49 protein-coding genes, 1 tRNA gene and 2 pseudogenes (2 of these 52 only partly in view) are annotated in these 57671 nt (G+C 40.6%); 25 read left to right on the top strand and 27 right to left on the bottom strand.

The features are described 5' to 3' along the window. Positions 1-209 carry the beginning of a WD40 repeat domain-containing protein gene (locus C7B70_RS00785; RefSeq protein WP_106367161.1) on the bottom strand. It extends 811 nt beyond the left edge of the window, so only the first 209 of its 1020 coding nucleotides appear in the window; it begins with the start codon at positions 207-209; its stop codon lies off the left edge, out of view. A 234-nt stretch (positions 210-443) separates the two neighbouring features. Here C7B70_RS00785 and C7B70_RS26240 point away from each other — a divergent pair, with 234 nt between their 5' ends. Next, on the top strand, positions 444-2525 hold the full coding sequence (locus C7B70_RS26240) for a serine/threonine-protein kinase (protein WP_106367160.1): 2082 nt from the start codon (positions 444-446) through the stop codon (positions 2523-2525). Here C7B70_RS26240 and C7B70_RS00775 read toward each other — a convergent pair. From C7B70_RS00775 to C7B70_RS26765, 4 genes are all read right to left on the bottom strand, one after another. Continuing rightward, positions 2522-3325, bottom strand: coding sequence for a type 1 glutamine amidotransferase (locus C7B70_RS00775; RefSeq protein ID WP_106367159.1), 804 nt, complete (start codon positions 3323-3325; stop codon positions 2522-2524). The genes C7B70_RS26240 and C7B70_RS00775 overlap by 4 nt on opposite strands. 116 nt (positions 3326-3441) lie before the next feature. Further along, positions 3442-3515: transfer RNA gene (locus tag C7B70_RS00770), tRNA-Val, on the bottom strand. Positions 3516-3594: 79 nt separating this feature from the next. Further along, a complete protein-coding gene (locus tag C7B70_RS00765; RefSeq protein WP_106367158.1) occupies positions 3595-4386 on the bottom strand; it encodes a ChaB family protein in 792 nt (263 codons plus the stop codon). 113 nt (positions 4387-4499) lie between these two features. After that, positions 4500-4673 carry a hypothetical protein gene (locus C7B70_RS26765; protein ID WP_199191979.1) on the bottom strand — a complete coding sequence of 58 codons (174 nt, stop codon included), beginning with the start codon at positions 4671-4673 and terminating at the stop codon, positions 4500-4502. A gap of 393 nt (positions 4674-5066) precedes the next feature. On the opposite strand from C7B70_RS26765, the gene miaB reads away from it, so the two are divergent. The 6 genes from miaB (at position 5067) to C7B70_RS00735 (ending at position 10921) form a co-directional block, all read left to right on the top strand. Beyond that, a complete protein-coding gene (gene miaB / locus C7B70_RS00760) occupies positions 5067-6437 on the top strand; it encodes a tRNA (N6-isopentenyl adenosine(37)-C2)-methylthiotransferase MiaB (protein WP_106367157.1) in 1371 nt (456 codons plus the stop codon). A 154-nt stretch (positions 6438-6591) separates the two neighbouring features. Continuing rightward, positions 6592-7386, top strand: coding sequence for an acyltransferase (locus tag C7B70_RS00755; protein ID WP_106367156.1), 795 nt, complete (start codon positions 6592-6594; stop codon positions 7384-7386). An 83-nt stretch (positions 7387-7469) separates the two neighbouring features. After that, positions 7470-8555, top strand: coding sequence for a D-alanine--D-alanine ligase family protein (locus C7B70_RS00750; RefSeq protein WP_106367155.1), 1086 nt, complete (start codon positions 7470-7472; stop codon positions 8553-8555). A 140-nt stretch (positions 8556-8695) separates the two neighbouring features. Continuing rightward, on the top strand, positions 8696-8953 hold the full coding sequence (locus C7B70_RS00745) for a hypothetical protein (protein WP_106367154.1): 258 nt from the start codon (positions 8696-8698) through the stop codon (positions 8951-8953). A gap of 129 nt (positions 8954-9082) precedes the next feature. Continuing rightward, the gene (locus tag C7B70_RS00740; RefSeq protein ID WP_106367153.1) at positions 9083-9898 is read left to right on the top strand and encodes an Rpn family recombination-promoting nuclease/putative transposase; all 816 of its coding nucleotides are present in this window, start codon (positions 9083-9085) and stop codon (positions 9896-9898) included. Between the two features lie 591 nt (positions 9899-10489). After that, complete coding sequence (locus C7B70_RS00735) at positions 10490-10921, top strand: nucleoside deaminase (RefSeq protein ID WP_106367152.1); 432 nt, start codon at positions 10490-10492, stop codon at positions 10919-10921. Positions 10922-10981: 60 nt separating this feature from the next. Here the strand turns inward: C7B70_RS00735 and C7B70_RS00730 are convergent, their stop codons facing one another. Both C7B70_RS00730 and rbsK read right to left on the bottom strand, forming a co-directional pair. Beyond that, a complete protein-coding gene (locus C7B70_RS00730; RefSeq protein WP_106367151.1) occupies positions 10982-12355 on the bottom strand; it encodes a cytochrome P450 in 1374 nt (457 codons plus the stop codon). A 262-nt stretch (positions 12356-12617) separates the two neighbouring features. After that, the gene (rbsK, locus tag C7B70_RS00725; RefSeq protein ID WP_106367150.1) at positions 12618-13568 is read right to left on the bottom strand and encodes a ribokinase; all 951 of its coding nucleotides are present in this window, start codon (positions 13566-13568) and stop codon (positions 12618-12620) included. Between the two features lie 58 nt (positions 13569-13626). Between rbsK and C7B70_RS00720 the strand changes: the two genes are divergently transcribed. After that, positions 13627-14607, top strand: coding sequence for a phosphotransferase (locus C7B70_RS00720; protein ID WP_106367149.1), 981 nt, complete (start codon positions 13627-13629; stop codon positions 14605-14607). A gap of 3 nt (positions 14608-14610) precedes the next feature. Here C7B70_RS00720 and C7B70_RS00715 read toward each other — a convergent pair whose 3' ends face one another. Both C7B70_RS00715 and C7B70_RS00710 read right to left on the bottom strand, forming a co-directional pair. Then, positions 14611-15156, bottom strand: a complete 546-nt coding sequence (locus C7B70_RS00715) for a Uma2 family endonuclease (protein WP_199191978.1) — start codon at positions 15154-15156, stop codon at positions 14611-14613. A 42-nt stretch (positions 15157-15198) separates the two neighbouring features. Continuing rightward, on the bottom strand, positions 15199-15762 hold the full coding sequence (locus tag C7B70_RS00710; RefSeq protein WP_233220771.1) for a sugar O-acetyltransferase: 564 nt from the start codon (positions 15760-15762) through the stop codon (positions 15199-15201). A gap of 273 nt (positions 15763-16035) precedes the next feature. On the opposite strand from C7B70_RS00710, the gene C7B70_RS00705 reads away from it, so the two are divergent. The 5 genes from C7B70_RS00705 to C7B70_RS00685 all read left to right on the top strand — a co-directional run bounded on the left by C7B70_RS00705 (position 16036) and on the right by C7B70_RS00685 (position 21143). Continuing rightward, a complete protein-coding gene (locus C7B70_RS00705) occupies positions 16036-17331 on the top strand; it encodes an ABC transporter substrate-binding protein (protein ID WP_106367146.1) in 1296 nt (431 codons plus the stop codon). Positions 17332-17399: 68 nt separating this feature from the next. Next, complete coding sequence (locus C7B70_RS00700) at positions 17400-18308, top strand: carbohydrate ABC transporter permease (RefSeq protein WP_106367145.1); 909 nt, start codon at positions 17400-17402, stop codon at positions 18306-18308. Between the two features lie 2 nt (positions 18309-18310). After that, positions 18311-19174, top strand: a complete 864-nt coding sequence (locus tag C7B70_RS00695; protein WP_106367144.1) for a carbohydrate ABC transporter permease — start codon at positions 18311-18313, stop codon at positions 19172-19174. A gap of 29 nt (positions 19175-19203) precedes the next feature. After that, entirely contained in the window at positions 19204-20298 is a 1095-nt protein-coding gene (locus C7B70_RS00690; protein ID WP_106367143.1) for an ABC transporter ATP-binding protein, read from the top strand. Positions 20299-20372: 74 nt separating this feature from the next. Continuing rightward, a complete protein-coding gene (locus tag C7B70_RS00685; RefSeq protein WP_199191977.1) occupies positions 20373-21143 on the top strand; it encodes a glutathione S-transferase family protein in 771 nt (256 codons plus the stop codon). Between the two features lie 232 nt (positions 21144-21375). Here C7B70_RS00685 and C7B70_RS00680 read toward each other — a convergent pair whose 3' ends face one another. Beyond that, entirely contained in the window at positions 21376-21795 is a 420-nt protein-coding gene (locus C7B70_RS00680; RefSeq protein WP_199191976.1) for a hypothetical protein, read from the bottom strand. 278 nt (positions 21796-22073) lie between these two features. Here C7B70_RS00680 and C7B70_RS00675 point away from each other — a divergent pair, with 278 nt between their 5' ends. Then, a complete protein-coding gene (locus C7B70_RS00675; protein WP_106367142.1) occupies positions 22074-23933 on the top strand; it encodes a hypothetical protein in 1860 nt (619 codons plus the stop codon). A 183-nt stretch (positions 23934-24116) separates the two neighbouring features. On the opposite strand, the gene C7B70_RS28655 is transcribed toward C7B70_RS00675, so the two are convergent. The 5 genes and pseudogenes from C7B70_RS28655 to hemC all read right to left on the bottom strand — a co-directional run bounded on the left by C7B70_RS28655 (position 24117) and on the right by hemC (position 27712). Beyond that, positions 24117-24338, bottom strand: coding sequence for a DUF2167 domain-containing protein (locus C7B70_RS28655; RefSeq protein WP_369831785.1), 222 nt, complete (start codon positions 24336-24338; stop codon positions 24117-24119). Then, a pseudogene (locus C7B70_RS28210) lies at positions 24328-24681 on the bottom strand (DUF2167 domain-containing protein). The gene C7B70_RS28655 and the pseudogene C7B70_RS28210 overlap by 11 nt, the downstream one beginning before the upstream one ends. After that, the gene (locus C7B70_RS25825; protein ID WP_146133998.1) at positions 24678-24827 is read right to left on the bottom strand and encodes a hypothetical protein; all 150 of its coding nucleotides are present in this window, start codon (positions 24825-24827) and stop codon (positions 24678-24680) included. Before C7B70_RS25825 ends, C7B70_RS28210 begins: the two are co-directional and overlap by 4 nt. 310 nt (positions 24828-25137) lie before the next feature. Beyond that, positions 25138-26553: a glycogen synthase GlgA gene (gene glgA, locus C7B70_RS00655; RefSeq protein WP_106367139.1), complete on the bottom strand. Its 1416-nt coding sequence runs from the start codon at positions 26551-26553 to the stop codon at positions 25138-25140. 193 nt (positions 26554-26746) lie between these two features. Next, positions 26747-27712: a hydroxymethylbilane synthase gene (gene hemC, locus C7B70_RS00650; RefSeq protein WP_106367138.1), complete on the bottom strand. Its 966-nt coding sequence runs from the start codon at positions 27710-27712 to the stop codon at positions 26747-26749. A 177-nt stretch (positions 27713-27889) separates the two neighbouring features. Between hemC and bchI the strand changes: the two genes are divergently transcribed. The 4 genes from bchI (at position 27890) to C7B70_RS00625 (ending at position 34380) form a co-directional block, all read left to right on the top strand. Further along, positions 27890-28996: a magnesium chelatase ATPase subunit I gene (bchI, locus tag C7B70_RS00645; RefSeq protein WP_106367137.1), complete on the top strand. Its 1107-nt coding sequence runs from the start codon at positions 27890-27892 to the stop codon at positions 28994-28996. A gap of 6 nt (positions 28997-29002) precedes the next feature. Then, the gene (locus C7B70_RS00640) at positions 29003-29284 is read left to right on the top strand and encodes a hypothetical protein (RefSeq protein ID WP_106367136.1); all 282 of its coding nucleotides are present in this window, start codon (positions 29003-29005) and stop codon (positions 29282-29284) included. 347 nt (positions 29285-29631) lie between these two features. After that, positions 29632-31179 (top strand): metallophosphoesterase, encoded by a 1548-nt coding sequence (locus C7B70_RS00630; RefSeq protein WP_106367134.1) that lies wholly within the window; start codon positions 29632-29634, stop codon positions 31177-31179. Positions 31180-31224: 45 nt separating this feature from the next. Next, positions 31225-34380 carry a tetratricopeptide repeat protein gene (locus C7B70_RS00625; RefSeq protein ID WP_106367279.1) on the top strand — a complete coding sequence of 1052 codons (3156 nt, stop codon included), beginning with the start codon at positions 31225-31227 and terminating at the stop codon, positions 34378-34380. Positions 34381-34507: 127 nt separating this feature from the next. Here C7B70_RS00625 and C7B70_RS00620 read toward each other — a convergent pair whose 3' ends face one another. Beyond that, entirely contained in the window at positions 34508-35281 is a 774-nt protein-coding gene (locus C7B70_RS00620) for a bifunctional 2-polyprenyl-6-hydroxyphenol methylase/3-demethylubiquinol 3-O-methyltransferase UbiG (protein ID WP_106367133.1), read from the bottom strand. Between the two features lie 304 nt (positions 35282-35585). Beyond that, positions 35586-36011 (bottom strand): hypothetical protein, encoded by a 426-nt coding sequence (locus tag C7B70_RS00615; protein WP_106367132.1) that lies wholly within the window; start codon positions 36009-36011, stop codon positions 35586-35588. Positions 36012-36217: 206 nt separating this feature from the next. Here C7B70_RS00615 and C7B70_RS26760 point away from each other — a divergent pair, with 206 nt between their 5' ends. The 3 genes and pseudogenes from C7B70_RS26760 (at position 36218) to C7B70_RS26750 (ending at position 37320) form a co-directional block, all read left to right on the top strand. Continuing rightward, positions 36218-36439, top strand: coding sequence for a hypothetical protein (locus tag C7B70_RS26760; protein ID WP_199191975.1), 222 nt, complete (start codon positions 36218-36220; stop codon positions 36437-36439). 15 nt (positions 36440-36454) lie between these two features. Continuing rightward, positions 36455-37093, top strand: a pseudogene (locus C7B70_RS26755) (CsgG/HfaB family protein); the annotation flags it as partial. 41 nt (positions 37094-37134) lie between these two features. Further along, positions 37135-37320, top strand: a complete 186-nt coding sequence (locus C7B70_RS26750; protein WP_199191974.1) for a hypothetical protein — start codon at positions 37135-37137, stop codon at positions 37318-37320. Between the two features lie 19 nt (positions 37321-37339). On the opposite strand, the gene C7B70_RS00605 is transcribed toward C7B70_RS26750, so the two are convergent. The 3 genes from C7B70_RS00605 to C7B70_RS00595 form a co-directional block, all read right to left on the bottom strand. Beyond that, positions 37340-37867, bottom strand: coding sequence for a GNAT family N-acetyltransferase (locus C7B70_RS00605; protein WP_106367131.1), 528 nt, complete (start codon positions 37865-37867; stop codon positions 37340-37342). Between the two features lie 308 nt (positions 37868-38175). Then, positions 38176-38523, bottom strand: coding sequence for a hypothetical protein (locus C7B70_RS00600; protein ID WP_106367130.1), 348 nt, complete (start codon positions 38521-38523; stop codon positions 38176-38178). A 117-nt stretch (positions 38524-38640) separates the two neighbouring features. Further along, entirely contained in the window at positions 38641-39243 is a 603-nt protein-coding gene (locus C7B70_RS00595; protein WP_158260464.1) for a PhnD/SsuA/transferrin family substrate-binding protein, read from the bottom strand. Positions 39244-39629: 386 nt separating this feature from the next. On the opposite strand from C7B70_RS00595, the gene C7B70_RS00590 reads away from it, so the two are divergent. Further along, positions 39630-40712 (top strand): fatty acid desaturase, encoded by a 1083-nt coding sequence (locus C7B70_RS00590; protein ID WP_106367128.1) that lies wholly within the window; start codon positions 39630-39632, stop codon positions 40710-40712. 137 nt (positions 40713-40849) lie between these two features. Here the strand turns inward: C7B70_RS00590 and C7B70_RS00585 are convergent, their stop codons facing one another. The 4 genes from C7B70_RS00585 to C7B70_RS00570 form a co-directional block, all read right to left on the bottom strand. Beyond that, positions 40850-41269 (bottom strand): DoxX family membrane protein, encoded by a 420-nt coding sequence (locus C7B70_RS00585; protein ID WP_106367127.1) that lies wholly within the window; start codon positions 41267-41269, stop codon positions 40850-40852. Positions 41270-41276: 7 nt separating this feature from the next. Then, positions 41277-42425, bottom strand: a complete 1149-nt coding sequence (locus C7B70_RS00580) for an AI-2E family transporter (RefSeq protein WP_106367126.1) — start codon at positions 42423-42425, stop codon at positions 41277-41279. A gap of 59 nt (positions 42426-42484) precedes the next feature. Then, positions 42485-44272 (bottom strand): aspartate--tRNA ligase, encoded by a 1788-nt coding sequence (gene aspS / locus C7B70_RS00575; protein WP_106367278.1) that lies wholly within the window; start codon positions 44270-44272, stop codon positions 42485-42487. Positions 44273-44427: 155 nt separating this feature from the next. Then, positions 44428-44838 (bottom strand): hypothetical protein, encoded by a 411-nt coding sequence (locus C7B70_RS00570; protein ID WP_106367125.1) that lies wholly within the window; start codon positions 44836-44838, stop codon positions 44428-44430. 317 nt (positions 44839-45155) lie between these two features. Here C7B70_RS00570 and crcB point away from each other — a divergent pair, with 317 nt between their 5' ends. Together crcB and mgtE are read left to right on the top strand one after the other, a co-directional pair. Continuing rightward, positions 45156-45557 (top strand): fluoride efflux transporter CrcB, encoded by a 402-nt coding sequence (gene crcB, locus C7B70_RS00565; RefSeq protein ID WP_199191973.1) that lies wholly within the window; start codon positions 45156-45158, stop codon positions 45555-45557. Positions 45558-45644: 87 nt separating this feature from the next. Beyond that, positions 45645-47048: a magnesium transporter gene (gene mgtE / locus C7B70_RS00560; RefSeq protein WP_106367124.1), complete on the top strand. Its 1404-nt coding sequence runs from the start codon at positions 45645-45647 to the stop codon at positions 47046-47048. 8 nt (positions 47049-47056) lie between these two features. Here the strand turns inward: mgtE and C7B70_RS00555 are convergent, their stop codons facing one another. Genes C7B70_RS00555 through C7B70_RS00545 form a run of 3 tightly spaced genes read right to left on the bottom strand, consistent with a single transcriptional unit; the run spans position 47057 to position 56443 of the window. Continuing rightward, positions 47057-47662, bottom strand: coding sequence for an exopolysaccharide biosynthesis protein (locus tag C7B70_RS00555; RefSeq protein ID WP_106367123.1), 606 nt, complete (start codon positions 47660-47662; stop codon positions 47057-47059). A gap of 57 nt (positions 47663-47719) precedes the next feature. Beyond that, positions 47720-48949: a glycosyltransferase gene (locus tag C7B70_RS00550; RefSeq protein WP_106367122.1), complete on the bottom strand. Its 1230-nt coding sequence runs from the start codon at positions 48947-48949 to the stop codon at positions 47720-47722. 15 nt (positions 48950-48964) lie between these two features. Beyond that, the gene (locus tag C7B70_RS00545; protein WP_106367121.1) at positions 48965-56443 is read right to left on the bottom strand and encodes a type I polyketide synthase; all 7479 of its coding nucleotides are present in this window, start codon (positions 56441-56443) and stop codon (positions 48965-48967) included. A gap of 171 nt (positions 56444-56614) precedes the next feature. Between C7B70_RS00545 and C7B70_RS00540 the strand changes: the two genes are divergently transcribed. Further along, positions 56615-57671, top strand: the 5' portion of a protein-coding gene (locus tag C7B70_RS00540; protein ID WP_106367120.1) for an FAD-dependent oxidoreductase. Its footprint extends 80 nt past the window's final position; the window shows 1057 of its 1137 coding nt (coding positions 1-1057); its start codon is at positions 56615-56617; its stop codon lies beyond the right edge, outside the window.

Below are 57671 nucleotides of genomic sequence, written 5' to 3'. Positions count from 1 at the left end.
CTATTGGGGCTAAAAGCCACAGTGTGTATTACTCTTGTATGACCGCCGCTAATAGTATCTACATTCAACTTGTTTTCTTGCCAAAACTCCGCCGCAAGTTTTACGGGGGGCTTAACAATTTGAACTATTACATCTTGTGGTACAGGACGCGGGATCGCAGAAAAGATTAGAACTTGTAGTAACGCGCCAAAGATCCCAATATATGCCATCGCTATTGTGAAGATAGTTTTACATTAGCTCGAAAAAGATTTGTTATGATGAGCTAGAAAGAAATTGTTCTTTTTTACCTAAAATCTGAGCCTTAAAGTAGCAAACTACTACCTTATCATTATAAATAAAGCTTAATTGAAACTTGACAAAAAATTTATTTTGTTAACAAGCTGGGAAAGAATTAGTTTTTAAAACCCATTTTTATACATCGGAAATGCTGGAGAATCAACGCAATGATTGACAAGTTGTTAGGCGGACGTTACCGAATCGTTGCAACTTTGGGAAGCGGTGGTTTTAGTCAAACCTACGTCGCTGAAGATACCCACCGACCAGGCAATCCCCAATGTGCAGTGAAACATCTCCAGCCTGCTAATAATAACCAAAGCTTTTTGGAAAGTGCGAGAAGATTATTCAAATCGGAAGCAGAAACTTTAGAAAAACTAGGACATCATGATCGCATTCCGCGATTGCTTGCTTACTTTGAAGAAAATCAAGAGTTTTACCTAGTTCAAGAATTTATACCAGGAGAATTATTAACAAACAAACTGCAACCAAGTCAGCGCTGGACAGAAAACCAGGTATGGGAATTTGTTAGCGAGATTTTAGAAATATTAGTATTTATCCACGCTCAAGGATTTATTCATCGGGATATTAAGCCGAGTAACATCATTCAACGCCAGCAAGACAACAAATTAGTATTAGTTGATTTTGGCGCAGTTAAGCAAAATTGGGCGCAATTACTTAGCCAGACATCTAATATAGAAATGCCTGCCACTGTAGGCATTGGTACGCCCGGTTATATGCCAATGGAACAAGCGCGAGGTAGACCCCGCCCTAATAGCGATATCTATGCCTTGGGAGCGATCGCCCTGCAAGCGCTAACAGGGTTGTATCCCATGCAATTAGCGGAAAACTTTGAGACGGGAGAGTTGCAGTGGCAGCAACAAGCGCAAATTAGCGATGCCTTAGCACTAATTATTACAAAAATGGTGCGCTACCACTTTAAAGACCGTTACGAAAGCGCCACCGAGGTTTTAGCAGAAATTAAGAAATTAGCGCCGCAATACCTGCCTACAAAGATAAGTGCAGACCCCGTATTTACCCAAAATACTAGCTCTACAGGAATTACTACCCCGACATTTCCTGTTAGTGTCAAACCAAGTTTTAATTCTCCCATCCTGGTAACTAACGACTTACCCAGTACAACAATTATTTCGCCTGCCAAGGGACGATTAGCGGCTACTAATCGTCGCCCGTACTACCTCACCCTTGGCGCGGCTATTGGCGCGGTTATTGTTGCTGTAGGCGCAGGCTACGCTACTTATTGGCAGCCGCGTTTACAGCTTGAGCAAACCTTAGAACAATTAGAAAATATTAAAGTTACAGGCAAATATTCAGAGTGTATTGTCCGCACTGGCACAATTACCCGTAATTCCAGCTTGTATACAGAGGCTCAAAATGTTCTGCATGAATGCAAGCTGATTGAGGCAAAAAGGTTAGCAGCAAAGGCTGATTTTAAAGGGGCGACTTCTTTAGTTAATTCTTTACCCTTAAACAGTCGTGCTTACGGGCAAGCAAAACCGCTAATGAATCAATGGTATGACAGCATACTGGCTCAAGCTACAGACAAATATCAAGCCGGAAAGCTCAACGAAGCGATTTCTCTTGCCCAATATATTCCCTCTACTAGCCTTGGGTATCAAAAAGCGCAAGCAACTATTAAACAGTGGCAAACACCAATTGCCAAAAATAGTTCTTACATGGCAGCTACAGTAAGCACTAAAAAGGTAATTAGGCTGCCTTCTACCACTACCAAAACTCAAACCTTGAGTTATTCGCTTACCGAAAAAATAGTTGGGCGATCGCCCAAGAGTACGGCAAGTAAGCCCAGTGTATACCCCAAACAAGCTACTGCTTCAACTAAACCCATAATCAAACCCAGACCAGTAGTTGCTAGTAATCGCCCAGCAACCCCAACTAAACCCATAATCAAACCCAGACGAGTAATTGCCAGCACTACTAGAAATCGCCTAGCGACCCCAACTAAACGAACAATTAAACCCAGGCGAATAATTGCTAGAACTACTAGAACTGGCCCTGCGACTCTAACTAAACGCATAATCAAACCTAGACGAGTAGTTGCTAAAACTCGCCCAGCGACCCGTTTTAGTAGCAGAAAATACGTACGAATTAGTAAAAAAGTAGCTACCAACTCCCAAGTCAAAGCGCGGACAAAAAAAGTTTTTCGGCGCGTTACTACTAGAGCAAAAAGCCGTCAGCAATCCTACCGATGGACAACTAAAACTGTACGTTAAGCTGTGACTGGGAGGTTTAAATGCAACTTTTTAAACATTGCTTCCCTGGCTTGAGTTGCTAAAGTATCATCCAAAGGTGCAATCCCAATATCTGCTTGGTACTTTAGTTTTAAGGCGGTTTGAATTAGCCAATCGGCAAGGGCTGGATTTTTTGGTAAAAGAGGCCCATGAGAATAAGTCGCGATCGCATTTTGATAAAACGCCCCCTCTGTTCCATCTTCGCCATTATTGCCTAATCCAGCTACTACGCGCCCCAAAGCTTCAACACTACCTAACTTTGTTCGTCCCCCATGATTTTCAAACCCAATCAAGTAAGGCGTACCGCTCATTGCTTTTAATTCTTGAGCTAAACGATTAGCTGTAACTTCTACAACTAAGTTACCAATACAACGGCGGGCATTTTCTCCCGGATGTACCGAAACAAAATCAAATAACCCTAGTCCCTGTATCCTTTTTCCTAACGCTGGCTCGTAGTAATGCCCTAATAATTGGGGTGCGCCGCAAGTAAAAACACCAGGAACGCCAGCATTAATTTTTACTTTAATTGCTTCGGCTTTACTGCCTTGCAAATCGCGCATGACAATCTCTTGTTGCCGATCTTGAGCGCCGCCACCAATAAGCAAATCTACTTTGTGAATATCTGCTGCGGTAGCATCGCGCTCCAGAGGTAATATATTTACATCGTATCCCCGCCACTGACAGCGCCTTTGAATACAGATAACATTACCGCGATCGCCGTAGGTACTCATCAGTGTTGGATAAAGCCAACCAATTGTTAATGCCAACTTATCTTGATTCATATCCGAGCATTTTACCTAGGAATATAAAATAGGTCTATCCCTACACTGTTTAAAAAATGCGAAGCCCGTAACCGGGCGCGCTTGCGCTATCGGTTAGCAGGTTACTATAATTAAAATGGACGTACCCCGACTCGAACGGGGGACCTCTACGATGTCAACGTAGCGCTCTAACCAACTGAGCTATACGTCCAAGAATCTCTAAACATAGCATATATTTGACAGAGTTTTTAAAAAGCCGCCAAAATAAAATATCGGCGACTTAAAGCTTTTTAGACGCTCATTGTAGACTTTGACCAAACACCATGCTCATCTTGAGCAAATTGTTCGCGTACTACATCCCAGGCGTGGTGTTCGGCTTTAGCTTCATCACTGGAGTTTGCAAGTTCGGCATTGTAATTAGCAACAAAGGCGCGTTGAGCATCTTCCGAAAGATGAGAGCGAACTTCTGGCGACAAATGGCTAGGATCTTCAATTTGACCAGAGCGTCCACGAGGTAAGGCTGTTTCGTTAGTATGGGTTTCTTCACCGCCAGCACTTTCTAAAAGTAGTTGAATTTCACCAGACTTATCCGCAGGGACTTCTACGGTTACTAAAAAATCCCCTGCCTCAATCCGAGTTTGGTAAATAGCGGCTTTTTCTTCAGGCATTCCTAAAGTTACTAAAGCAGATACTAATCCGGCTCCCGCACTTCCAGCAAATGCACCGCTAGCGGCTCCTAGTAAAGCGGCTCCTAAGGGGCCAGCAGCTACTAATGTACCTACAAAAGGCACAAACAACACGCCTACACCTGTTAGTAAGGCTAAAGCAGAACCAAATAAGGAACCGAAGATCGCACCTTGTTTTAGTCCGCCTAAAATTACATCTTTTTTGGTGAGAAAACCAGCAATTTTAGTTTCTGAATGAAAGTTTTTGCCGACTACAGAAATGTCATCACGGGAAATCCCTCGGTCTATTAGGCGACGAACTACACCGTCGATTTGAGCGTTGTCTTTAAATATTGCCGATACTGTACGTTCGGCTGTAGAGATATCAGATGGGGTGGTAGTGTCTGTAGCAGTCATTTAGTTCTCCTTGAATATTTACTTTGCTTGTTCTTACTTCTTGGAGAATATCAAGGCGCTAGTTACCCGCCTTCACCCATAGGGTTGATTAGTAAGTTTCAAAAGAGTTAGTTCTAAAGTCTCCGTAGCTTGTCTTGAACAATACCAAAAATTCCTGTGGAAGCCGCACTCAATAACAACAACCACAAAATTCCCCCAGGAATAAAGCTTAGTATGCCAAAGCCTCTTAATACCCAAATAACTAAGGTAACGCCGAGAATAATGCCGATTACCTGGATAATTTTCACTCTTTATCTACCTAACTGAAGATTAAAATATTTATTAAATAATGTAACAATTGAAGATGTAGCCCTACAAAAACTATTTTATTATGGATGACAAAAATTATTCTTGGAAAGGCAGCCCTAACGCTGGACTTGTATTAACAATTTTGGCATTACTTGGCGCGGTTGCAGTGTTTAGCGTTGGTTTTGCTGGATAAATAAAGGTTAAATATGGGGAGTTTTTCTCCCTCATAGCCAAATTTAGAGAAATAGGATTTTGCCAGAAAAATCTCATATTAGCGCCGACTGTAGTTGAACGAGGTAGTACCAGTAAGCCGTTAAAGTAGCTTGAAGAATTTAATCGTAGCAAAAACTATAATTGATAACACGGGATTCTTTAATATCATTGGTTCATAAATGGACACGACTACTGCAAAGCAACGCTACCATATCACTACTTTCGGCTGTCAAATGAATAAAGCCGACTCTGAGCGGATGGCTGGGATTATTGAAAATATGGGCTTTGAGTGGTCAGAAGACCCCAACAATGCAGACTTGATTATTTATAATACTTGTACTATCCGCGATAGTGCCGAACAAAAAGTTTACTCTTACTTAGGCAAACAAGCTAAGCGCAAGCATAGAGAACCTAATTTAACTTTAGTAATTGCCGGATGTCTTGCCCAGCAAGAAGGGGAAGCTTTACTAAGGCGAGTTCCCGAACTAGATTTAGTCATGGGCCCCCAACACGCCAATCGCCTTGAAGACTTGCTGCAAAGGGTATACAACGGCAATCAGGTAGTAGCTACCGAGTCAGTGCATATTATGGAAGATATCACGACACCGCGCCGCGATAGTAACGTTACAGCCTGGGTAAATGTCATTTATGGTTGCAATGAGCGTTGTACTTACTGCGTCGTCCCAAATGTACGCGGAATTGAGCAATCCCGCACTCCTGAAGCTATCCGCGCTGAGATCGAACAGTTGGCAAAGATGGGTTACAAGGAAATAACTTTACTCGGTCAAAACATTGATGCTTACGGTAGAGATTTGCCTGGAACAACCCCCGAAGGCAGGCATCAGCACACGTTAACGGATTTGCTATACTTCATCCATGACGTACCGGGAATTGAGCGCCTACGCTTTGCTACTAGCCACCCACGCTATTTTACGGAGCGTTTAATTAAAGCTTGCGCCGAATTACCGAAGGTGTGCGAACACTTCCATATTCCCTTTCAATCGGGGGATAACGAAATTCTTAAACAGATGTCGCGCGGCTATACCCACGAAAAGTATCGCCGGATAATTGATACTATTCGCCGTTATGTACCGGATGCAACAATTAGTGGGGATGCGATCGCCGCTTTTCCTGGAGAAACTGAGGCGCAGTTTAACAATACTCTCAAACTAATGACAGATATTGTCTTCGACCATACAAATACTGCAGCTTATTCCCCTCGTCCTGGCACTCCGGCGGCATTGTGGGATAATCAGTTAAGCGAAGAAGTAAAGCGCGATCGCTTGCAACAACTAAATCATTTGGTATCGGTACAAGCAGAGATGCGAAATCAGCGCTATCTCAATCGGGTTGAGGAGGTGTTAGTCGAAGACCAAAACCCCAAAACCCCAACTCAAGTAATGGGTAGGAATCGCGGTAATCGTTTAACCTTTTTTACAGGCGATATTAACGAGCTAAAAGGTCAACTTGTCCAAGTTAAAATTACTGAAGCCCGTGCTTTTAGTCTAACTGGTGAACCAGTTGAGGTCAAACAAGTTTTAGCAGTATAAACTAATATTGATTAGAGCCAAGAGCCGCTATAAAAGTTACTCTTTACTCTAATTAAATAGCCATAAATATGCAAGATTAATCGATAGAATTGTTATTTTTTATTTGAATTGATTGGTATACATTAAACGTATTTACTTTATAAATTAAATAATTATGACAGATTTTAGTATTACTTTGCCGCCTAGCTCAGTTATTGATAAGTTAGTTCAACGAGCTAAAGGCAAATCGGTATTTGACCTAATAGAGTTAGGTATTTGTAAATTAACTTTAATTCGCTATCGCCTGCAATACCCCCAGGTAAAATTTGGCAGAGGAGTCAAAATTAAAGGTGCATTCTCTATAGAAGGGGAAGGGAAAGTAGTAATAGGAGATTACTGCTCTTTTGTAGGTACTAAAAACTTACCAAATAAAATTATTGCTAAAGATTATTCGGGTTGTGTATCTATCGGTAACCATTGTACAATAGCTGGTTCAACCATAGTAGTAGAAGGAAAAGGAGCAATAAAAATCGGCAATGATTGCCATTTAGCTAACTATTACAACGTGCCAAATGACATTGTATCGCGGGGTAATTCTGGATTTATTACTATAGGCAATCAGTGCTATTTCAATGGCACAAATATGTTATCAGAAAGCTCCATAGAACTAGAAAAATTGTGTATGGTGAGCGATGCTGTAATTATGGATACTGACGCTCATAGTATAGAAATAGATCGTTGGGATCCCAAAGCAATAACAAAAACAAAATCAATTTATATTAGCGAAAATGCCTGGATTGGTAGTAAAAGCGCAGTTTTAAAAGGTGTAGTTATTGGTAAAAATTCTGTAGTTGGATTAGGTTCAATTGTTCGGCAGTCAGTGCCAGAAAATGTAGTAGTTATTGGCAACCCCCAACAAATTGTCAAGCATCTAGATCCTACGGTGTTACCTTACGAATTTCCTAAATAAGCAAAACATCATTGTCTTGGGTAGAAGTGCGACAAGTAGCTATGGTAGGCTATGCCCATCAATAAGCAAAAGGTGATGCGAGGATGACAAAATTAAGAGTAGGGTTGCTATTTGGTGGGCGTTCGGGAGAGCATGAAGTGTCGATTCGTTCCGCTCAGGCGATCGCCAAAGCTTTAAATTCCAACCAAAATACAGATAAATACGAGATTCTACCTTTTTACATTCAAAAAGATGGGAATTGGCTATCAGGACAAGTACCCCAAAATGTTCTCGAATCGGGCGTACCACTACTCCAAGCAGAAGTCACTACTACTGACCTAACTATCAAAGGGCAACTTAGCCCTTGGCAATCTCCTTCTCAAGTCGGAGATATAGATGTTTGGTTTCCCATTCTTCATGGGCCAAATGGTGAAGATGGGACAGTGCAAGGATTATTGACCTTAATGCAAACTCCCTTTGTTGGTTCGGGGGTCTTGGGTTCGGCGCTGGGAATGGATAAAATTGCGATGAAAATGGCTTTTGCTCAAGTAGGATTAGCGCAAGTAGAATACATGGCAATTAACCGTTCTCAAGTATGGTCAAATCCTTGTATATTTCCCAAATTGGGCGACGAAATCGAGCAAAAACTTGGCTATCCTTGCTTTGTGAAGCCAGCTAATTTAGGATCGTCTGTAGGCATTGCCAAAGTGCGATCGCGCAACGAACTAGAAAAAGCCCTAGATCATGCTGCTAGTTTAGACCGTAGGATTATTGTCGAAGCGGCAGTAGTGGGACGCGAAATAGAATGTGCTGTATTAGGCAACGATAATCCCCAAGCTTCAGTAGTGGGCGAAATTACTTACAACAGCGATTTTTACGACTACGACACAAAATACAGTCAAGGTAAAGCCGACTGGCTTATCCCCGCCAACATTCCCGATGAAATTGCCCAAAAAATTCAGCAAATGGCTTTGCAAGCTTTTATGGCAACTGATGCGGCGGGACTGGCGCGAGTAGACTTTTTCTATGTAGAAGTTACAGGAAACGTATTAATTAATGAAATCAATACCCTACCAGGATTTACAGCTACAAGTATGTATCCTCAACTCTGGGAAAAAAGCGGCGTTTCCTTTCCCGAATTAGTAGACAGGTTGATTCAACTGGCTTTAGAAAGAGTCCCCAGGAAATAACCTAGCTAGTTTGTCACTAAGAATAATTATGGTAGTGAAAAAAGTTTAAAGTTGCAGCCTTCTTCCACAAGAAGGATGCCTTTAGGGATGAGAGGTTGCTAAATTAGCAACTAATAATTAAGTAAAAATTGTCAGGGTTTATGGCATCATCTATACCATTGCAAGGCACGGAATTAGTTGATTGTGCTAGAGCTAATGCTCAACAGGGAATTAAAACAGCAGCGCTACAATGTGGCTATGGTGAAAACCTCAATACTTTTTCCGCCCAACTCAAGGCAGCTTGCGAACAAATGAATCTGCAAGTTAAAGAACTAAGCCAGCTTATTACCGACCAAGATAGGATTTTAGAAATTGGTACGGGAGAAGTCGTTGCACCAGATAGCGCTTCGGAACTTTAGATAATTAAGGTTCATCTAACAAGGTCAAAAATTGTAGGGATATATGTTATGTGTGATAGCGCAAGCGCGCCCGGTAACGGGCTTCGCATTTAGCCCTAAAATCAACTTTGGATTTGTGGGCGATTGATTGTGAAAACCGATGCTCTTTTCTACTATCTGTTTCAAGAATTTCCTAGCATATTTTTTGAATTAATTGGTCAATCAGCCTCTCTTGCTGATGATTATCAATTCACATCTATTGAACTAAAACAAGTCGCTTTCCGATTGGATGGACTATTTTTACCGCCACCAGACAAACCGAATTTGCCAATTTATTTTGTTGAAGTGCAGTTTCAATTAGACGAAACATTTTACTATCGTCTTTTCGCGGAAATCTTTTTGTATTTATATCAATACAAAGTAGTGAATAATTGGCAGGCAATTGTAGTTTATCCTCGGCGGAGTATTGAATCAGCGCAACCTGTACCTTATCAATTTCTTTTAAGTAGCGATCGCGTCCGCAGAGTATATTTAGAGGAACTAGGAGCAAATCAATCTCTTGGTGTAGGAATTGTCCAGTTAGTGGTAGAAAGCAACAAAAAAGCTCCAGCGAAAGCTGTAAACCTAATTTCGCAAGTAAGGCAACAAATAACAGATGAGCGACTTCAGCAGCAAACTTTAGAGTTTATAGAGACAATAGTAATATACAAGTTTCCTCATCTCAGCCGCCAGGAGGTAGAAGCAATGCTAGGGTTAGACCTGATAAAAAACACTAGAGTTTATCAAGAAGCACAAGAAGAAGGGAAGTTAGAAGGGAAGTTAGAAGGGAAGTTAGAAGGGAAGTTAGAAGGGAAGTTAGAAACAATACCCCGGCTGTTGAAAATGGGGTTAACTTTAAAGCAAGTAGCAGAAGCACTAGATTTAGATATTGAAGTTGTTAGACAAGCCGCACCAAAGCAACCTTAAGACAAAGCCATCGCTTTGTTGATGAAAATAGTAACCGATGGACTTGTTGCTGAACAGCTTTTTAATCTTCATAATTTTTTAAGTATATTTTCCGATGCTTATTAAGTTAGATACGAATTAGTTTGAGGGTGTAATCTAGAAGTTTAAATAAAAAGTGTGTCTAATAAATCGCTAAACTGGCTACTAGGAGAGAAACGTAAGTTTTTAATGGTTCTTTACACCTGTAGCACTTCTATTAATTGCGCTTACTACGTATATTAATAACTACAGTAATCAATCGCCAAGTTCTACTGAAATAAGAAACTATAACGCTCAGTTAGAGCAAAATAGACGAAGGAATGAGGATGACCAACTTAGAAGAGACGCAGTAGATGCTGAAATGAATCGTAGTTTTAATAAAAATAATCACAATAATGAATAAAGAAACAAATCGTTCAATTATGAGCAAAAAATAAGTAAGAAGTAAAAGCTGCCTCTCTTAAACAGCTTTTTTTCATTAGTATTCATCTGCTGAAATCTCTCTTGCTTTATGCTTGTCTTATCCGGTTAAATCCTGCAAGTATATATGCAGCAGTTTTACGGAGACATAGTATGGATGAGTATATGTTGAGCGCGATCGCCCAGGCAAAACAAGGATTAATTGAAGGCGGTATTCCTATAGGTTCGGTGCTAGTTAAGAATGGGGTAATTATTGGACAAGGACATAATAAGCGAGTCCAAGAAGGCGATCCAGTTACTCACGCAGAGATCGATTGTCTGCGGAATGCAGGTAGAATTGGCACTTATCAGGGGACAACTTTGTACTCAACCCTAATGCCTTGCTATCTTTGCGCTGGAGCGGTGGTGCAGTTTGGTATCAAAAAAGTTATAGCTGGAGAATCGCAAACTTTCCCTGGCGCAGAAGATTTTATGAAGTCTCATGGTGTGGAAGTCATCGATCTAGATTTAATTGAGTGCAAGCAGTTGATGAGTGAGTTTATTAGCAATCATCCCCAATTGTGGAATGAAGATATCGGAAGGTAGAGACGTTGACCACAACGTCTCCAAAAGAAACTTATTTAAAAATTAGCAATAATGTAGCACCTACACTAAAACAGGCTTTTCTTGCTTCTTTAACTCCGTAACTATCATCTGCATACTTGCTGGAGGCGCAACAGTCAACCCGCGCCGAGTTGGTTTGATAGAACGATTATTTGCTAACTTTAATTCGCAGCTAGTTAAAATAGTTGCTAATACCAGCTTCATCTCATACATAGCAAAGGCTGCACCAATACATCTACGATTGCTCCCTCCAAAAGGTAAGTATTCGTAAGGTGAGAATTGCCTTTCTAAAAAGCGCTCCGGTTTAAACTTTTTGGGTTCGGGATAAATATCTTCTCTTTGATGGGTGAGATAAGTAGAAACTAATAGCAATGTACCGGGTTCAAGTTGGTAGCCCATAATTTCCATCGGCACTTTTACCACACGCGGAAAGGGAGTTATGGCAATCGGGTAAATCCGCAATGTCTCCGAGCAAACGGCATTCAAATAAGGCAAACGAGCAATATCGCTAAAACTAGCATCACTTGGTAATGTTTTAAGCTCGTTTAGCAGTTTCTCTTTAACTTCTGGCAACGAATCAATCCAGTATAAAGCCCAAGATAAGGCGGAGGCGGTGGTTTCGTGTCCGGCAAATAGCAATGTAATCAATTCGTCTCGCAATTCCTCATCCGTCATTGATTGACCTTCTTCATCCCGTGCATCTAAAAGTAAACTGAGAATGTCATCGCGGTTAGGATCGGCTTGCTGTCTTCTTTCTCTAATTTCAGTTATTAATAAGCTATCAATTTGCTGTTTGAGACGCAAAAAACGCCCCCAAGGACTCCAAGCACCCCAGTCTTTTTGCAAGGAAGTAAAAAAGAGCAATAATGAACTTACTGGGGAGCCAACCGAATCTAACAGAGTTGTTAAAACTTTCCTAAGTTCGTCAAATCTTTGTCCTTCATGGATGCCAAAAACAGCGTTGAGAATAACTTGCAAAGATATTTCTTGCATCGACGATCGCACGCTAAAAGGTTTGCCTACTTGCCACTGACTGATTACTTCGTCTGTAACGTTATGAATTAGCTGCCCGTAAGTGCGTAAGCGATCGCCATGAAAGGGCGGCATTAATAATTTACGCTGACGTTGATGCTTTGCTCCTCCTAGCAGAATCATTGAATGTTCGCCGAGTAGTGGCAATAATATATCATTGGCGCTGTTGGTATCAAATAACTCTGGGCTAGCAGTAAAAATTTGCTCAATTGCTTGGGGGTTTGTGAAATATACAACTAAGGGCGATATGTTTTTAGAGATTGTAAAACTTTCGCCATACTTTTCGGCACGTTCTTCAAGTACCTTAAATGGGTTGAAAATCCACTTAATTGTACTTATTCTCCGAACTAAAATTGAACTACTTGGGCCGTTAGGGATTGTCATTATTTTTGCTGGTAATTTTTAAACTTGTTAACTACTTAGTTGGCAGTTTGCTAGATATTTCTTAATATTTACTTGCCCTCTCAACTCTATCTATTTACTTATCAAATAACTCTTATAGTTAAGTAATTACTATCAATAAACCCATTGACTTTTGTTTAACAAATATCGTATTATGAGATTGTATTGATCTAACTAAATGCTGATTAAAAGCAGGTGAGTTAGGGCGTGACGGACAATAGTCCGTTGCGCGGGATGAGTGAGATTATAAGTTGATTTCCATTGCTCCTCTAAGGTTGAGAAAATTAATTAAAACTTCCTTGGTAGGCAAAGAAGATTGCGCTCCTGATATTGTTGACGCGATCGCTCCGGCTGCCGCTCCCCAGACAACGGCTTGCCTTAATGATAAGTTTTCAACTAAAGCCGCCGCTAAAGCACCATTAAAGGCATCTCCAGCCGCTACGGTGTCTACTGTTTGTACTGGGAAGGAGGGGACAAAAAATGTTTCCTCTTTAGTGGCACACACAACCCCCTTAACTCCTAGTTTAGCGATAGCACAGCCGACACCGCGTTGCAATAAAATATTCGTTGCTTTCATAGCTGTATCCAAGTCATTTACGGGAAATCCTACTAACATTCCTATTTCAACTTCATTAGGCGTAATGATATCAACTAGCGGATAAAGTTCGGTGGGTACTTCGTTTATTGCTGGTGCAGGATCGAGAATTACTTTTACTCCCAAACGTTTAGCAGCTTGGGCAGCTAATAATATAGTTGGTAAAGGAATTTCAAATTGCATTAGTAAAACGCGACAATTGGGTAATAAGCTGATTAAGTTTTCTACATTAGTGCTATCTACACAGCCATTTGCACCAGGTACAACAATAATTTGATTTTCGCCCGCATCATCAACATTAATAAGAGCTACACCGCTACTAACGTTTTCATTTACTAATACTTTTTCTATATTTACTCCCGCAGCTAGGAGAGTTTTAAGTAATTCATTGCCAAAACTGTCATCACCTACACGCCCTACCATGTAAGTAGTTACTCCTAACCGCGCCAGTGCTACCGCTTGATTAGCACCTTTGCCGCCAGGTAGAGTAAAAAAGTTATTTCCTAGTAGAGTTTCACCAGGTACGGGTAATTTTGACGTTGTAGCAACTAAATCCATATTAATACTGCCAAACGCGATCGCACTGGGGTTATTGCTCATATGTTTATTGTTGTAAATTGCGATCACACTTATCTCTATACAAAGTAAAATTATTTGTATGTCTTCTTCGCCTATAACTGTAATTCATTCAATTCCTTCTAGTGATGCATTAGAGCAAAATGTATTATGCCATTATCAACTTGGCAACTTTCAAAGCTGTCGACTACTTAAACGAGGATTGAATGATACCTACTTAGTAGAAACAGAACAAAATAGATATATTTTGCGAGTTTATCGTTGTGGCTGGAGAACTCAAGATGAAATTGATTTTGAACTAGAGTTACTGAACTTTTTGCATAAACAGAATGCAGCAATTTCTTACCCAATTGAAAAAATAACAGGTGGTTTTACAACGGCAATTGCTGCTCCTGAAGGAACTCGTTATACTGCTTTATTTGCCTATGCTGCTGGTAAAGCGGTAGATAAAAGACTAGATAGCGAACAAAGCCGAAAGTTAGGAGAAAACGTTGCAACTATTCATGAAACTACTAATAACTTTAAGAGTAACTTTAGCCGCCCTGAATTGAATAACGAATATTTGTTAGATGCTTCTATAAATGCGATTTCACTATTATATAAGCATAGAGAAAATGATATTGACTACTTATATAAGCAAGCTGAAAACCTTAAAAGTAAGTTAATAGCTTTAAACTTACCAAAATGTCCGCCTTTTTACGGAGTTTGTATTGGAGATGTTCATTCAGGGAATACTTACTTTACTCAATTTAACCAACCAACATTATTTGACTTCGATCAATATGGTTATGGCTGGCGGTCTTTTGATATTGGAAAGTTTATAAATATATCAATTGCTTGGAAAATTGATAATAAAATTATCAGCTCATTTTTAGAGGGTTATCAAACGATTCGTCAATTAAGTAACATTGAAGTTGATGCAATTCCTCTGTTTACTAAAATTGCTCACATTTGGGTAATGGGAATTAGTGCAAGCGTAGTTGGAGATGTTTTAGCTTATAGTTGGTTTACTGATAATTGGTTGGATAGCAAGCTAGAGTTATTTAAACAACTGAGTGATTAATATCTAAAAATTTATTACATCTTCATAAATTTCTGCCATTGTAAGTTCCAACTTTACTGAATCTAAAGTAACTGAGTCATTTTTACTCAAAATGTATTTAACCCAGTTGTCATCCTTATCTTTGCGATATAGTTCTACTTCTATGTCATCTTGGCTAACTAATACATACTCTTGTAAAGTTTCTATTTTTTTATAAGTTAATAATTTTTCTCTACGATCTATATTTTCTGTGCTTGGCGATAATACTTCAACAATTAAACATGGTTTAGTCAAGAAAAACTTTTCTGTATCCTGCGCTTTGCAAGTAACTACTACATCGGGATAGTAAAATACATTATCTGTTTCTATCCTAACCTTCATATCAGAAGCAAAGACTTGACAACCACTCCCGCGTAAGCGAGTACGTAACTGAGTAGCAATATTCAAAGTAATCGCGTTATGTTGGCGGCTACCCCCCGTCATGCCGAATACTTGTCCATTCAGATATTCGTGACGAATCTGGCTATAGTCTTCCGCTTCCAGATATTCAATTAAATTTATGTACGTCAATGGTACTTGTATAGTTTTAGTAGTAAGCTTACTTATTTAAGTTTAACTAACAGAACGAATAACCTTACAAGGATTGCCTACAGCTATTACATTTGCGGGTATATCTTTAACTACAACGCTACCCGCGCCGATGGTAGTATTATCGCCAATATCTACACCCGGACAAACAATTGCACCGCCACCAATCCAAACGTTATTACCAATATTAATTGGTGCAGCAAGTTCTTTTTTAGTCTGACGAATTTGCGGATCTGTAGGATGGTATGCTGTGTATATTTGCACGTAAGGAGCACATTTAACATTGTCGCCAATATGTACTATATTGCAATCGAGAATTACACAACCGTAGTTCATATAAAACTCATCCCCAACATAAATATTACTACCATAGTCGCAATGAAAAGGCGGGACGATTTGAATTTTTGCTTTTATCTTACCGAATAATTTCTTAAGGATTTCCAAGCGCATTTCTGTGTCTTCTACGGTCGTAAAATTGTATTGCTTTAACAGCAGGGAAGCGCGTTTGTTGTCGTTAGTTAGTTCAACGTCATCTGCTAAATACAACTCACCCGCCAGCATTTTTTGTTTCTCTGTTTTTTCGCTCATTATCAGTTATAGCTTCAAAAATTAAAGCTTATGTAACATTTTAATAAAAGAAGTAAATTTTTATTGACTACAAGCTAGAAATATTATTACTTATTGGGAAGTTGGTTATACATCTTTAAGAGGAAGCTTTGGCTAAAAAGATAGTTGTATCTTTAGTTACAAGTATTGTAAAAGTTTCTTTAAACATGGTTATGTTAACTACTGAACTTGTTTATAAAAGTAGCAAGAGATTTAGCTTTTTAGGTAGCCAGATTAATTAGGCGATCGCATTTCATGAAACTAAAATCGATTCGGCTGATAAAAAAGTATTTTTGGCAACTGGGCATTGCTTTAGCAATCCTTGCAAGCATAGCAATATATGCGATCGCGCCAGCCTTGACGCAGCAGCCTGTGGTATTAAATTTGTTAATGACTGCCCCCGATGCCCAACCTTGGCAGCAAGGCATCGTCAAAGACTTTGAAACCAAGTATCCAGGGATTCGCATTAATGTAATTGAAGGGCCAAACGCCACCAATTTACTAGAAGACTTATATACCTCTGCGTTTATATTGGGTGATTCTCCTTACGATTTGGTCAATATGGATGTAATCTGGACACCCAAATTTGCGGCGGCGGGGTGGCTAAAAGACTTAAGTAATGAATTTTCGGCTGAAGAATTAGCAGTATTTTCGCCCAACGATATCGAAGGAAGTCGCTACGAAGGGAAGCTTTACCGCGTACCAATTCGTTCTGATGCGGGAGTGCTTTATTATCGCCAAGATTTACTTAGCGCCGCCGGATACCAACCGCCAGAAACTTTCGACGAGTTACTACAAATCTCTCAAGCTTTACAGAAGAAAAACAAAGACACTTGGGGCTATCTTTGGCAAGGCAGGCAATACGAGGGATTAGTCGCTATGTTTGTCGAAGTTTTAGAAGGTTACGGCGGTTTTTGGGTCAATCCCACAACTAAAGAGGTAGGATTAGACCAGCCTGAAACAATCCAAGCTATAGAATTTCTCCGCAATACCGTAAAAACTGGCGTATCGCCGCCGGGAGTAACTACTTACCAAGAAGAAGAAACAAGACGGATATTTCAAAGCGGTAAAGCGGTATTTTTACGCAGTTGGCCTTACGTTTGGCCCTTAGCAAATGAAGATAGTTCGCCGATTAAAGGCAGAATTGGCATTAAACCAATGGTTAGCGCGCCGGGAAAAAGTGCGGGAACTTGTTTAGGTGGCTGGGGACTTGGGATTGCTAAATCTTCTCCTCATCAAAAAGAAGCAATGACGGCAATTCGCTACTTTACCAGCAATGAAGCCCAACGCAATTTTATTTTAAAAGCCGGGTATGTACCTAGCAGACGCGAATTATTCAACGATGCCGAAATAGTGGCTAAATACAGCTATTACCCCCAATTACTAAATATTGTCGGAAGTTCCGTATTACGTCCGGCGATCGCCCAGTATGCCCAAGCCTCAGACATTTTGCAACGCTACCTCAGTGCCGCCTTAACAAATAGTCTTACTCCCGAACAAGCTATGAAAGCCGCCGCTAAAGAAACACGGCTATTATTAGGCAAAAAATAATCAATTATCTCCTGTTCCATAAATTAGACGTTGCACCGCAACGTCTCTACATAAAACCTCGTCTTCCCATGACCAAAATCGACACAATCCGCCGCCGCGAACAAAACACCGCCTGGATAATGCTTTTACCCGCGCTGCTGTTACTGTTACTCGTATTTGCTTACCCCATTGCGCGGGCTTTTTGGTTGAGTTTATTTACACAAAACTTAGGGACAAAGTTGCAAGCGGAGTTTTCCGGCTTAGATAATTACGTCCGCATGGCGGGAGATGGGCGTTTTTGGCAGAGTTTTTTAACTACTAGCATTTTTACAACTACGTCCGTTGTATTAGAATTATTGTTAGGAATGGGCATTGCAATAGTATTAAACCAACGCTTTTTAGGACGCAGTTTAGTCCGCACCAGCGCTATTTTACCTTGGGCGTTGCCTACAGCTTTAATTGGGCTGGCGTGGGCGTGGATTTTTAATGACCAGTTTGGCGTAGCTAACGATCTTTTGCTGCGATTGGGGCTAATTAAAACTGGCATCAACTGGCTGGGTGAACCAAATTTAGCAAGAATCGCGGTTATTTTTGCCGATGTTTGGAAAACAACACCTTTTATTAGTATTTTGCTACTGGCTGGATTGCAATCAATTTCCCCCGACTTGTACGAAGCCCATTCTATTGATGGGGCGAGTCCTTGGCAGAGTTTTCGCCAAATTACTTTACCCTTATTAATGCCCCAAATCTTGATTGCTTCACTATTTCGATTTGCCCAAGCTTTCGGGGTGTTTGACTTAATTGCTGTGATGACTAATGGTGGCCCCGGAGGCGCGACCGAAGTAGTATCTTTATACATTTACTCTACAGTTATGCGTTACTTAGACTTTGGTTATGGGGCGGCGCTAGTCGTAGTAACCTTTTTATTATTATTGGTGATGGTAGCGATCGCAAGTTTTTTACTTAGTAAATCTCGAACTACTAAAGGGATGGCTTAAATATGGCAGTAATTTCTAAAAAAGCCGAAACTATCAACCTTTCCTGGCAAAGTATTGTTTTAGGCTTCGCAGTTATTTTAGTTACTATATTTTGTCTAGCACCGATTCTGTGGCAAGTATTGACTTCTTTTAAAGTTAACGAAGATATTGCCGCAATTCCTACTAAATATTTTCCCAGTCGCTACACCTTAAACCATTACATCGAATTATTTACACGGCGGAGGTTTTGGGCGTACATCCTCAATAGTGCTTTTGTGTCCATTACTTCTACAGTAGTTTCTTTAGCAATTGGTACGCCTGCTGCTTACGCATTAGCCCGGTTGCGCCCTTGGGGAGGAAAAGTAATTTTAGCAGGGGTTTTGATTGTCACTTTGTTTCCCGGCATTCTCTTATTTTTAGGCTTATTAGAAGTTGTCCAAGTTCTGCACTTAGGCAATAACTACTTATCGCTAATTATTCCTTACACTGCCATCAACTTACCTTTAACTATCTTGGTATTACGCAGCTTTTTTGAACAGTTACCCAAGGATTTAGAAGATGCAGCAAAAGTTGATGGTTACAACACCTGGCAAATGTTGACGCAAATATTGTTACCGATGACCATACCAGCACTTGTAACTACAGGCATTTTGACATTTATTTTTGCTTGGAATGAGTTTATTTTTGCCCTAACATTTATGACACGCGACGAATTAAAAACTATTCCAGTAGCGGCGGCGCAGTTAGGCGGTGCTTCAGTATTTGAAATTCCTTACGGGCCCATTGCGGCGGCTACAGTTATCGGCACTTTACCCTTAGTGTTGCTCGTTTTGTTCTTTCAACGCAAGATTGTCCAGGGTTTAACGGCGGGTGCTGTTAAAGGTTGATAATTTTTCAAAATAGTGGATAAAAAATTATGGCTAAACTCGAACTAACAAACATCAATAAAACCTATAGTTCAAAAGTTGTCCCTGTCAAAGATATTAGCTTGAGTGTAGACGATGACGAGTTTTTGACCTTACTTGGGCCATCCGGTTGTGGCAAATCTACAACACTACGGTTAATTGCTGGATTAGAAGAACCTACACGGGGAAAAATTACAATTGGCAATGTAGACGTAACTAATACTAGACCAGGCGATCGCAATATTGCTATGGTATTTCAAAGTTACGCACTATATCCCCATCTCACCGTCTACGAAAATCTTTGTTCTGGACTCAAACTAAAAAAGACTCCTGCCGCCGAAATTAGACAGCGAGTTGCCCAAGCTGCGGAAGTTTTAGGACTAGATGCTAATTTAATGAATCGTAAACCCGGACAACTATCGGGAGGACAACGCCAACGAGTAGCCGTTGGTCGGGCTTTAGTACGTCGCCCGGATGTATTTTTGTTAGATGAACCTCTAAGTAACTTAGATGCGCTGTTACGCGAAAGAGTCCGCGCTGATATTAAACAAATATTTGCCGCTCAAAAAGTACCTGTGGTTTACGTGACTCACGACCAAACCGAGGCGATGACCCTTTCAACCAAAGTCGCAGTCTTAAACAACGGCTACGTGCAGCAGCTAGACCCCCCAGAACGCATATATAGCCATCCAGCTAATCAGTTTGTAGCGGGATTTGTTGGCAGTCCGCAAATGAATTTACTTACTTTGCCATGTCAAGAACGTTATGCAATGTTGGGCGACTGCAAAATTAATTTACCTGAAAACATGGTTACAGTACCGCCGCAAATTGTTTTAGGCATTCGTCCCGAAAGCGTCCGCATTCCGCAACCTGAAGATTTGCAGATAGTTGGAGGAAAAGTGTTCTTGAGAGAACATTTAGGTATGCATAATTTAGTTAGTGTCAAGGTAGATAGTTCACTGGGCGAAGATATTACCGTCCGGGTTTTATTACCTACAGACCAAAACTGGAGTGAAACAAATATTACCCTAGCACTGCCGCCTCAAAGTATTCATTGGTTTGACGTACAAACAGGCGATGCTTTATTTAGAAATAAGGGCAGCTAAGAGAGCCTGATTTAATAAAGTGCAAAACTTGGGACAGAGCATAGTTAAGATCGATTCATAAATCTTAGAGGGTTGTGGTTCAGCTAATCTCATGCCCAAAAATCCCAGTCCGGTTGATCACAATTCCTGTGAGTCACTACTGCGAAAAGGCTCGATGGGCATTAACAAGGGTGCAAATTCCCTTCATAGAGGAACGTCATATGCCGCCCTTTCACCGACTGGCAACAGGGCGAATCTGTAAGCAGCTAGACCCGGTAGTTACGGAAACAGAACGCCGTATGTCACCCTTTAATCGATTTATATTCCAACGAGTGGGTGGGCAATCAGTTCCGGTTTTAGTCACACAAACAGAGGTTATTGCTAACTCAGAGGATATTTTGAGATATGTAGATGTTATTGCTCCTGATGGAGCTAAACTTTACCCTACTGACCCAGATAAACGAAAACAAGTTGAGAAATTTGTAAACTTATTTGACTCTATACTTGCGCCTGCTGTTCGCCAATGGTTCTATTTTTACCTTTTTAATCAAGCTCAATTAATACAGCCACTTTGGTGTCAAGGAGTTCCCTGGTTCGAGTGTCTTTTGTTTCCCATCGTGTTTAGGTGGATGCGCTCTAATGTATTTCAGATGTACTCAATCAACACCACCACTGCAACAACAGCTTACGATCGCATTTACGAAATTTTTGAGACAATTGAGAATCAACTTGCGGATGGACGGGCTTATTTAGTTGGAGATAGTTTCTCGGCGGCTGATTTAACATTTGCTACTCTCTCCGCCGCCGTTGTCATGCCTGTAGGGTATGGAGTAACGCTCCCAGACTTGAGCAAAGTACCATCCTAAATAGCTACCAATATCCAAGCATTTCGGGAAACACTAGCTGGAAAATTTGTATTGCGTTTGTATGAAGATCGTGAGTATCAAGCTAGAGATTTAGCGTGTAAACCTGTTTGAGAAAAATTTTGTTGCAGTGGACACGCAAAAGTTATTCCTAAAATCTACGGTTAATAACAAACCGACCACTGAAAAATATAGCTTCAGTCCTTGTAAAAAGCCTGAAGCTACACCAGAGGCACTATTTAGTAACTAACTGTGGTTTTGCTACGGTTTCTGCTTCCGGTGGCAACCCGTACATTGACCTATATAAATCCACGTACTTTTTAGCCGATTGCTCCCAACTAAAATTTGGACTCATGCCGCGTTGCTGCAATGCTTTCCAGTTTTCTTTATACTGAAAGCCCTCCCAAGCCCGTGCATACACCTGTAAAGGTCTAAAGGTTCGCGCGCGAGCGCAGTAACCCGTACCTGTATAATTGCTCGGAACGTGATGAGATGTATTTACAAGTCCACCCGTGCGCCGGACAATGGGGACGCAACCGGAACGCAAAGCTAACATTTGACTAATACCGCAAGGCTCAAATCGACTAGGCATCAAGAAAGCATTGCTACCTGCATAAATCCGCCACGCGATCGCATTAATGACTTTTTTGATCAAATTTTATTATTTTAGCGGCATAAGTAGATTGGGGATTGATTCTACTTAATACAAAAAACATATAATCTTGACTGAAAAAATACAAAAATAGTAGGTTTTTAAGCATTGATTCTACTTGATACAAAAAACATATAATCTTGACCGAAAAAATATAAAAATAGTACGTTTTTAAGCTTTGATGATTGTTATACCCTTTTAAAAAGGGTAAGCGCAGAAGTTATTCAGCTCGATTTTTATCTTAAAAAATACCTGATTAAAACTACTATCTCGGAGAAAAAATGGCTGGTTTATACTTAATTATTGGCAATCGAGATAATTCCCGTCTCCAAGTAGCGGCTGAACAACTACAATTTTTTGATGAAAAAATTCAGATAATTAATGAAACGGGTTTTGGCTGTAGTTGGGTTAGTCAAAATAATCCCGATTTATTTGGTCCGGCTTTAGATCCGCAAACAGGAGTGAGAATTATCTGTAGTGGACGCATCGCTTGGGACGAACAAAAGTGGCAGCAAGCAGCTTCTTTAGGTCAGTATCAAGGCGGACTCAGCAGCCGCTTATTGCTAGAAAGCTATCTGCAATCGGGAATTGAAGGCATTGAAAACTCGCTCAATGGCGCTGCGGCGACGATTGTTTGGGATCCAAGACAGCAGAAAATCCATTTATTTACTGATTTCTTTGGTTACTATCCGATTTTTGTCTATCAACCAGAGCAAGTTGATGGTTGTGTAATTGCTAGTTTTCCCGACGCGATCGCCGATGATTGTGCCGTAAAAACATCTTGGGATTATGTTTCTATGGCAGAGTTTCTATGGCAATCTAAAATAACTCCCCCGCACACTTATTATCAGGAAATTAAATACCCTGGTGCTGCTACCCACTGCCAGTGGGATTTAAAACAACAAACCTATCAAAGCCGCGAATACTTCCAACCTTTTCAAGCAGGTTTTTTTGACAATCTCTCCCAAGCCGTTGAACAAACAAGTGCCGCCATTAGCCATAGCATTCATATTCGGACTTTACCAAGGCTGCAACCGATTGTTAGCTATACCAGTGGTGGATTAGATTCTAGAGTCATTCTATTTTCAAGTGCCGACCGCTCTCACCTATCAGGGTTGAATTTGTACGATAACCCCAATAGAGAATCTGAAGCGGCTGGCCAGTTGTGCCAAAAAGCAGGAGTTGACTATGTAGGTTTTAAAAGAGATGAAGACTACTATCCTCAATGGCTGAAATTAGGCGCAAAGTATTCCGGGGGTATGTGGTCAGCCTTTGACAATCACTTTTTAGGAACCAGAGAATTAGTGTGCGAGAAATTGGCAGCCAATACCGTGCTGAGTGCCTGTTCCACAGATTTTTTATTCAAAGATGCTAACCTTGATCGGCGTAACAGCAGATTTTTAGGCAAACAGTTACCTGCTGCAGAACTTTCTCCTCAATGGAATGGAGGCTTTTTAGACCCCCCACTGATGTCTTCCTATCGTTCGGTGTCCCCCGCCCTTCAAGCCTCAATTCAGCAACGCTTAACGGAGTGGTTTGGGGATATTCCCTTGGATTTTCGCAGCGAACTTGACAATTTGCGGGTAGAAGACAAACGCAACCGTCCTCAGTGTTACGCGGGTGGTTTATCTTTTCCCTTACTATTTAGCTGTTTTCCTTATGATTCATTCATGGCCGATCAGGCGATCGCCCAGTGTTATAGTAAAATTCCGGCTAAGTGGAAAGTTAACTCTGTTTTGTGGGGTCTAGTATCGGCTAAAATTAGCGGTCGTGATGTTATTGATGCTAACTTCGGCTCGCTACCAGGCGATTCTAAATGCAAAAAGTTATTTAAGAGCGCAATCAATAAAGTCAAGCGTGGATGGCGATCGCTGCCGACGGCAACAATGGATCCTGAGCAATTAGCTATAGAGGGTTCTTGGCCCAATAGAGGGTGGTACATAACCCATAGCCCAACAGTACGAGAACTATGGGAAACAACTTCTGTTAGCGCTCGTCAACAGATAACTGAGTTACTAGGTAACAATCCGTGGGAGGTTCCTTTAGAGCAATGGGCAAAACCTACCAATTCGCGTTATTTTTTCAACATCCTCACCTTATTGAGTCATTGGGCGGAGCGCCAGCAGTCTTTCGGCAGCTAATATCTTCCTTGCTTGTTGGTTTATCAAATTTATATTTGACAAACTCAATGGAATTTACCCTTTATTAATCAGCTTAGGTCTGACAATGGGAGTAGAAACTACCTCAAGTTTGAAGCTTAATTAACTTCCCGTCGTTTCTGAGCAGTTATCCTCGGCAGATGCTTCAAGCTTTTTACCGCTAAACTACGACTTGAGAAAACCAAGACCTACAATTAGGAAAATTAACAATTTTTTCAAAAAAGCTAACAAAACTAGGATAATTGGCAAAATTATCCTAGTTTTTGCTGCGGTAGCTCCTACTCCCCCGGCGATCAAAGCCCCAAGCCCAACAGTTGCTACTCGATCTTGACTAGAAGCGAAATCAGTGTATTTTTTGCCGGAAACGCAACTATAATTAGCAATCAATTTTTCTAGTTCTGACTTTACTATGGCTAAGGTATTCCGGCTTAATAACCAGATTTATCGATGTAACTCCATAACGTTCGAGTTTGTAGGTATTGTAGTTAACGATGTTGTGGTCTTCACCTTTGACGGCGATCGCCCAAACTAAATTATGAATGGTTGCTTCGTAATCAGAGACTTCTTGCCAACCCATAACGTGAAGCGGCGAAACACCTTGAGCTTGGCGCTATTTATTTGATTCTTCCGTAGATTCCATAATAGTTTTAAGAATGCCATCTTTATCGATAGAATTAGCATCCTCATCTTTGACATAGCCCAGTGGATCGTAACTAAAATTACCGTTCAGTCTTTGTTCTCGTCGTCAGGAACGACTAAACCAATCTCTGCTTTTGAGGGAGTATTATCTATATATGCCATCAGCTTACAGGTGTCTTTAGCCCCAGCAAATAGACAACCCTTCGTTAAATTCAATTTACTTAGCTCTTTACTCATTGTTATCACCTGCGCCCCTGATATTCAATTAAATTTGGGCGGTGTTCCCCCAGCAAAAACGGGCAGAATATTTGTAAAAACCAATAGCGCCAACAAAAAAAGCAACCCTAATTTCAGTGTTGAAAAAAATCTTACTCATAACCTTTTACTGTAAATGTGCAAATATTTAACTGTAGCTAAAGCTAAGATTCCTAGTTACACAGGCTGAGTTATTTTAAAGTCAAAAGTGTTACATAAATTAAATACCTCCTATCCATTAAAAAAGTTTAGCTTCAGTCTTTTTGTAAGAACTGAAGCGATAACAGCGATACTATTTAGTTACTAATTGCGGTGCTGCGGTTTCGGTTTGTGGTGGCAACCCGTACATTGACCTATATAGATCCACGTACTCTTTAGCCGATTGCTCCCAACTAAAGTTTTGACTCATGCCGCGCTGCTGCAATGCTTTCCAGTTTTCTTTATACTGAAAGCCCTCCCAAGCCCGTACCATACAAGTGTAAAGGTCTAAGGGTTCGTAGCGATCAAAACAGTAACCCGTACCTGTATGGTTACTAGGAACGTGATGAGAAACTGTATCTACAAGTCCACCAGTACGCCGGACAATGGGGACGCATCCGTAACGCAAAGCTAACATTTGACTGATACCGCAAGGCTCAAACCGACTAGGCATCAAGAAAGCATCGCTACCTGCGTAAATCCGTCGGGCGATCGCATCGCTATAAAGTAGATAAGTTGCCATTCGTCCGGGATAGCGCGAAGCAAGTTGCCATAACTGAGTTTCGTAGTAGCGATCGCCTGTCCCTAACAATACAAACTGAGCATCAGTATAAGCTAGAAACCTGTCTAAGGTTTGCAATACTAAATCAATACCTTTTTGTTCAACAACCCTCGTCACCATCCCGACTAAAAAAGCCTTGGAATTGACTTCTAAACCAACTTCTTCTTGCAAAGCAATTTTATTAGCGGGACGTTTCTCTAAAGTTTCGGCGTTAAAGGTTTGAGTAATATATTTATCATCGGCTGGATTATACATTTCTGTATCAATACCGTTGACGATTCCTGACAATTTGCCGCTAATGAAAGACATCAAACCTTCTAGAGTTTCGCCATAAGCTGGGGTTTTAATTTGGTCGGCGTAGGTGGGAGAAACAGTATTTACGCGGTCGGCAAACTGTACCGCCGCCGCCATTGTATTATGTCCTTGCATATACCAAGGACACCAGGTAATTTTTTCCAAAAACCACCGCCAAGGCCCTTGATAGGCGAGGTTATGAATTGTAAACACCGTACTGATATCGGGAGATTGATTCATCCACACCGGAATCATGCCTGTATGCCAATCGTGACAGTGGATTATTTCTGGTTTCCAGTAATTCCAGCAAAATTCCGCCGCTCCATTGGCAAATAGTGTAAACCGCCAATCTTCATCATCTCCACCATAAATCCGACGCGGCGCGAAGTTGGGATGAGAAAATAAATACAATGGTACGTCTGTACCTGGTAATACTGCTTCGTGGACAGAAAAAGACTCAAACATTGCCGCGCCATTCCAAACAGGTTCGGAGGGAATCGGCATTTTATCGGGCAAGAAACCGTAATAAGGCATGAATATTCGTACATCATGCCCCATTGCTCTTAATACTTTTGGCAAAGCCCCAACTACATCTCCCATCCCGCCAATTTTAGCAACGGGCGCTGCTTCTGCTGCAACAAATAGAATTCGCATGGTGATTTTGGCGTTTTCTGTTAATTAGTACCGTCATCATATTAGAGTTCGGGCAAAAGTCGGGAAAAGTGCAAATAAGAAATTAATCCTTTAACATTGCCCAATTCAGGTATACGAATGATTTGGCGTGACTTCAAAATAACTGTAGAGACGTTGCACTGCAACGTCTCTACCCCAAAATTCATCTATTACTTTAGCCTCGTTGGACTGCTTCAAAGATTGTGTCTAAAATCTCCTTAGCGCCTTGCTTTCTCAATAGCTGTGCTAACTCAATCCCAACATTTTCTGGTTCTGCAACTAGACCCGATACTTTACCCGTAACTACTTGCTGTCCGTCAACACTGGCGACAATTCCTGTCAATGTTAAATTTTCAGCGTCTATAACCGAATTAACGCCAATAGGTACTTGACAGCCGCCTTCTAGTTCCCGTAAAAAAGCTCTTTCAGCTAAAGTGCGATCGCGCGTTGGTGCGTGTTCAATGGCTTTAAGTAATGCTAATACTTCAACATCATCTTTGCGACACTCAATCCCTAAAGCCCCTTGTCCCACTGCATGAAGGGAAATTTCTGGCTTTAGTATTTGACCAATGCGATCGCTCATTCCCAATCTTTGCAATCCCGCTACCGCCAAAATTATCGCATCAAATTCGCCAGAATCGAGCTTTGCAAGTCTAGTAATCAGGTTTCCCCGAATATCTTTAAACGTTAAATGGGGGTAATGGTGGCGCAATTGAGCTAATCGACGCAAAGACGAAGTGCCAATTACTGCCCCAGGGGGTAAAGCATCAATTTGGAAATCGCGGTATTTTTCATGGAATACCACCGCATCGGCAGGATTTTCGCGTTCGGTAACGACTCCCAAAACTAAACCATTAGGTAAATTTGTCGGTAAATCTTTCAATGAATGCACGGCAAAATCTATTTCTTGCTGCAACATCCCTACTTCAAGCTCTTTTGTAAATAAACCTTTGTCACCAATTTTTGCTAAAGCTACATCTAAGATTTTGTCGCCTTGAGTCGCCATTGTGTGGACTTCAAAAGTGCGATCGGGATAAGCTTTTTGCAACTGGGCTTGCACCCAATGAGTTTGCACCAAAGCTAATTGACTAGCGCGAGAACCAATGCGAATTGTGCGGGGAGTACTGGAAATTGCGGACATATAACAACGAATTTAATAAAAAATTTAATTACACGATCTAGCCTACCGCAGCGATCGCGCCGTGAACTGTAACTAAACATCAATTTTTATGGCAAGCCCAACAATGATTGGTTGTTTCCTGCCAGTGTGGCAAAATTGTAAACGGTATCCTTGACAATTTTTTTTAGGTAAGTGTAAGTGAACCCAACCCCCCTAGCCCGTCGCGTCGTATTTCCTTTTACGGCGATCGTCGGTCAAGAAGAAATGAAATTAGCATTATTATTAAACGTTATCGATCCCAAAATTGGCGGCGTAATGATTATGGGCGATCGCGGTACGGGTAAATCTACCACTATTCGGGCGCTTGCTGATTTGCTCCCAGAAATTACTGTAGTTGCCGATGACCCCTTTAATAGCGACCCCAAAGACCCCGATTTGATGAGCGACGCTATCCGCAGCCAGTTAGAGCAACAAATTGACCTCCCTGTAGCCCAAAAAAAAGTACCGATGGTAGATTTGCCTTTAGGTGCTACCGAAGACAGAGTTTGTGGCACTATTGACATTGAAAAAGCTCTATCGGAAGGAGTCAAAGCTTTTGAACCGGGGTTACTAGCTAAAGCTAATCGCGGCATTCTTTACGTTGACGAAGTTAACTTGCTAGACGATCACCTCGTAGACGTGCTATTAGACTCGGCTGCAAGCGGCTGGAACACTGTTGAACGTGAAGGAATATCTATTCGTCACCCCGCCCGTTTTGTGTTGGTTGGTTCGGGCAATCCTGAAGAAGGTGAATTGCGCCCCCAACTGCTTGATCGCTTTGGAATGCACGCGGAGATTCGGACTGTCAAGGAGCCTGCTTTACGAGTGCAAATTGTCGAGCAACGTACAGAGTTTGACCAAAAACCTCAAGACTTTTTAGTAACTTACGAGCCTCAGCAAGTAACTTTACAACAACAAATTGTTAGCGCTCAACAGCTTCTATCTTCGGTAAATCTCGACTACGATTTGCGGGTCAAAATTTCTCAAGTCTGTTCGGAATTAGATGTTGATGGTTTGCGGGGTGATATTGTGACTAACCGCGCTGCTAAAGCTTTGGCGGCTTATGAAGGACGCACCGAAGTTACTATCGATGATATCCGTAAAGTTATGACTTTGTGCTTGCGCCACCGCTTACGTAAAGACCCTTTAGAGTCGATTGATTCGGGCTATAAGGTAGAGAAGTCTTTTAACCGCGTATTTGGTCTGGAATCAACAACTGATGCTCAAACAAACGGTGTTGGTCAAACTAAAACAAACGCCCGCTAATTGCTAATGAGAACCTGTCGTTTTTGGCTAAATACCTTAATTTGGTCGAGCCAGTATAACCCCGCCCCCTTTATCGAATTATTGATGCTATTTTTGGCGATGGTTTTACTGGTAGTTTGGGGTTTTGTTCCTCATTGGGCTTATTTGGTGCTGTGTTTGAGTTATGGAATTGGCGCATCGGTTTCGATATCGGTTAGGGAGGCGATCGCTCATTCTCCCCAAGCTCAAGCGGCTCAAGTTACTACTGTAGTTTTAATTATTACTAGCATTTATGTTTTGTTTACTTAACTTTCTGCTTTAGGTAGATGAAAGAACAACGCACAAACTTGTAACTTGCAGTTGTTTCTTTTATAAGAAAAACCGAATATGGGGGGTCTGCCCCCCAAACCCCCCATTGGGGGACGAGTTGCCTCCCCCAAACCCCCTGCAAAATGTCTCTCAATAAACCCGTTATTCTTCTGCTTTTAGTTTGTCTTAGGGAAGACCAGAAATTGGGGGCAAACCCTAAACCCCCTGCAAAAGGGTCTATGGGCATATCCTGGTTATGCTTGCTCTATACAGTTACTAATACTAATTGAGCGCACAAAAGTACAGTAATCGCAAAATATAAAAAATATAGAAAGTAAGTAATTAATATGAGATTTGTTTCCGATCCGCCTATCTCGGTCAAAATTCGCAAGATGAAACAACGAGTACGGTGGCAAGATAAAGTAATTACAGAACGGGGAATTGACCAAACTAAACTTGTTTTGGGCGATCGCACTCCCGACAATCCAAACTTCTCATTTTTGGTGGTGGGAGATAGTGGCGCAGGCCCTCACGGCGGTCACAATCCCCAAAGGCAGGTCGCCATGCAAATGCTCAATCACAAGGATTCTAGCCGCTTTGTACTGCATACTGGCGATGTTATCTATCTAGTTGGTTCTAGCGAATACTATTACAAAAATTTTATTAAGCCCTATCGAGAATTTATTGTTGGCGGCGAACATCCTAAAGAAATTGATTACGACAAAATGGTGTTCAATAAACCGTTTCTTCCCGTACTCGGCAATCATGACTACTACGATTTGCCCTTTATCTACGGGCTAATGGCTCAGACTGCTTTACCCCTGCGCCGCTTGCTGCAATCAAAACTAGATATCGATATTGGTTGGCATGGTTCCCATCAAGGTAAAGCCTACGCTCAAGCGTTTATGGACTATCTTAAAGGCTTTGAGGACGAAAATGATTTAATTCGTCATCTTGATCGCCACTATACGGCAAAAACTAACTCTGGGCGTTGTCTTTATTACGAACCTGGTAGCTTTACTCGTTTACCTAATCGCTACTACAGTTTCCAAAGTGGGGGAGTTGACTTTTTTGCCCTCGATTCTAATACTTTTAATTCTCCTTCACCTTTATCTAAAGACATTGCTGGACTAGAAAAGCGCCGCCAGTTAGAGCAAAACCGCGATCGCCTAGAACGCGAAAAAATATCTTATATTGAGGAGTCTACTAAGCTTAATTCGACAGATTCTGAACAATTAGACGATCTGCGTACCAAAATCGAACAGCTAGACGAGTTGCGTAACGATATCGATAAACAATTAGCCGCCGATGAGACTACTATGGTTGATACTGAACAGTTAGACTGGTTTGCCAATAGTTTGATTGAATCTTGGCATAATCCCGACGTTCGGGGACGTGTCGTTTACTTTCACCATCCCCCTTACGTTACTGAAGCAACTAAGTGGCATCAGTCACAAACTATCGCTGTCCGACTTCGCTTTCGTGAAGTCCTAAATAAAGTTGCACGTAAGCTTGGCTCTTTAAATGGCGATCGCCCTTTGGTAAATTTAGTTCTAAACGGTCACGCTCATTGTCTAGAATATCTCCGTACAGGCAATACCGGACACGCTGATGCTCATATCAATTGGATTGTTTGCGGTGGTAGTGGCTTTAGCTTGCGCCGTCAACGCAGCGAAGGAGTCGAATTGACTGAAAACCCCGGCGGTAATGTCTCAGCAAGAAGTCTTTTATACATTGGTCGTGCAGGTCAAGGTTCCCAAAAACGCCGCCCTTATTCGTTTTTGCGGATTGATGTCCTTGATGGCATCCCCGCTAAGTTTGTGATTAGACCTTTTGTAGTCGAGCGTTTTCAAGGAAAATGGAGTAATAGCGAAATTCAGCCCTTTGTTATTTAGTAGTTATCGATGCGATCGCCAAAAGTAAAAATCGGGAGCAACCTAGTGAAAAAACTAATTAAAGTCTTAACTGTTGCGATCGCTCTGTCTTGCATAACCATACTGCCCATAGCTCCTATTGCGGCACAAACGCGAATTTCTCCAACGCAAGAATTACAACAACTCCTACAACAAGCAGTAAAACAAACCGAAACTGGACAACTACAACAGTCCCTTAACACATTGCAAAAGGCTTTAGTTATTGCCAGACAACTAAAAGATAAAAAAACCGAATTAGAGATATTACAGGCAATTGAGTTAACAAAAAGTGTTTTAGCTGCGGGTTTTGGCTCCACTCCAACCGCTCCACCGCCTAAAACTGCTACGACTTCATCTCCTCAATCCCAATTAATTGCGCAGGGTTTGGAACAAACAAAACAAGGACAACCTAATAAAGCGATCGCTACTTTTAATCAAGCTTTGACTCTAGCTAGGCGAAGTCAAGACAAAGAAACGGAAGCTACAGCGCTGCTTGGGATTGGGTTAAATTACAGCAAAATCGGAGAAACTCAAAAAGCCTTAGATACTTATAATCAGGCTCTCCCCGTCTTCAAAGCAACGAACAATCCTTCAGGATCAGCTACAATACTTAATAATCTTGGTAAAGCTTATCAAGTAAATCAACCCCAAAAAGCATTAGAGCTATATAACCAATCTTTAGCAATCAGTAGAAAAATTAGTTATTTTAGCCAAGAAGCTACTACTTTAAATAACGTTGCAGGATTGTACTTAGCTACTGGAAAACCCCAGCAGGCATTAGAATCTTTAAACTTAGCTTTACCTATTTTACAGAAAATCGGCGATCGCCCCAAAATTGCCGGAACTCTAAATAATCTCGGTGAAGTCTATAAGGAAATCGGACAACCCCAAAAAGCTCTAGAACTTTACAACCAAGCTTTACCAATTTTTAAAGAAGTAGGCGATCGCACAGGAGTTGGAATTACCCTAAATAATATTGCTGGAACGTACCTAGCTACCGGAAATCCCCAAAAAGCCCTAGAACTTTACAACCAAGCTTTGCCAATATTTAAAGCAGTAAGCAACCGCACTCAAGAAGCCACGACCATTAATAATATTGGTGAAGTCTACAATACTATCGGGCAACCGCAAAAAGCATTAGAATATTACAACCAAGCACTGCCAATAGTTAAAGCCGCCGGAGATTCGAGACTAGAAGGCACAGTTTTAAATAACATTGGCGGATTCTACAATAATATCGGGCAACTCCAAAAAGCTCTAGACTTTTTCAATCAAGCTCTACCACTGTTTCAAAAAGTCGGCGATGTTGCTCAACAATCTAGCACTTTAAATAATATTGGAGTTGCCTACAATGCCTTGGGACAGCCAGAAAAAGCTTTAACTTACTACAACCAGGCATTGCCGATCTTACTTAAAGCAGGCGATCGCCCTGTTACTGCGACTACCTTAAATAATATTGGGGAAGTCTATCGCAATCTCAAACAACCTCAAAAAGCTTTAGAATTTTACAACCAAGCTTTACCGATTTATAAAGAAGTCGGCGACATTAGCGGCGAAGCTGTGTCTTTAAACAACATTGGTTTAGTTTATTACGAAAGCAAACAGTTAAAGCAAGCGTTAACGTACTACAACCAAGCCTTGTTAATTGTGCAAAAAATCGGCGATACCAGAACCGAAGCTGCTATTTTTGGCAATATTGGCACAGTCTATCGAGATACTAATAGACCTGTTGAAGCGATTAAAAATCTAGAGAAAGCGGTAGAACTTACTTTAAAAATTCGTAAAGGACTAGAAAAAGCAAATCGTCAACAGTTTCTTAAAAGTAGCAATGGTAAAGGTATTGGGTTAATTAGCTTGCTAATAGACCAAAATCAGAGCGATCGCGCCTATGAATGGGTTAATCTTACTACTACCGCCGATCTTGCCGATTATTCTCGTTTAATCGATGCCAAAGTTGCCAACCTTGAGGCGCAAAAAGCTATCGAGCAATGGAATCAATCTAACCGTCAATTAGAAACTTTGCGCCAACAATTGCAAGCAAAGTTTTCTGTCGAACTATCAGCGCAAGTTGACAAAATGCAAACCCAAGTAAATCAACAAGCAGAAACTATCGCACGCCAGTTTCCTGAAGTTGCTGAACTATTTGAATTTCAACCTACCGACATTGCTAAATTACGGGCAAATATTCCCGCCGGAACTGTAATTATTCAGCCAGTTTTACTTACAGAAGTAAGTAATGTACCTGATGAAGTCGCGCTGTTTGTCGTCACCAAGGAGAAAGTCACCGTTACAAAACAACCCCTTGATGTCAAAGCCTTTGACGCTTTAGTTACTCAGTACCGCCAAGAACTAACCGATATTAGGTTTCCCAAAAAATTCCGCTCAACAAGTGCAAAACTCTACGATATTCTCATCCGTCCCGTAGAAGCTCAAATTGCTAATGCAACTCAACTGAGCATTATTGCGACGGGGAAACTACGTTATATTCCTTTTGAAACCTTAATTGACAGCAAAAAGGGTAAGTATTTGATTGAAAAGTACCCAATTAATAATCTTACTCGTCTTTCTAGCCGCTCTTTACAACAACCGCCGAGTAAAAAGCTAAATCTGCTGGCTTTGGGTAATCCTTCCCCAGATGATGGACGCAATTTAGCTGGAGCAGAAGCGGAAGTAAAAAGTATTACGGCTTTATTACCAAGCGAATCTTACCTGAGAAAACAAGCGACTTTAAGCAACTTTAGAAACCTTGCTCCCCGTTTTTCTATTCTGCACTTAGCAACTCACGGCTGTTTTCAACCCCAAGGTTGTGCGGACTTAAAAATGTCGGCAAATACGTTATTATTTAGCGATCGCCCTCTCAATATTGCTGATGCTGCATTACTTGGACTCAAAAACACCGATTTAGTTGTATTAAGTGCCTGTCAAACCGCTTTGCACACATCTTCTAATGGAGAAGAATTTGCGGGAATTGCTTACTTATTTGAACGTGCAGGAGCTAGAAGTGCGATCGCAAGTCTCTGGTTAGCCAAGGATGAGGAGACAAAACAATTAATGATTGAGTTTTACAAAAATCTTAACCAGGGTAAAACTAAAGGTGAAGCATTACGCCTAGCAAAACTAAGCCTAATTACCAAGCATCCTTTGTATTGGTCGCCATTTATCTTAATTGGCGATGCTCGTTAAGAATGTAGTTACTACCAAGGGTTTTTGCTTTAAAATACTTATCTAAATCAGATTTAGCAATTTCTTTACTTCCAACCGTTTAATAATAACAACTTGATTTTTTAAAACTTCCTCGGCTAACAGTGAGTTAGTTTTTTTGTGCCACAATACACACTTTACCTGCAAATCCGGGCAGCAGGTTGGCAATTAATTTTGATAGGGTAGAGCTACCCTGCTTTTGAAACAAAAGAATCTTACAAGATTTCGATTCCAAAAAGCGGCTAATTTCCCTTGCATTTGTCCAGTACACCGCATCAGCATCGTAGCCAACAATGCCATTGTCCAAAATAGGTTTACGCATTTCAAAAGCATTCCTCCCAAGCTCTGCTAGTAAAGAGCGCCAGAAGTTTATTCCTACTAAGGCGAAGGCTTTAGACAAACTGGTAATACCGAGATAGGGAGTATTTTTTTTAAGCAAGTCTCTGACAATACCTGCTGGTACAATCGGCGAAGTTAGATTCGGAGCCAGCAGGATAATTTTTCCTCCTGGTTGGACTACTCGAACTATTTCTGCAAGAAAATTTTTTGGATTTTCAACGTGTTCAATCACGTTCATTGTCCCAACTGTCGAATAAGTGTTGCTAGGAATATCTACAGCGTTTTGAAAGTCTACAACGCAAAATTTATCTTTGGAAGCCGGTAAAAACTTTTCCGAAACATCAGTTCCCATCGCATCAAATCCTGCTTGTCTTAACAACAGGGTACTTGTACCGACTCCACAGCCAATATCAATTACAGAACCACCGGGACTAGCAAATTTTTTAAACAAATCAATATACAGCGCAAAGACACTTACATCTTGATTGCGAAGCATCTCTGCGTAAGAATCGGAAGTTTTGTAATACTCTGGCATATTAATCATTGAGTGCAACCTTCTGTAGATGATATGACTGAAATAGTACAACGTTTTTTAGATATTTTCATGCTTGTAGCTTTTTGTCAATGTATTGAAAGCTAAATTTTCTAGTAAGTGAAATAAAGTAAATGATCGCTTATATTTAGGAGAAAAGTATAAATTGTTCTCCCAAGAATCTACTATAGAGCGATTGCACCCTCAATATCGTGGATGCGGCATTTACTTGGACTCAAAAACACTGACTTAGTTGTCTTAGGTGCGTGTCAAACTGCCCTGCAAATATCTTGACAACTATCAAGATATTTATAAATTACTTACTTATAAGAAGTCGATTTTTTTGAGATTCTAAACGTAGAATTTGCCCAGTGCGATTACTTCTGTATACCCACGTCCGCTTGTTTCCCGCCACCACTACGCGCCAACCTTCTACTAAAGCTTGAGTACACATTTCCCCAGCTTTAGAAAGCCCTAAGCAGCCATTTGACCAAGTTTGACGATCATATTGAGTAATTTTTAGTTGGTTTACAGGAATTTTTGTTTGTTGAGATATCTCTGTAATTACTGCTTTAGCTACTCGCTCGCTCAATTTTATATTTTCGCTCAACCTCTCGACTACCACAGGTTTTTGAACTTCTGCCATCGCTAAACTGAATAAATCAGTAGCTAAAAATATCGCTAATGTTAAAAACAATACTGATATAAGTTTTAGTGACTGTTTTTGTAAAAGGTTTTTCATATAAATTACTCTGATTTAACCGCTAGGCAGTCATTTACAGTTAGTCTAGCCCACCTACAATTAAACCCGCCGTTCGCACCGGGACTGCTCAAAATTAACTAACAATAGCGCGATCGCTAAGATAACTTAGACGGACTAAAGCGGTAAAAATATACTTAGGATTTACGTAAGATTTTCAATTGTTTTGTGGTACAAATGGTTTAAGAATGCGATCGCTTTTAGCGCTGCACGCTCAAATTTTTCCAAAAATCCGGGAAACCCATCAACACTTCTGTATTTATATACCAGCAGCAATCGCCATTACCAAAAAAGTGAAAATCAAAAATTGTGTGATCGGTTTAGGATTAAGTGTTTTAACAACTACAGGCTTGTTTTTACCTGTGCCTGCTATTTCCAAACCAATTGCGGCGAAAATTATTGTGGCTTAAGCGCCTGCAGAACGCAAGCGCGTTGCTGTTTTAGATTTTGATTTTGCAAGTACCAGCACTACTGGCTATTACTACGGTTGGTTAGGAATCGGGCCAGCTAAAGGTGTTAGTGACTTGCTAACTAATACTTTAGTTAAAGATGGCACTTACATTGTCTTGGAGCGCAGCAAAGTTGAACAGATACTAAAAGAACAAAATTTTGGTACATCGGGGCGAGTAGATGCCTCTACGGCTGCGCAAATTGGCAAAATTCTAGGAGCTGATGCCGTCATAATTGGGACGATTACACAATTTAATGTAGAAAAATCGAGATCCGGTGGTAGCATTGGTGGATTTTTAGGGATTGGTGGCAGCACAGAGAAAAATAAAGCGATCGTGCAAGTCAATTCCCGTTTAGTTAGTACGACTACTGGCGAAATTTTAGCCGTTGCTGAAGGCGAGGGTAAAGCTGATAAAAGCGGTGGTGGTATTAGCTTGCGTGGTTTGAGTGGTAACACTAGCACTGATAATACAGATACTTTGTTGAGTACGGCGGCGAAGTCGGCGATCGCCAAAATGTCTAACGAACTTGTAACCGCTAATGCCAAATTAGCTGCTTTACCGTCGGTTTTACCTACCGTCAGCGCTATAGTTGCTGATATTACGGCAACTTAATTACTATCAATAAAGGTTCGGAATCTGGCTTTAAAAGTGGGATGAATCTTTCAATTGAGCGAGTAGTCAAAGAAGTTAAAGATCCCCAAACTGGTAGAGTATTGCGCTCGATTACGTCTCCTATCGGCAGAGTAGAGTTAGTCGAAGTTAGTAACGGTTATGCGACGGGGAAAATAGTCGCAGGATCAGGGTTTAAGGTGCAGGATATAGCAAAACCTGTGCAGTAAAGATGAAAAGTAATCGCATCTATCTATCTGGTGCGATTACTTTTTCCGCAGACATTGCATAGACACGGACGGTTTTATTCCACATATAAGTATCCTTTTCATAAGACAAACCAACTTTCTTCGCTACTTGTTGCGATGCTATGTTGTCTGGATCGATAAGCGATATTAGACGGTTTGCTTCCAGTTTTTCAAAGCCATAATCCCGGCTAACACAGGCTGCTTCTGTTGCTAAACCCCTACCCCAGTAATCTTTTGCTAGTAGGTAGCCAATTTCAACTTCTTCTTGCCCATCTACTAGCTGAGGTATTAAGCCGCATCGTCCAATTAACTTATTTTCCATTTTATAAATTGTCGCCCACAAACCCCATCCTCTTTGCTCATAGCACTTGAAAACTCTTTCTTCTAACCACTGCTTTGTACTTTCGTAAGTATAAGTACCACCAAAGAATCTCATCACAACGGGATCTGTATAAATTGCCGCCAAGTCCTCTACATCATCTAGATTCAGATGCCGGAGAATTAAACGAGGTGTTTCAGCTACAATCATTTTTAGAGAAATCTAATAAAGGCTTATAAATTTGCATCGCAGCAAGATTTGCTTGCCGTTTTTGCTTGACCACTTAATCGTAGTTGTATTTGCTGTACTTGCAGGCGCTCGTCTTTTAGTTTAGAGCGGTCTTGCTATCGATAACTTTGTTGGTAGAGAATGAGACAAGATATTGAACTCTACTGCAAAGACTGCAAAGATCGTAAAGTTCCAGTATTTGTGATAGGTGAAAAAATTAGATACGGTTGCAATACTAAGAGTAACAGAGCTAATCAGCGTTAGTCTTATTAAGCCAGCCAGTTTTTGGTTCATAATGCTTGATTAGTAGTTGTAGCGATTGCAGTAGCTAAAACCTTTAGTTGACGTGCTTGCCTAATCTTCAATTCAAAACTTCCATCTGCAAGTCTCTGTGGCATGGTAGCTGTTTTGATTTGAACTTCTTTACCTTGGATACCTATTGGTTCAGAATTACTGATCGCTTCATTAAGTATCTGTGGCGATATAGTTAGGCGATAAATCTTACCGCTACTTTCTCTAAGATTTGGGACGCGATCGCTAGATTTATTACTCCAACCATTGATTTTGCCAGTTACAGTAATCAGCTTATAACTGTCAGCACAAAATAAATTGACAGGATTTTTGTCAAGTCTGAGCAAATTTGAATGCTTTGAGCTTTACCAATAATTCCTCTAAAAAACGTATAGTCTGGTTCTAAGCCTGAAGCGTAATTAGCTTTTTTTTGAATGTCTTTTGGAGCGTTATAAGCAATTTCTTCAGCGTTTGACGGTCTGATTCGGAGAGTTTAGAAGATAAATAAATTCCCGAACTAGGGATATCTCAACTTTGATGGATGAGATGCGAATATTTGCATCTGTAGCTTTAATCGTATCTCCCAAAGCTGCCGACCCGACATCGGCTTTGCCTGTTTTCACCAGTTTTAAAATTTCTGAACCCCGATGACCTATATATAGTGTTGCGCGCTTGCCATATAGGTCGTAGGACGGCATATAAAAGCTAGAGGCTGAATTAGTCGCACCTAAAGCGATTGTAGTTGTCGGTTTGATATCGTCAATGGATTTAATGGCGCTATCAGCTTTGACAAATAGTGCTGATTGATAGGTTTTGCTACTAGGAATTCGCGCTGCAAAAGTATAGCCATTGTCTTTAACTGTTACAGAAATCACTGGGGAGAGAGTAAAGGCAATATCCCGTTCTTTACTAGCAATGTGCCGTTCTGCTTCTTGGTAAGGAAGTGTTTTATCTCCATCAATAACAATTTTTATTTTATTACCTTGTAAAAACTGCCAAAAACTATCGGGTACGAGTTGTTCTTTTAAATGTTCTGCTAAATCTGCTTGATATTCTGGCGATCCCAAAGTGCCAATTGTGAGCGACCTTGCCTGTAATTTGTGCCGCTAGAATACCTAAAAACCTCTGTAAACTCAGTTTACAAATATCTAGAAAAATATTTAAAAATTAACTGTACAATCACATAGTGGGCAAAAATAATTATTTAAAATAGTTTCGGTTAGTTGTATAACACAAAAGCCATTTTTTGTCATCCTAAACTGGGCTTATACAAATATTTTTTTGTCTCAAATAAAGCTGTATCTTAAAAAAATCGATTTAAAGTTCTTTTTTCGTTTTTTAGAGGTTAAGTTTTTAACAAGTTGTATTTAGCTGTCTAAGTACAATCAAATCGTAAATCAAGTTAAAAATTAGCTTGATTTTTTTAAATAAGTCATCTACCTTCACAAAATGCATGAAAATTGACGATCGGATGATTACTCAAGCTGAATATGCAAAAACCTTGCGACCATTTCTTCCTGCTAAGGCTTTTGAAAGCGATCCGAGTAAAATCTTCGTTTTACTATTGAATATAGCCATACTAATTTGCGGTTGGGCGATCGCATTGCAGCTAAATAATTGGTCTGTATATCTGCTTTGGCTTTATTTACCAATAGCTGTAGTCATGGGAAATAGTGTAATTGTTTTACTCTTTACGTCTCATAACATCATGCACGGCAGCGTAATTAAAAATAATCGCTTAATCCACTTTCTAAGTTTGTTGGGATTAACAATGTTATGGATGCCACCTACAATGTGGAAAGCAGTACATAACCAAGAACATCATAGCAAAACAAACTCCTTAGCCGATCCTGATCGCAATTATTTATACGAACAACCTAAAACTTGGGGTAAGTGGATTCAAAACCTATTTGTACCTTCTTTTGCTGTTAATCCGCTATTTCTAACTGTAGGAATGGCTACGGCTTGGGGAGTCCATGCTTTTCGCAATTTGACTTCTACATTATTATTTAATCAAAAACCTGCTGACTACGTTCCCGCCGCTTTTTCGCGTAGTTCTAAGAAACGTGTAGCAATACTGGGTGAACTTTTAGTAATGTTATCGCTGCACTTTTGTATTATTGCGTTTCTGCAATTTTCGCCTTTAAAACTTGTACTTGGCTACTTTCTACCTATTGGTATTGGCTACGCGGGATTGATGTTTTATATTTATACAAATCATATGCTTTGTCGCATGACAACGATTAATGATCCATTGATAAATAGTATTTCTCTACGCGTTCCTAAGATATTTGATAAGTTACATTTAAACTTTTCTTATCATACCGAACATCATATTTTTCCTGGTATAAACTCAGATTATTATCCTCTAGTGCAAGAGTTAATTCAAACTCATTATCCTGGTCGGATGAATTTATTAGATGCTGGGGATGCTTGGAATTTATTGATGGAAACTCCCCGACATTATAAAGATGAAAATACTTTTACCGATTGGTCAGGAAGAAATACCGTCCCGTGTCCGCTTAATCAAAAATAGTGGATAGCAGGCTTATTAGAAATGTTGTAAAAGTCCTTTTGTTGTAGTTGGCGAGCTCCTTTAAAAAAGGGGGTATAATAAATATTTTTCCCCTTAAAAGGGGGAATCTCTGAGTATTTTATTGTGACTGATCGCAATTATTTTTCATCTAAGTTGATTAATGAAGCTTGATTACGAGCATCGGAGGATGGTTTTGTATACCAGTAAGCCCAAGCAATTAGTACCGCTTGGAGGGGTAAACGGATGTATTGAAATACGGGTGAATCGGGAACATTGTCGAGATGGATGCGATTAACTGCCATATTGATATTAGCTGGAAAAACGGCGACAAATAGCGCAATTAAACCCCAAGCGGCGGCACGGCTAACATTTGGGACTAATAGCCCAATTCCGCCCAATATTTCAAAAACTCCACTGATATAGACTAATGCCAGAGGATCAGGAAGTTGAGGCGGGACAATTTTTACAAAAGGATCGGGGATGGCAAAGTGAAGAATACCAACGATGATAATTGACATCGCCAGGATAACCCGCAAAATTTCCTTGTACTTGTTCATAGTTTAATCAGGGTAAATTTAACTGCGACTTGTCAGAACGAGAACGTCCATCGCCATCATAATTTTCTGTAGTTATATCAATTGTATCTTTGGCAAAAGGGTTGTGAAAAAACGATCCTGTCTGCGGCGGTAGGCGCGGATCGACAACAATTTCTGCCAAACTTTTAGCAACACCCGTTAGAGGAATTGCTAAAATTACACCTAATATGCCGCCAATTTGAGCGCCTAATAAAATGGAAATAAAAATAATTACTGGCGATAAACCTGTAAGATTTCCCATAATGCGGGGCGCAACTAAATTATCTTTTACCTGTTGAATGGCGATCGCAGTTCCCAATAATTGCAAAGCCAGCCACCAGTCAATAAAAGCCACAACCACTGTAACGATCGCAATTCCTAAAGTTGCACCAATAAAGGGGACAACTTCTAGTAAGCCAATAACTACGGCAAACAAAAGGAAAAATGGCACTTTTAGCAACCAAAACGCCAAAGTTAGGGTAGTTGCCATGAATAAGCCTAAGAGCAATTGACCAGAGACAAACCTTTGTAAGTTGCGCCGCAATGCTTCAGTTAAGCCACTACGAATTTTGGGGGAAAATACCCCCGTAATAGTTAGCCATAGCTTTTCGCCATCAATCAGCATATAGAAAGCGATTACTAAGATTAAAATTAAGTCTAAAACCCAGTTAAAAGTGCCAATAACCAAGCCAAAACCTGTAGAGGCGATCGCTTCTGCTTGAGTTTGTACTCGATCTAATAGCTGTGATGCCAGTATTCGCACGTCAAAAGGTAAATTATGTTCGATGCTCCAATCTTGAAAGGCGGTAAGTTGGTCTTGTCCTCCCTCTAGTAAAGAAGGTAAGTTAGTTACAAGTTGCCTAGCTTGGTTAAATACCGGAGGTACGACAGTTAAGCCAATAACTACAATTGTTACTCCTGCAAGTAAGTAGACGAGTAAAGCGGCAAAACCACGAGGCAAAAAGCGACTTAACGCCGCTACAGCGTAATTGAGTAGAAAAGCAATTAATCCAGCCGTAATTAAAATACTCAGCAACTCGCCTACGTATTTCAAAGCGCTAAGTGTCGCCCATCCTGTCGCTAGGATTAGCAGCCAAGTAAATAAAGACTGTTGCAGAGGTGTAAAAGTTCGATTCATAGGAGGGGACACGTAAATAATTTTGAATTAGGCAGTTTTTTGAAATCAACTCAAAATTATTAAGCTTTGGGATCGTACGTAGAAGCAACGTACAATTCTTTTAACTGCTTGTCATCTACACCTGAAGGCGCAGCCGTCAATAAGCAACTAGCTTGCTGAGTTTTGGGAAAAGCAATTACATCACGAATGGACTCCTCACCAGCTAATAACATTACTAACCGATCTAAGCCGTAAGCAATACCTCCGTGAGGTGGAGTCCCGTATTCAAAGGCTTCTAGCAAAAAGCCAAATTTACTGTCAGCTTCTGCTTTTGTTAACCCAATGGCTGCAAATACTTGTTCTTGAATTTCTTTTTTATAAATCCGCAAACTACCGCCGCCAATTTCAAAGCCGTTGAATATCAAATCGTAAGCTTGCGCTCTAGCGGTTTTAAGATCGTGCAAATCGTCAGGATGGGGCGCAGTAAAGGGGTGATGTAGGGCTTCTAAACGCTGCTCGCTCCCATTCCATTCAAACATCGGGAAATCTGTCACCCACAGCAAGTTAATTTTGTCAGCATCAATTAAATTCAACTCCAGAGCGATCGCACTTCTCAAGCGATCGAGGGTTTTGTTAACAATTTCGACCTTATCTGCCGCAAATAGCATCAAATCTCCAGCTTTCGCCCCTGTACGGCTAAGTAATTCTTGTTTTTGCTCTGGGCTTAAATTGTCTTTAATTGCCCCAATGGTATCAATATCGCCATCATCGCGTACCCGAATGTAAGCTAAACCTTTCGCCCCCGCAACACTAGCTTCTTTAAATAAATCTCCACCGGGCTTAATGCGAACGTTAGAAATTGCATTGTTTCCCCCTGGAATTGGCAACACTTTTACTACACCGCCACTTGCAACCGCGCCGGAAAATACTTTAAATCCCGATGTACTAAATAAGTCTGAAACGTTTACAAGTTCCAAACCGTAACGAGTATCAGGTTTATCACTCCCGTAGCGTTCCATTGCTTCGGTATAAGTCAGCCGGGGAAAAGGACGAGGTAAATCGGTACCTTTAACAGTTTTGAAGATATGACAAACTAAGTCTTCATTCAAATTAATAATATCTTCTTGAGCCATGAAGCTCATTTCCATATCTAATTGCGTAAATTCTGGCTGTCTGTCAGCGCGCAAGTCTTCATCGCGGAAACAACGGGCAATTTGATAATAACGATCCATCCCCGATACCATCAATAATTGCTTAAATAGTTGCGGCGATTGAGGTAAAGCAAACCATTCTCCAGGATTGACGCGACTGGGGACTAAATAATCTCTAGCGCCTTCGGGGGTTGAACGAGTCAAAATTGGCGTTTCAACTTCAATAAAATTTTGTTCGTCTTCGAGGTAGCGGCGAATAGCTTTAACGACTTGGTGGCGCAATTTCATGTTTCCCGCCATGCGATCGCGTCTCAAATCTAAATAACGATACTTCAGCCGCAAATCTTCCTTTACTGACTCGGTTTCAGAAGTAGCTACTTGAAACGGTAATTGTTTGCGAACGGCGTTAAGTATTTCTATACTTTCGGCATAGATTTCGATTTCTCCAGTAGCTAGGCGCGGGTTTAAGGATTCTTCGGGGCGCTTAGTGACGATTCCGGTAATTTGGACTACATACTCATTGCGGAGGGCGTTGGCTCCGTCGTAGGAAGTGGGAGTACGCACAGGATCGCTAACTATTTGTACTACTCCTGTGCGATCGCGCAGATCCAAAAATATCACGCCTCCATGATCGCGGCGACGATCTACCCATCCGTATAGGTTGACGGTTTCTCCAATAGCTTTTTTATCAACTTCGCCGCAATAGTGAGTTCGCATAAGTATATTTTTGCTGAAAATGGGATCTATAGAAATTGCAAATTCCCCCATTATCTAGCATTCGTTGCCATCTTGCTGCAAAAAGAGAGTGGGTAATTGGGAATTGGGAAGACTTTTGCAAAAAAGAGTGTAGAGAAGTCTACACTCTCTACTGCTTACGAACGAGGGCGAGGTGCTGTCAAGACTTCCCAAGCGGCTTTGGCTGCATCTGCTAGGCGATCGCCTATTTCTGATACTTCTTTGGCTACAGAATTAAAGTTTTTCTCTGCTTCTCTTTGTACAATTTCAAAGGAATGCTCAATGCGATCGCGTTCGATAAGTTTATTTTCTTCAATGGTTGTCCGTGCTTTCTTTACAGCATTCAGATAAGCTTCACGGGTTATAGTTCCCGCCGATTGCGCTTCTGATTGGGCGCGTTTTTTAATCGCGTCAATCAAAGCCTTTGTTTCACTTTTTATAGCTTCGGTTTCTCCAGCCATTTCGCTTTCTACTAGGGCGTTTGTTTGAGGAGTGATGGCACTACCTTGAGGGATAATTTCAATCCGGATATCGTTTGATTCAGTCATTACTTTTGCTCCTTGATTGCAGTAATTTTTATTTGTCTATAAATTCAAAAACTGTTGTTTCTATTAACAACTACTCGTTTTGAGGTTCTGCCCTTAAGTGACTTGTTGTATTTTTGATATTGCTAGGTAATCTAATCGTTGTATTATTGCTTAAAATTTCTCTTTATTGCATCTACCTAAAATCAGATTTGCAGGGTAGGACTTATTTAGCTACTTAGTTTTTCGTAGTTTCTATTACATTTCAAAACTCAGAATGTATATAATCTAACTTTAGAAACCAAAACAATATAGATTTTAATTATTTACGAGCTTAGATTTTGATATTTAACGATGCTGCAATTCGCAATCCTGTAGCTGTTAGTTTAGGCGCGGTTGCTGGGGTTTTGAGTCGCTACTACCTTAACTTATGGTTTGTAGAGCGTTTTGGGGTTGCTTTTCCCTACGGTACGTTTTTTATTAATATGACTGGTTGTTTCTTGATGGGCTTATTTTTTAGTTTGGCAACAGAAACAGTAATAACAATTACTCCCGAAGTAAGATTACTAATAGCTACGGGGTTTTTGGGTTCTTATACAACGTTTTCTACTTATGGATTAGATACAGTAAGTCTAATTAAAGCCGTGCAGATTGTACCAGCATTAATTTATGGGGTTGCTAGTGCTTTAGGAGGAATTGCCAGCGTCAAGTTGGGGATGGAATTAGTAAGGTGGTTAAAATAAATGAGCGATCGCATTTAACCTATCTATACCGCTATCCCCTAGACTAAAAGCAGCAACATCGAGCGAATGGCGGAAGGATGGTAGGCTTTGACTGAAAATAACAATTTACCCTCTAATACCCTGCAAGATGTTTCGCGGCGAGAATTACGAGATTTAGTACGGAGTCAATTGCAGGCGTTATTAGAACAAAACGACTTGCAAGGCGCTAAGGCTATTTTAGTACCCGTACAACCCGCCGACATTGCCGAAGCTATTGAAGGCTTACCCGAAGCGATGCAAGCGATCGCTTTTCGTTTACTTTCTAAGGGTGAAGCAATTGAAGTCTACGAATATTTAGATTCCAGCATCCAACAGGCATTAATTGAAGAATTTAAGCGCCAAGATGTGTTGGATATTGTCGATCAAATGTCTCCAGACGATCGCGTGCGGCTATTTGACGAATTGCCAGCAAAAATTGTTAATCGGCTTCTAGAACAACTCAGCCCTACCGAAAGGCAAGCCACCGCCCAGCTTCTAGGCTATGAGGCTGGTACGGCGGGGCGGATTATGACACCGGAATTAATTTCTTTTAAAGAGGGCTTTACAATTTCTCAAGCGTTAGAGCGTATTCGTGATTTAGCAAATGTCACCGAAACAATTTACTACTTATACGTTACCGACAATGCGCGGCGCTTGACAGGTACATTGTCATTGCGAGACTTGGTAACTTCTCAGCCTCAGCAAACAATTGGGGAAATTATGACGCGAGAGGCGGTATTTATTTACACAGATACTGATCAAGAAGAAGTTGCTAAAGTTATTCAGCGTTACGACTTTCTGGCTGTACCTGTAGTAGACAGGGAGCAGCGCCTTGTAGGGATTGTCACGGTAGATGATGTTATCGACATCATTCAAGAAGAAACTACCGAAGATATTTATGCTTTGGGTGGTGGGGTACAGTCGGGGGGCGATAACTACTTTCAGACAGATTTACTTACCGTTGCGCGCAAGCGGGTAGTGTGGCTATTAGTTTTGCTGCTGACAAATACTGTCACTGGGACAATTATTAAGTCTCAAGAAAGTCTTTTACAACAAGTAGTCTCTCTAGCGGCGTTTATTCCCCTCTTAACGGGTACAGGGGGAAATGTGGGGGCGCAGTCGTCAACGGTAGTAATTCGGGGGATGAATACTGATGAAATTCGGGCGATGGGACAGTATCAGGTAATTCTTCGTGAAGGAATTGCGGGATTAATGCTCGGTACGATGTTGGGGAGTATAGCTACAGTTTGGGCATACTTTTTGCAAGGTAACTGGGCGGTGGCGATTTCTGTAGGTGTGAGTTTAGTTGTAATTTCTGTTTTAGCTTCGGTTTCTGGCTCAGCTTTGCCCTTTTTGTTTCGTTTTCTGCGTCTAGATCCAGCTTTGATGTCTGCGCCGTTTATCACTACGGCGGTGGATGTTGCGGGAGTTTTGATTTACTTCAATTTGGCGCGGTTGATTTTGGGGTTGTAAGCTCTACGTTACTTGAAGAAAGCTGGTAACAAGCTTGGTGCTTGCCAAAGTGCGTAACCAATAAATCCAAAAAATAAGGAAATTAACACTGTAAGTCCATAGCTAATACACATCAATAAGCCATCCGCTTCTAAGGTTGCAACAGCTAATAATAAAATTCCTACCGTCGGGATAGGATTTGTAAACGGAATTGGCGAAATTAGTAAAACAGATAACCAAGCAATGCAAAGTCCATTTAACCGCCAAGCTTGAGGACTTTGGGCTAATTTTGACCAGCGCGGGCGAGTGATTTTTTCTAAAACTTTCGTTACTCTTTTCAGTAGTTGGAGTAGTTTGAGGACAAACCAATGGGGAAACTTAAACTTAGCGATTCTTTTAGGTAGCCAGGGCGAAGTCTTTCCTAATGCCATTTGTCCGGCTAAAATTATACAAGCTGTACCTAATGGACCTGTCAGTCCGGGCGGTGCAGGCAACAAAAACGGTAAAACTAATAAACATATAACTAAGCTAAACCCCCGCTCGGAAGTTTCCGCCAAAATATCGCCAAGAGTTAAGGGTTGCTGGGATAGTTTTTCTAGAAGCGATTTAATATCTTGGGAAAATCTTAGTTGCATTGGTAGAATAATTTACAGCAAAGAATCCGCTATTACTTAGCTTAACGGATACAAAAGTTAATTGCTTTTAGCTTTGATTTGCTGCTCCCATATTTTTAGTAAGTTTTTGGTTGCTTGCTCCCAACTATACCCAGCAACCGATGCTTTTGCTTTTATTCCCATTGTTTGACGCAATTTAGGGTTATCGATTAAAGTTTTGAGCTTGGTTGTAAAATCTACTGTATCTTGCGGTGTAAATAGCAAGCCATTTTCCCCATCTTCAATACTATCAACTAAGCCGCCAGCACGAGGCGCTAATACTGGGATTCCCGCCGCCATAGCTTCTAAAATAGTCAAACCTTTAGTTTCTTTTTCGGAGGTAGTGACATGAATATCGCTGTTAATTAGTAGTGCGGGTACGTCGTCGGGGGAAACTCTACCTAGTAAGTGGGTGTGGGGGGTTAATTTAGCTAATTCTTGGGAAATGCGATCGCGCATTGAGCCATCACCAGCAATAATTAAAGCTACATCCTCAAGATTTACCTTTTGGGCTTTTGTAAACGCATCTATAGTAAATTTCCAGCCTTTATCGGGAGTTAAGCGCCCTAAAAAGATTAACTTAACTTTACTATCGATATTTGGAATTTGATACTTACTTTCAAAAAAATCTGTTTGTCTAAGTGTTGGTGAAAACTTTTCTATATCTATCCCTAATAATTCTTCAGTTAATATATTATTTACGCCTAGTTTTTTAAGTTTAGTTTGAGTAACTTGGCTCGAAACTAGCGTCAAATCGTAATTGTTGTAAATCCACGCTAAGGGAAGCTTTAAAATATACTTAACAATTGTATCTATAGCCGTAGGTGTATTAAAATAATCTTTGCCGTATTCTAATAAGTTAGTATGAAAAAAACTAACGCAAGGAATATCAGCCCGTTTAGCATAATCTATTCCAGGAATCTTTAAAAAGCCTGTAAATAACCTTTCTGGCTCGTCTACATGAATAATATCCGGCTGAAAATTTTGTAATTCTTGTAAAACTACCTGATAAGACTTTCGAGAAACATTACGCTCAAAATCTAAACCTACAAATGACTCACTATCAAGATTAACTACTTTTACTTCAGGCAAAATGTTTCCTGTATAAGCTTTCCAATTGGGGTAAATATTAGCTATTTGGCTATAGTCAGGGCAAAACAATAAAACTTTGTGTCCGCACTGGCTTAATTCACGAACTCTATTAATTTGCGTGACAGTTACGCCGTCAATGACAGGCAAAAAACCAGAACTAATAATAGCTATTTTCATCAACTAACCTATTAACTAAATTTTAGAAATCTCATCACTAAGCACATCTAAGGTAAACTTTATTTGTTTTTTGGTATGAGTGCAACTTATAAAAAAGCGCAAACGAGCAGCATTGTAAGCAACTGAGGGGTAAATCATCGGTAAAACATTAATACCGCGCTTGAATAATAGCTGAGATAGCTGGACAGCGCGATCGCTTTCTCCAACAATAATTGGTATGATCGGCGAATTATTACTATCCCCTGTATCAAATCCTCGCTCTTTGGCTAATTGCAAGAAAAGTTGAGCTTTTTTATGCAACTTAGTAACCCTTTTTGGCTCAGTTTTAAGTAGTTGCAAAGCCGCTAACGCCGCCGCCGTATTGGGTGGAGACATACCGACGCTAAACACAAAGCCGGGTGCGGTGTACTTGAGATATTCTATTAATTCTTTGCTACTTGCAATGTAACCGCCGCAACTAGCAAAAGCTTTGCTCAATGTACCCATCCATAAATCTACATCTGTACTAGTTATTTGGAAGTATTCGCCAATACCGCGCCCAGAATTGCCTAATACGCCGATAGAGTGCGCCTCATCGACCAAAATAAAAGCTTTATGGCGTTTTTTAACCTCTATTAATTGCGGTAAAGGAGCAATATCGCCATCGGTACTATAAATACCTTCAACCACAATCAAAACTTTTTCGTATTGGTGGCGGCGATTTAGTAAGATGCGATCTAAAGTTTGCCAATCATTATGAGGAAATTCTATTGCTGTAGCATTCGATAACGCGCAACCTTGACGAATACTGTTATGACTGAGCGCATCGTAGAGAATTAAATCATTTTTCTGAAATAGGTGGCTGATAGTAGTTACGTTAGTCATGTGTCCGCCAATGTACACAATACAATCTTCCATGCCCAAAAAGTCAGCAATTTCTCGCTCTAACTCTTTGTGTAGCGGGATTTCTCCCGAAACAAGCCGACTTGCGGAAACTGATGTACCATAACGTTTAACGGCTTTCTTGACAGCTTGGAAAACTTGGGTTTCTCCCGATAGTCCTAGATAGTTGTAGCTGGCATAATTAATTAATTCTTCCCCTTCAATCTGGATAATATCTCTCGCTATACCTGTATGGGCTTTGAAAAAAGGATTGCCAATTTTTTGCCCAGCATCAATGTCATGGCGGATGCTTAAGTATTCTGGAGAAAGGGAAAATTGGTAGAATTGCGGCGGAATTTCTAATTCTGCATTAAGTGGGATTTGGTTAATTTGTTCGTTAGGCTGCGTTTTAGGAATGATTGCAACTTCTGTATTGAGTGGGGTTTGGTTAAGTTCGATAGGTTCAATTGTGAGTTTTTCCGGCGTTGCATCCAGCGCTAATACTTCCACAAGCAGATGCTCAACTAGCGCTTGGAGGTTGGGATAGTCAAAAACCAATGATTGAGCGATAGATTTGCCTAGAGTAGCTTGTAGACGATTTTTTAGTTCTACGGCCATCAGCGAATCCATACCTAAATCAGCAAAATTTTCACTTGCTTCGATAGATTCTGGCGAACTAAAACCTAAAACTTTGGCAATTTGGGAGCGGACAAAATCGAATAAAATAGTTTGGCGAATTTCTACACTCGCTATTTCTAACTTTTGGACAAACTCCGATGATGAGCTACTTTTTGCCTTTGGGGGGATTACATTCTCTAAAAATGGCGACGAATAAGGAAACTTAGCCCAATCGACGGGAAAAACGCCGACTTGAATAGCTTTTTGGGCTAATAACTCTTTTAATAGCTGCAAACCTTGCTCTGGAGCAATAGTACCCATTCCTTGGGCGGTAATTTTTTGGCGATCGCGTTCCTTTAATTGAGCTACCATACCTACATTGCCCCAAGCCCCCCAATTAACGCTCAAACCAGGCAATCCCAATTGATGACGATAATGAACTAAAGCATCCATATAAGCGTTAGCTGCCGCATAATTGCCTTGTCCAGGAGAACCTAAGAGCGAGGTGATAGAGGAAAAACAGACAAAAAAGTCTAAAGGTAAATTTTGAGTAGCTAAATGCAGATTCCAAGCCCCGGCAACTTTGGGCTTCATAACATCACTAAAACGCTGCCAAGAAAGCTTTTGCAGTAAGCCATCGTCTAGCACTCCCGCCCCATGAATTACGCCGCGCACTGGGGGAAAATCGCCGCTTAAAACTCTATTAACATCTTCTAGCTTAGATACATCAGCTTGAACTAAATAAATTTTAGCTCCTGCTAGTTGGCTAATATTTCGCTCTATATTGCGCCCTATTAAGACTAAATGTTTAGCACCTTGCGCAATTAACCATTTAGCCGTTTGTAGCCCCAAGTCGCCCAAACCGCCTGTAATTATGTAGCTGCAATCGTCTCTAATTATGAGTTTATTATCTACTTCGGGCAAAGATATTACTACTTTGCCGATATGTTTGGCTTGCGCCATATAACGAAAAGCGATCGCAGCGTCAGCAATCGGGAACACTTTATGTGGTAAAGGTTGTAAACTGCCTTGCTGGAATTTTGGCATTAATTCCGCTAATAGCTGGGCAATTAAGCCAGGATTTTGCGTTGATAGGTCTAATAAATCGAAAGCATAATAGCTAATATCGGCTCTAGTTTGTTTTACTTGGCTTTCATCCCAAATTCCCAGCTTGCCAATTTCGATAAATCTACCGCCGGGGGCTAAAACTTCTAAGCTTTTCGGGATAAATTCGCCATTTAAGCTGTTAAAAACAATATCCATTCCGGCGACTTCTTGGGCAAAGTCTAAAGTGCGGGAATTCATGACATTGTTTACGCCGATAGACTTCAAAAAGTCCCATTTTGCAAAGCTTGCAGTCGCAAAAACTTCCGCTCCGGCTTTTTGGGCTATTTGTACGGCAGCGAGTCCTACCCCTCCTGCCGCAGCATGGATTAAAATGCGATCGCCTGGTTTAATTTTGGCTAGATAATGTAATCCATAACTAGCTGTCAAAAATGTAGTTGCAACTGTTGCCGCTTCCGTAAAACTTAATTCCTTGGGCTTGACGATGACAAACTGAGCATTAACTGTAACAAAGCTGCTCAAACTCCCTAATGCTTGCGCTGCAATTACTTCATCTCCAATTTTTAGCTTTTCTACCCCCTCTCCCACTGCGACAACTTTCCCCGCACATTCGCCACCTAAGAGAGCATCTGTCGCTTTTGCATAGCCCGTTTTTTCTAAATACTCTTGCAACATTCCTAAAGCATTGAGAATATCTCTAAAATTCAATCCCGCCGCGCAGACTCTAATTTCTACTTCTCCGGGTTTTGGTGCTTGGCGCTGATATGGAAGTAATTTTAAGTTATCTAGCATTCCGTAGCTAGATATTTTAAGTTGGGTTGCAGTTGCTTCAGGAGAATTGCGCCGAATCAATCTAGCTACATAACGAATCCCTTGACGATAAGCAATTTGGTTTTCTGCGTCTGCTTGGGAGTTTAATTCTGTAAATAAGTTGGGGGTTGTTAAGAAATCTAAGTCTAAATTTACGCAACGCAAATCGGGATGTTCTAATCTAATTACTCTCCCTAATCCCCACAAAGTTGAATGTTGTATTTGTAAAGGTGTTTGATTATCTACGGCTTGGGTTGCTGTAGTGACAAGCCACAATTGCGGAGATTTTGCAACTCCAGTTAGGGCTTGTACTAAATGTAATACACTGCCGCAACCCATTTGTTGAGTATCTTCTGCACTCCATAAATGCACAACTTTATCTAAAGGCTGTTTAATTTCCGCTATTAGCTGCTGAAAGTCTTGGGGATTGGCGGGGTTTATATGGTAGCTTTCGCCTACTTTTTGGTAAGCTTGACTAGGAAAAACTAATATAATGCGAAGCCCGTTACCGAGCGCGCTTGCGCTATCGCTCTCTCTCAACTTCTCTGCTAAACTTGCCCCTATTCCTTGATTATCGGCAAATATTAACCAATTCTCAGCTTTTCTAGAATGCAAGGATTTAGGTTTAGCTTGCCAATCAACTTCATACAACCAACTTGATAAGTCAGCTTTTATAGGTTTAGGGCGATTTGCATAACGCAAAGTCAACCCTTGTATCTGGGCTACTAAAGCTTTATTTTCATCAAATAGTTGTAAATCTGCCTTAATTTGTTGCCCCACTGATTTTAGCTGTACGTGACTCCACAAGCAGTTATTAGGGCGACGATATACAGAAATGCGATCGCATCCTACAGGTAAATAGGTATCATTATCAAGCAGTATTGCCCCCAAAACTTGCAAACTTCCATCTAGCAAAACTGGGTGAAATTGGTAGTTTTCCGCAGCTAAAGGCAATTCAACTTTACCCAAAGCTTCTTCTTTCCCTACCCAAAGTTCTGTAATGGCTTGAAAACTTGTACCATATTCCAATCCTTGCTCTTTAACTTGCTGATAATAGTCTGTAACAGAAATAGAGCGCAGCCCGTTACCGGGCGCGCTTGCGCTATCGGGCGCGCTTGCGCTATCGCATTCTGCTTGTAACATTGCGTCAATAGTCTTAGTCTCTACAGCTATTTTTCCCCCAGCGTGTAGCAACCAAGAATCATTATCAAGGCTGAATACTTGCCAACGATAGCTTTTACCTTCAGGAGTAAGAATTAGCTGTACTTTTGTAGGAGTTTCCGTCAGAATTAGCGGTTTTTCGATAGAAAAGTTTTCAATTGCTAGTTTTTCTGACTTTATCGTGTCAAATCCCGCCGCCAAAGCCATCTCTAAGTAAGCTGTAGCTGGAAAAATTGGTTGATTATTAAAGCTATGATCTTTTAAGTAAGCTGGCGTATCTTGGCTAATAACTGATTCAAAAAGAATTTCTTTATCGGTATTCGATAGTTTTTGCCCTAGTAAAGGATGATTTGTAACCTTTGACTGGCTTTTTAATTTAGCGCCTTCCCACCAATAACGCTGACGTTGAAATGGATAGGTAGGTAAAGAAGTAATATTCCCGCAATTTTGCTCAAAATTAACCCAATTTACCTTTATTCCCCTAACATAAAGCTGGGCTAAACTCTGTAAAAGTTGTTCAATTTCTACTTGTGGGCGTAAACTTGGCAACCAGAGATTTTCTTCTTGGGGTAAACAGTTGCGCCCCATCCCTAATAAAATAGGTTTAGCACCAATTTCTAAAAATACGCGATATCCTTGCTCGTACAAACAAGCCATACTCTCAGAAAATCTTACAGTTTGGCTAATATGCTGACACCAATATTCAGGATTAGCTATTTCATCAGTGATATTTTTGCCCGTGACATTAGAAAATAAATCAATTTGCGGCGAGTGATAAGTTACTTCTCCAGCGATTTGTGCAAATTCCGCCAACATTGGCTGCATCAAAGGCGAGTGAAAAGCATGAGAGACGTTTAATTTTGTGGTTTTAATCTCTCCTAAAGTCGCAATAACTTTGTCTATAGCTTCACTTTTTCCAGAGATTGTAATACTTTGGCTGCCATTTATAGCTGCGATCGCAATTTGATCAGGGTAAGATGCGATCGCATACCTAACTCTATCTTCTGTTGCCATGACTGCAAACATTGCTCCATCAGTAGGCAATCCTTGCATTAAACGCCCTCGATGAGCAATTAATTTTAAGCCGTCTTCTAAACTAAATACTCCCGCAATGCAAGCAGCTACATACTCTCCTACACTATGCCCCATCACTACCGACGGCATAATTCCCCAAGACATCCATAGCTTTGCTAACGAGTATTCCAGCGCAAACAAAGCGCTCTGAGTGTAAGCAGTTTTGTCTAAAGCTTCCGAATTAAGGATTTCTTCTAACGATATATCTAAGTAGTTGCCTAATATTGTCTTGCAACGTTCGATATTAGCGCGAAATAAAGGCTCAGTTTCGTACAGTTGTTTTCCCATATTTGCATACTGAGAACCTTGTCCTGTAAATAAAAATGCTACTTTTGGCGGTGTTTTATCTGTAACTTGATGGCTAACAACTCCGGCGATGTCATGGTTGCTTAGATACGCCGTTAATAAGTCGCCCATACTCTTAGAATCTGCGACAATTGCTAGTCTATGGTTAAAATGCGATCGCTTACTATTTGCACTAAAGCAAACATCGCTAACATTTACTAAAGGATCTTTTAGCAACTCTTGATAACTTTGCGCCAATTCCCTTAAAGCTTTGTCACTTTTGGCGGATATTGTCAATAGCTGTAACGGGCGCTGTAACTCCTTACTTGCAAATATTTCTGGCGCTGCTTCAACGACTATATGAGCATTAGTACCGCCAAACCCAAAAGAATTAATCCCAGCTAAAGCCAATTTCCCGTTATCCCAAGGTGCTAAATTTGTTTGCACGCGCAGCAAGTATTTATCAAAATCTATTTCCGGGTTGGGAGTAGAAAAGTGCAAACTAGGCGGAATTTGCTTGTGTTTCATCGCCAAAGCTACTTTAATTAGCGAAGCAATTCCGGCGGCGGTTTCTGAGTGTCCAATATTAGTTTTTACAGATCCTATCGCGCAATAATTATCAATAGTCCGATTTTCTGCCAATACCTCGCCTAAAGCTTTCGCTTCGACATAATCCCCTAATTTTGTCCCTGTACCATGCGCTTCTACGTACTGAATTTGATTCGCAAAGCAACCCGCCTTTTTATAAGCTTCTCGTAAAACTGCCGCTTGCGCCTGGGGATTTGGTGCAGCCATGCCATTGCTAAAACCATCTTGATTAACGGCTGTACCTCTAATTACCGCATAAATGCGATCGCCGTCTGCCTGAGCTTGCGCTAAGGGCTTTAAAACAACAATTCCCGCGCCTTCTCCCCGCACGTAACCATTAGCTTTAGCATCAAAGCTTTTACATCTGCCATCATCAGCCAGAAATCCGCCTTTACTAAAACCCACCATTAAAGTCGGTAATAATAACAAATTCACGCCGCCAGCTAATGCCAAGCTAGACTCACCTTGCCACAAGCTTTGACACGCCAAATGTACCGCAACTAAAGAAGATGAGCAAGCCGTATCAATGGCGATACTGGGCCCTTTCAAATCAAAAACGTAGGAAATCCGATTTGCAGCAATACAATTTCCCGTACCTGTAGTTGCATAAGGTTCGCTAACGGGATCTTGCCACAGTAAAATAGAATAATCGTGCGTGCCAATGCCAATAAAAACGCCTGTTTTCGTCCCAGCTAAATGTTCTGGAAGCTGCCCCGCATCTGCCAAAGCTTCCCACGCTACCTCTAATAATAAACGCTGCTGGGGGTCTATAGTTACAGCTTCTCGCGGCGAAATTCCAAAAAATTGGGGGTCAAAGCGGTCTATATTATCTAGAAACCCACCATAGCGAGTATTTGTTTTGCCTAGTTTAGTTGGATCGCGATCATAAAACTCCTCTACATTCCACCGAGACGCGGGTACTTCGCTAATCGAGTCGACACCATCGCGCAAAAGTTGCCAGAATGCTTGAGGATTATTAGCACCGGGAAATCTACAACCAATTCCGGCGATCGCTATAGGTTCTAGTTTCATACATTAAAAACCGCAATTTGGCAAGGGGTCAATCTAGACGTAATATTAATTTGTAATTACACTGATTAGATTGAACTATACAGTTAATTTTGTCAAATCTCCCCTCGGCAGAAAACTTTAAATTTTTTGATATTAACTTTAACTTAAATAACATCAAGTTTTGTTTTTAATATGGTTGAATATTCTCATTATGATGCCGTTGTTGTTGGAGGGGGTTTTTTTGGCTGTACAGTTTCTTTATACTTAAAAAAGCATCTAAAATCTGTGCTTATTTTAGAGAAAGAAGCCGATTTATTTCAACGCGCCTCCTATGTCAATCAAGCTAGAGTTCACAATGGTTATCACTATCCTAGAAGCCTCTTAACTGCTTTACGATCAAAGGTGAATTTTAACAAATTTGTCAATAATTATCAAGATTGCATCGTTAGTAGTTTTGATAACTATTACGCAGTTAGCAGCTATTTTTCTAAAGTAAATGCCCGTCAATTTAAAACTTTTTGTCAGCGCGTTGATATCCCTATAACCTTAGTATCTCCAACCATCAAAAACCTATTTAACTCTAATTTAATAGAAGAAGTATTTAAAACCCAAGAATATGTTTTTGATGCAATCAAGCTTAAAAACAAAATGCTTGTAGCTTTAGAAGAACATCAAATCAAAATAAAATTCGATGCAGACGTAATTAAAGTAAGGAAAATCACAGAAACAGAAAAAATAAATATTACTATAAACACTAACCTAGGTCAAACTTGCATTACAGCTAAATATATTTTTAACTGTACCTACTCCGCTATCAACACAATTCTTTCAGCTTCCGAATTAACGGCGATACCGCTTAAACATGAATTGGCTGAAATTGTCCTTGTGCAAGTTCCCGAATCTATTAAAAATATCGGAATAACTGTTATGTGTGGGCCATTCTTTTCACTTATGCCTTTTCCATCAAAACAACTGCATACTTTAAGCCATGTCAGATATACACCCCATTGTTATTGGCAAGATACAGAAAATACTACTAGTGCTACAAATAAAATTTACCATCAAGCAACCCGTAAAACAAACTATCCTTATATGATTAGGGATGCTACACGTTATTTACCTATTCTCTCTAGCTGTAGCTATGTAGATTCACTCTGGGAAGTCAAAACAGTTTTACCCCAAAGTGAAGTAGATGATAGTAGACCAATTTTATTTAAACGCCACCAGCAATTGCCAAATCTTACTTGTA

The organism is Chlorogloea sp. CCALA 695 (assembly GCF_003003885.1).
Taxonomy (GTDB): Bacteria; Cyanobacteriota; Cyanobacteriia; order Cyanobacteriales; family Chroococcidiopsidaceae; genus Aliterella.
Note: the sequence above shows the minus strand (reverse complement) of the source record. Positions and strands in the feature narration are given on the sequence as shown.

Bases quoted from the DNA above. Each gene is read 5' to 3' on its own strand.
- C7B70_RS26240 (WP_106367160.1), top strand. From the start codon at position 444: ATGATTGACAAGTTGTTAGGCGGACGTTACCGAATCGTTGCAACTTTG.
- C7B70_RS00775 (WP_106367159.1), bottom strand. From the start codon at position 3,325: ATGAATCAAGATAAGTTGGCATTAACAATTGGTTGGCTTTATCCAACA.
- C7B70_RS00765 (WP_106367158.1), bottom strand. From the start codon at position 4,386: ATGACTGCTACAGACACTACCACCCCATCTGATATCTCTACAGCCGAA.
- miaB (WP_106367157.1), top strand. From the start codon at position 5,067: ATGGACACGACTACTGCAAAGCAACGCTACCATATCACTACTTTCGGC.
- C7B70_RS00755 (WP_106367156.1), top strand. From the start codon at position 6,592: ATGACAGATTTTAGTATTACTTTGCCGCCTAGCTCAGTTATTGATAAG.
- C7B70_RS00750 (WP_106367155.1), top strand. From the start codon at position 7,470: ATGACAAAATTAAGAGTAGGGTTGCTATTTGGTGGGCGTTCGGGAGAG.
- C7B70_RS00745 (WP_106367154.1), top strand. From the start codon at position 8,696: ATGGCATCATCTATACCATTGCAAGGCACGGAATTAGTTGATTGTGCT.
- C7B70_RS00735 (WP_106367152.1), top strand. From the start codon at position 10,490: ATGGATGAGTATATGTTGAGCGCGATCGCCCAGGCAAAACAAGGATTA.
- C7B70_RS00730 (WP_106367151.1), bottom strand. From the start codon at position 12,355: ATGACAATCCCTAACGGCCCAAGTAGTTCAATTTTAGTTCGGAGAATA.
- rbsK (WP_106367150.1), bottom strand. From the start codon at position 13,568: ATGAGCAATAACCCCAGTGCGATCGCGTTTGGCAGTATTAATATGGAT.
- C7B70_RS00720 (WP_106367149.1), top strand. From the start codon at position 13,627: ATGTCTTCTTCGCCTATAACTGTAATTCATTCAATTCCTTCTAGTGAT.
- C7B70_RS00710 (WP_233220771.1), bottom strand. From the start codon at position 15,762: ATGAGCGAAAAAACAGAGAAACAAAAAATGCTGGCGGGTGAGTTGTAT.
- C7B70_RS00705 (WP_106367146.1), top strand. From the start codon at position 16,036: ATGAAACTAAAATCGATTCGGCTGATAAAAAAGTATTTTTGGCAACTG.
- C7B70_RS00700 (WP_106367145.1), top strand. From the start codon at position 17,400: ATGACCAAAATCGACACAATCCGCCGCCGCGAACAAAACACCGCCTGG.
- C7B70_RS00695 (WP_106367144.1), top strand. From the start codon at position 18,311: ATGGCAGTAATTTCTAAAAAAGCCGAAACTATCAACCTTTCCTGGCAA.
- C7B70_RS00690 (WP_106367143.1), top strand. From the start codon at position 19,204: ATGGCTAAACTCGAACTAACAAACATCAATAAAACCTATAGTTCAAAA.
- C7B70_RS00675 (WP_106367142.1), top strand. From the start codon at position 22,074: ATGGCTGGTTTATACTTAATTATTGGCAATCGAGATAATTCCCGTCTC.
- C7B70_RS25825 (WP_146133998.1), bottom strand. From the start codon at position 24,827: ATGAGTAAAGAGCTAAGTAAATTGAATTTAACGAAGGGTTGTCTATTT.
- glgA (WP_106367139.1), bottom strand. From the start codon at position 26,553: ATGCGAATTCTATTTGTTGCAGCAGAAGCAGCGCCCGTTGCTAAAATT.
- hemC (WP_106367138.1), bottom strand. From the start codon at position 27,712: ATGTCCGCAATTTCCAGTACTCCCCGCACAATTCGCATTGGTTCTCGC.
- C7B70_RS00640 (WP_106367136.1), top strand. From the start codon at position 29,003: ATGAGAACCTGTCGTTTTTGGCTAAATACCTTAATTTGGTCGAGCCAG.
- C7B70_RS00630 (WP_106367134.1), top strand. From the start codon at position 29,632: ATGAGATTTGTTTCCGATCCGCCTATCTCGGTCAAAATTCGCAAGATG.
- C7B70_RS00620 (WP_106367133.1), bottom strand. From the start codon at position 35,281: ATGATTAATATGCCAGAGTATTACAAAACTTCCGATTCTTACGCAGAG.
- C7B70_RS00615 (WP_106367132.1), bottom strand. From the start codon at position 36,011: ATGAAAAACCTTTTACAAAAACAGTCACTAAAACTTATATCAGTATTG.
- C7B70_RS26760 (WP_199191975.1), top strand. From the start codon at position 36,218: ATGCGATCGCTTTTAGCGCTGCACGCTCAAATTTTTCCAAAAATCCGG.
- C7B70_RS26750 (WP_199191974.1), top strand. From the start codon at position 37,135: ATGAATCTTTCAATTGAGCGAGTAGTCAAAGAAGTTAAAGATCCCCAA.
- C7B70_RS00605 (WP_106367131.1), bottom strand. From the start codon at position 37,867: ATGATTGTAGCTGAAACACCTCGTTTAATTCTCCGGCATCTGAATCTA.
- C7B70_RS00590 (WP_106367128.1), top strand. From the start codon at position 39,630: ATGAAAATTGACGATCGGATGATTACTCAAGCTGAATATGCAAAAACC.
- C7B70_RS00585 (WP_106367127.1), bottom strand. From the start codon at position 41,269: ATGAACAAGTACAAGGAAATTTTGCGGGTTATCCTGGCGATGTCAATT.
- C7B70_RS00580 (WP_106367126.1), bottom strand. From the start codon at position 42,425: ATGAATCGAACTTTTACACCTCTGCAACAGTCTTTATTTACTTGGCTG.
- aspS (WP_106367278.1), bottom strand. From the start codon at position 44,272: ATGCGAACTCACTATTGCGGCGAAGTTGATAAAAAAGCTATTGGAGAA.
- C7B70_RS00570 (WP_106367125.1), bottom strand. From the start codon at position 44,838: ATGACTGAATCAAACGATATCCGGATTGAAATTATCCCTCAAGGTAGT.
- C7B70_RS00555 (WP_106367123.1), bottom strand. From the start codon at position 47,662: ATGCAACTAAGATTTTCCCAAGATATTAAATCGCTTCTAGAAAAACTA.
- C7B70_RS00550 (WP_106367122.1), bottom strand. From the start codon at position 48,949: ATGAAAATAGCTATTATTAGTTCTGGTTTTTTGCCTGTCATTGACGGC.
- C7B70_RS00545 (WP_106367121.1), bottom strand. From the start codon at position 56,443: ATGAAACTAGAACCTATAGCGATCGCCGGAATTGGTTGTAGATTTCCC.